Genomic DNA, 41,692 nt, shown 5'->3' with positions numbered 1-41,692 from the left:
CGACGCCGTCGGCCGGGCCCCGGCGCCCGTCCGGCCCGCCGCCCGGGCCGGCCCCGTGCGACGGCCGCGCCGCGCACCATCCGGCTGGGCAGCCCCCGCCCCCGCCTGCGCATGATCAGCCTCGCGCTGACCCTGGTGCTGACCGCCTTCGTCGTGCGCCTGTTCCAGGTGCAGGCCGTCGACGCGAGCACGTACGCCGCCAAGGCGGAGAAGAACCGGTACGTCGTCCACACCCTGGCCGCCGAGCGCGGCCGGATCACCGACCGCACCGGCGTGGCCCTCGCCACCAGCGTGGACGCCTACGACATCACGGCCGACCCCACGATGTTCACCCGCAAGCTGCTGAAGGCCGACGACGGGCCCGAGCAGGCCGCGGCGCTCCTCGCGCCGATCCTCGGCGAGGACCAGGACGACCTCGCCGAGAAGCTGCGCACGCCGGACACGCAGTACGTCCTGCTGTCCCGCCGCCAGACCCCCCAGGTCTGGAACCAGATCAAGGACCTGAAGACCGCGCTGGCCAAGAAGGCGGAGGAGGACCCGTCCACGGCCAACGTCCTCGCGGGCGTCTTCGCCGATCCCAGCAGCAAGCGCGTGTACCCCAACGGCGACCTCGCCGCCGGGATACTGGGCTGGGTCAACGCCGAGGGCGAGGGCGGCGGAGGCGTCGAGCGGCAGCTGGACAAGGTGCTGTCCGGCAAGGACGGCGAGATCCGCTACGCCCAGTCCGGCGGCCGCCAGGTGCCCACGGCCGGCTCCAACGAGACGCCCGCCGTGCCCGGCAGCGACGTCGAGCTGACCATCGACCGGGACATCCAGTGGGCCGCGCAGGACGCGATCACCGAGCAGGTCGAGAAGTCGAAGGCGGACCGCGGCTACGTGATCGTGCAGGACACCCGGACCGGCCAGATCCTCGCCATGGCCAACGCGCCCGGCTTCGACCCGGGCGACCTCTCCGACGCGGACCCGGAGGCGCTCGGCAACGCGGCCCTCCAGGACGCCTACGAGCCCGGCTCCACCGCCAAGGTGCTGTCGATGGCCGCCGTGCTGGAGGAGAACGCCGCCACGCCGACGACGCACGTCGTCGTGCCCAACCGGCTGCACCGCGGCGACCGGCTCTTCAAGGACGACGTCGACCACCCGACCTGGTACCTCACGCTCAACGGCGTGCTCGCCAAGTCCAGCAACATCGGCACCATCCTGGCCACCGGCCAGCTCGGCAGGACGCAGGCCGAGGCCAACCGGGTCCTCTACGACTACCTGCGCAGGTTCGGCCTCGGCAGCTACACCGGCCTCGGCTTTCCCGGCGAGACCAAGGGCATCCTCGCACCGCCCGACCAGTGGTCCACCTCGCAGCAGTACACGATTCCTTTCGGCCAGGGCGTGTCCGTCAACGCGATGCAGGCGGCGTCCGTCTACTCGACCATCGCCAACGGCGGCGTCCGCGTCGAACCCACGCTCGTACGCGGCACGAAGGGACCCGACGGGCGCTTCACCCCCGCCCCCGAGCCCGAGCGGACGCGGGTCGTCAGCGAGAAGACGGCGAAGACCCTCGCCCGGATGCTGGAGTCCGTCGTGGACGACGAGGAGGGCACCGGCACCAAGGCGCGCATCCCCGGCTACCGTGTGGCGGGCAAGACGGGCACGGCCAACCGCGTGGATCCGGCCACCGGCAAGTACAAGGGCTACACCTCGTCGTTCGCCGGGTTCGCGCCCGCCGACAAGCCCCGCGTCACGGTCTACTGCGCCATCCAGAACGCCACCGAGGGCAGCTACTTCGGCGGCCAGATCTGCGGGCCCGTCTACAAGCAGGTGATGGAGTTCGCCCTGAAGACCCTCCAGGTCCCGCCGACCGGCGCCAAGCCCGCGAACCTGCCCGTCACCTTCAAGCCCTGACCGGCACCGAGCACCATCGAGCAACCAGGACCACCTCCGTGACGACGATCACCCCCGACCCCGGGAACCAGAACACCCCCGGCCCCTCGCCCGCCCGTCTCCCCCCGTCCTCCGCGCCGGCCCACGCTGCGCGCGGGCCCCTTTTTAGCTCCCAGGCGGGTGCGCCCGGTACGCTCACCGCCGTGCCACACGCTGATCAGTCCCAAACCACCCCAAAGGGCCAACCCGTGACATACCCGGGACCGCCCAGGCCGGTACAGGTCTCCGCCACACCTCTCGCGGACCTCGCCGGCCGGCTGGGGATCACCGCGCCGGAGAGCACCGCCGGGATCACGGGCATCACCCACGACTCGCGCGCCGTCCGCCCCGGCGACCTGTACGCCGCCCTGCCCGGCGCCCGCGCGCACGGCGCCGACTTCGCCGCCCAGGCCGCCGGTCTCGGCGCGGCCGCCGTGCTGACCGACCCGGCCGGCGCCGGGCGCGCCGCCGCGACCGGCCTGCCGGTCCTGGTGACCGACGACCCGCGCGCGCGGATGGGCGAACTGGCGGCCGCGATCTACGGCCACCCCGGCCGCGATCTGCTCCAGATCGGCATCACCGGCACCTCCGGCAAGACCACCACCGCCTACCTCGTCGAGGGCGGCCTGCGGACGGCCCGCACCACCGGACTGATCGGCACGGTCGAGATGCGCGTCGGCGACGAGCGCATCAAGTCCGAGCGCACCACCCCCGAGGCCACCGACCTCCAGGCCCTGTTCGCGGTCATGCGCGAACGCGGCGTCGAGGCGGTCGCCATGGAGGTCTCCAGCCACGCCCTGGTGCTCGGCCGGGTCGACGGCTGCGTCTTCGACGTCGCGGTGTTCACCAACCTCAGCCCGGAGCACATGGAGTTCCACTCCGGCATGGAGGACTACTTCCGGGCCAAGGCGCAGCTGTTCACCCCGGAGCGCAGCCGCCTCGGCGTGGTCAACGCCGACGACGAGTACGGCCGCCGGCTCGTCGGGGAGGCCGGCGTCCCGGTCGTCACCTACTCCGCCGAGGGCCGCCCCGACGCCGACTGGCGCGCCGAGGACGTCCGGATCGGCCAGCTGGACTCGACGTTCACCGTGGTCGGCCCCGACGGGCGGCGGATCGCCGCCAGGTCGCCGCTGCCGGGCCCCTTCAACGTGGCGAACACCCTCGCCGCGATCGTCGCCCTGGCCGCCGCCGGCCTCGACCCGCAGGCCGCCGCCGACGGTGTGGCCGCCGTACCGGGCGTGCCGGGCCGGCTGGAGCGGGTGGACGCCGGGCAGCCGTATCTCGCGGTGGTCGACTACGCCCACAAGACGGACGCCGTCGAATCGGTCCTGCGCGCGCTGCGCAAGGTCACCGAGGGACGGCTGCACGTCGTCCTCGGCTGCGGCGGCGACCGCGACACCACCAAGCGCGCCCCGATGGGCGCCGCCGCGGCCCGGCTCGCCGACACGGCCGTGCTGACCTCCGACAACCCCCGCTCCGAGGACCCCCTCGCGATCCTCGCCACCATGCTCCAGGGCGCGGCCTCCGTGCCCGCGCACGAGCGCGGCGAGGTCCAGGTCTTCGAGGACCGGGCCGCGGCCATCGCCGCCGCCGTCGCCCGGGCCGAGCCCGGCGACACCGTGCTGGTCGCGGGCAAGGGCCACGAGCAGGGCCAGGACATCGCCGGGGTGGTCCGTCCCTTCGACGACCGCCAGGTGCTTCGCGAAGCAATCCGGAAGACCCAGGGATGAAAATCCAGAAGACCCAGGGGATGAACTTGTGATCGCCCTCTCCCTCGCCGAGATCGCAGAAGTCGTCGGCGGGCAGACGCACGACATACCGGACCCGTCGGTGCAGGTCACCGGACCGGTCGTCCGGGACTCCCGTGAGGTGGAGCCCGGCAGCCTCTTCGTCGCCTTCGTGGGCGAGCGCGTGGACGGCCACGACTTCGCGCAGACGGTCGTCGGCGCGGGCGCGGTGGCCGTGCTCGGCTCCCGCCCGGTCGGCGTGCCCGCGATCGTCGTGGACGACGTGCAGGCGGCCCTCGGCGCCCTCGCCCGCCACGTCGTACGGCGCCTCGGCGCCACCCTCGTGGCCCTCACCGGCTCGGCGGGCAAGACCAGCACCAAGGACCTCATCGCGCAGGTGCTGCAGCGCAAGGCGCCGACGGTGTTCACGCCGGGCTCGCTCAACAACGAGATCGGGCTGCCGCTGACCGCCCTCAACGCCACCGAGGACACCCGCTTCCTGGTGCTGGAGATGGGCGCCCGCGGCATCGGCCACATCCGGTACCTCACCGAACTCACCCCGCCCAGGATCGGCCTGGTGCTCAACGTCGGCTCCGCCCACATCGGCGAGTTCGGCGGGCGCGAGCAGATCGCGCAGGCCAAGGGCGAACTCGTGGAGGCGCTGCCCCCCGAGGCCGACGGCGGTGTCGCGGTCCTCAACGCGGACGACCCGTTCGTCCGGGCCATGGCCTCCCGTACGAAGGCGAAGGTGATCTTTTTCGGAGAGTCCGACGAAGCGGACGTTCGCGCCGAGAACGTGCGACTCACGGACAGCGGACAGCCCTCCTTCAGGCTTCACACACCCTCCGGTGCAAGTGATGTGACCATGCGCCTGTACGGTGAGCATCACGTGTCGAACGCGCTCGCCGCGGCCGCCGTCGCCCACGAGCTGGGCATGTCCGCAGACGAGATCGCCGTCGCGCTCTCCGAGGCGGGCTCCCTCTCCCGCTGGCGGATGGAGGTCACCGAGCGCCCGGACGGCGTGACGGTCGTCAACGACGCCTACAACGCGAACCCCGAGTCCATGCGGGCCGCCCTGCGCGCGCTCGCGGCCATGGGCAAGGGGCGTCGTACGTGGGCGGTGCTCGGCAAGATGGCCGAGCTCGGGGACGAGGCGCTCGCCGAGCACGACGCGGTCGGACGGCTCGCCGTCCGGCTCAACGTCAGCAAGCTCGTCGCGGTCGGCGGCAGGGAAGCCGCCTGGCTGCAACTGGGCGCATATAACGAGGGTTCGTGGGGTGAGGAGTCGGTGCACGTGTCCGACGCACAGGCGGCGATCGACCTGTTGCGCAGCGAGTTGCGCCCGGGGGACGTCGTGCTCGTGAAGGCGTCCCGTTCGGTGGGGCTCGAGAGCGTGGCGCAGGCGCTGCTCGAGACCGGTGCCGAGGGTGAGGTTGCCGCCCGATGATGAAGCAGATCCTGTTCGCAGGAGTCATTGGTCTGTTCCTCAGCCTCGTCGGCACCCCGCTGCTGATCAAGCTGCTGGCCCGCAAGGGCTACGGGCAGTACATCCGCGACGACGGCCCGCGCGAGCACCACAGCAAGCGCGGTACGCCGACCATGGGCGGCATCGCCTTCATCCTGGCGACGGTCGCCGCGTACTTCCTGGCCAAGGCGATCACGGCCTACCTGGAGGACCCCGACGTCGACACGGCGCCGACCTTCTCGGGCCTGCTGGTGCTCGGCCTGATGGTGGGCATGGGCCTGGTCGGCTTCCTCGACGACTACATCAAGATCGTCAAGCGGCGTTCGCTGGGCCTGCGGGCCAAGGCGAAGATGGCCGGCCAGCTGATCGTCGGCGTCGCCTTCGCGGTGCTCTCGCTGCAGTTCGCGGACAACCGCGGCAACACGCCCGCCTCCACGAAGCTGTCGTTCATCACGGACTTCGGCTGGTCGATCGGCCCGGTGCTGTTCGTGGTCTGGGCGCTGTTCATGATCCTCGCGATGTCGAACGGCGTGAACCTGACCGACGGCCTGGACGGCCTGGCCACCGGCGCCTCCGTCCTCGTCTTCGGCGCCTACACCTTCATCGGCGTCTGGCAGTTCCAGGAGTCCTGCGCCAACGCCCAGACGCTGACCAACCCCAACGCCTGCTACGAGGTGCGCGACCCCCTCGACCTCGCGGTGGTCGCCTCCGCCCTCATGGGGGCCTGCCTGGGCTTCCTGTGGTGGAACACCTCGCCGGCCAAGATCTTCATGGGCGACACCGGTTCGCTGGCGCTCGGCGGCGTGCTCGCGGGGCTCGCGATCTGCTCCCGCACCGAGCTGCTGCTCGCCATCCTCGGCGGCCTGTTCGTCCTGATCACCATGTCGGTCGTCATCCAGGTCGGCTCCTTCCGGCTCACCGGCAAGCGGGTCTTCCGGATGGCGCCACTCCAGCACCACTTCGAACTCAAGGGCTGGTCCGAGGTCCTGGTGGTGGTCCGCTTCTGGATCATCCAGGGCATCTGTGTGATCGTCGGACTGGGCCTCTTCTACGCGGGATGGGCAGCGCACAAGTGACCTCCTCGGTGTCTTCGGAACGCCCCGACTTCCAGGGCAAGCACGTCACCGTCGCCGGGCTCGGCGTCTCCGGCGTCCCGGCGGCCAGGGTGCTGCACGGCCTGGGCGCGCACGTCACGGTCGTCAACGACGGCGACGACGAGCGCGCCCGCGCCCAGGCCGCCGAGTTGGAGGCGCTCGGCGTCACCGTCCGCCTCGGCGACGGCGCGACCCTGCCCGAGGGCACCGAGCTCGTCGTCACCGCGCCCGGCTGGAAGCCCGACAAGCCGCTGTTCGCGGCGGCCGGGCAGGCCGGGGTCCCGGTCTGGGGCGACGTGGAGCTCGCCTGGCGGCTCCGCGGCCCCGGCGCCGCCCCCTGGCTGGCCGTCACGGGCACCAACGGCAAGACCACCACCGTCCAGATGCTCGCCGCCATCCTGAAGGCGGCGGGCCTGCGCACGGCCGCCGTCGGCAACATCGGCGTCTCGCTGCTGGACGCGGTGCTCGGCGAGGAGAAGTACGACGTCCTGGCCGTGGAGCTGTCCAGCTACCAGCTCCACTGGGCGCCCTCCCTGCGCGCCCACTCGGCCGCCGTGCTCAACCTCGCCCCCGACCACCTCGACTGGCACGGCTCCATGGAGGCGTACGCGCGCGACAAGGGCCGCATCTACGAGGGCAATCGCATCGCCTGCGTCTACAACGCCGCCGACCGGGCCACCGAGGACCTGGTGCGCGCGGCGGACGTCGAGGAGGGCTGCCGGGCCGTCGGCTTCACCCTGGGCACGCCCGCCCCGTCCCAACTCGGCGTCGTGGACGGCATCCTGGTCGACCGGGCCTTCGTCGAGAACCGGCAGAAGAACGCCCAGGAGCTCGCCGAGGTCGGTGACGTCGACCCGCCGGCCCCGCACAACATTGCCAACGCCCTTGCCGCGGCGGCCCTCGCCCGCGCCTTCGGCGTGCCCGCGGCGGCCGTACGGGACGGGCTGCGGGCCTTCCGCCCGGACGCCCACCGCATCGCGCACGTGGCCGACGTGGACGGTGTGGCGTACGTCGACGACTCCAAGGCCACCAACACCCACGCGGCCGAGGCCTCGTTGGCGGCGTACGAGTCCGTCGTGTGGATCGCGGGCGGGCTCGCGAAGGGCGCGACCTTCGACGAACTGGTCGCCAAGTCGGCCGGGCGGCTGCGCGGGGCCGTGCTGATCGGCGCCGACCGCGCGCTGATCCGTGAAGCCCTCGCGCGACACGCGCCCGGGGTACCCGTCGTCGACCTCGACCGGACCGACACTGGGGCGATGCTCCGGGCCGTCCAGGAGGCGAAGCGGCTCGCCGAGCCCGGCGACACGGTGCTGCTGGCCCCCGCCTGTGCCTCCATGGACATGTTCGCCAACTACAACGAGCGCGGCGACGCGTTCGCGGAAGCGGTCCGCGAACTCGCCGCGGGCGCCTGACGGCGGGTCCCGGCCACGGCGAGTGCCCCGGGACCCTTGGAGGGATGCGTGAGTCGGATGCGGCGGGGACCTCGTCGGTGGTTCCGAACCGGTGGCACGGCGCTGTGGCGGCCCGTCGCTCCCCTCGTGCCCCGGTCGTCCGGGAGGGGCACGCGCGGGGCGTTCCCGCGCGGCGGGGCGGTGTGCGCCGGTGCCCGGTAGCCGTACCGGGCGGCCGCCCGCCCAGCGGGCCGTGCGCGGGCCCGCGGCGTCCCGGCCCCCGCGCGACAACCCCGTCGCCCGCCTCCGCGCCCGCGCGCGCAAGGGCTGGGACCGGCCGCTGACCGCGTACTACCTCATCCTCGGCGGCAGTCTGCTGATCACCGGGCTCGGCCTGGTGATGGTCTACTCGGCCTCCCAGATCACCGCGCTGCAGCTGTCGCTGCCGGGGTCGTACTTCTTCCGCAAGCAGTTCCTGGCCGCCGTGATCGGCGCCGGACTGCTGTTCGCGGCCTCGCGCATGCCGGTGAAGCTGCACCGGGCGCTGGCCTACCCGATCCTCGCCGGCGCCGTCTTCCTGATGGTCCTGGTGCAGGTCCCGGGCATAGGGGTGGCGGTCAACGGCAACCAGAACTGGATCTCCCTCGGCGGCTCCTTCCAGATCCAGCCCAGCGAGTTCGGCAAGCTCGCCCTCGTCCTGTGGGGCGCCGACCTGCTCGCCCGCAAGCAGGACAGGAAGATGCTGACGCAGTGGAAGCACATGCTGATGCCGCTCGTGCCGGTCGCCTTCATGCTGCTCGGACTGATCATGATCGGCGGCGACATGGGGACCGCGATCATCCTGACGGCGATCCTGTTCGGCCTGCTGTGGGTGGCGGGCGCGCCCACCCGGCTGTTCACCGGGGTGCTGTCGGTCGCCGCGGTCCTCGGGCTGATCCTGATCAGGACCAGCCCCAACCGGATGGCCCGCCTCTCGTGCATCGGCGCCACCGAGCCCGGCCCCAACGACACCTGCTGGCAGGCCGTGCACGGCATCTACGCGCTGGCCTCCGGCGGACTGTTCGGCTCCGGCCTGGGCGCCAGTGTGGAAAAATGGGGACAACTGCCCGAAGCCCACACCGACTTCATCTTCGCCGTCACCGGTGAGGAACTGGGTCTGGCGGGCACGCTGTCGGTGCTCGCCCTCTTCGCGGCTCTAGGCTATGCGGGTATCCGCGTGGCCGGACGCACGGAGGACCCCTTCGTCAGGTATGCCGCGGGAGGCGTGACCACCTGGATCACGGCCCAGGCCGTGATCAACATCGGTGCGGTGCTCGGTCTGCTGCCGATCGCCGGCGTCCCCCTCCCGCTGTTCTCCTACGGGGGATCCGCCCTGCTGCCGACCATGTTCGCCATCGGGCTGCTGATCGCCTTCGCGCGTGACGAGCCCGCTGCGCGGGCGGCGCTTGCGATGCGGCAACCTCGCTTTGGTAGAAAGCGGGGGGCTGGGGGAGGCGGCTCGATCCGAAGCCCCCGGAGATGGAACACGATGCGACGGCGCGCCTCGGCGGCGCGCACGTCCGGAGAGCGGTGAATTTCGGTGCATGTCGTCCTCGCCGGTGGAGGGACCGCCGGCCACATCGAGCCCGCGCTCGCCCTCGCGGACGCCCTGCGCAGGCAGGACCCGACGGTGGGGATCACGGCCCTGGGCACGGAGCGCGGCCTGGAGACCCGGCTGGTGCCCGAGCGCGGTTACGAGCTCGCGCTGATCCCCGCGGTGCCGCTGCCGCGCAAGCCCACCCCCGAGCTGATCACCGTCCCGGGCCGGCTGCGCGGCACGATCAAGGCGACCGAGCAGATCCTGGAGCGTACCAAGGCGGACGTCGTGGTCGGCTTCGGCGGCTACGTCGCCCTGCCCGGCTACCTCGCGGCCAAGCGGCTCGGCGTGCCGATCGTCATCCACGAGGCCAACGCCCGTCCGGGCCTGGCCAACAAGATCGGCTCCCGGTACGCCTCCCAGGTCGCCGTCTCCACGCCGGACAGCAAGCTGCGGGGCGCCCGCTACATCGGCATCCCGCTGCGCCGCTCCATCGCGACCCTGGACCGCGCCGCGGTGCGCCCCGAGGCCCGCGCGATGTTCGGGCTCGACCCCAACCTGCCCACGCTGCTGGTCTCCGGCGGCTCCCAGGGCGCCCGCCGGCTCAACGAGGTGACGCAGGCGGTCGCGCCCTACCTCCAGCAGGCCGGCATCCAGATCCTGCACGCGGTCGGCCCGAAGAACGAGCTGCCGCAGGTCCACCAGATGCCGGGCATGCCGCCGTACATCCCGGTGAGCTACCTGGACCGGATGGACCTCGCGTACGCCGCGGCCGACATGATGCTCTGCCGCGCCGGCGCGATGACCGTCGCCGAGCTCTCCGCCGTCGGGCTGCCGGCCGCCTACGTCCCGCTGCCCATCGGCAACGGCGAGCAGCGGCTGAACGCCCAGCCGGTGGTCAAGGCCGGCGGCGGCCTGCTGGTCGACGACGCGGACCTCACCCCCGAGTGGGTGCAGCAGAACGTCCTGCCCGTGCTCGCCGACCCGCACCGGCTGTACGAGATGTCCCGCGCCGCGAGCGAGTTCGGCCGCCGGGACGCCGACGACCTGCTCGTCGGCATGGTGTACGAGGCGGTCGCCGCCGGCCGCGCGCATCGCTAGGCACGGGTGACGGAAGGCAGGGAGCGTGGCCGGACCGACCACCGCCGAGCGCGGTGAACGCCAGCAGGGGTCGTCCGGCCCGCCGCCGCCCCCCGCGCGGCGGCTGCGGCCGCCCCGTCTTCGTACGGCGGTCGCCCTGGCCGTCGTCCTGCTGCTCCTCGCCGCCGGACTGGGCTGGGTGTTCTACGGCTCCGGGTGGCTGCGCGTGGAGCGGGTGTCCGTCTCCGGGACCCGTGTCCTGACGCCCGAGCAGGTGCGCCGGACCGCCGACGTTCCCGTCGGAGAGCCGTTGATTTCCGTGGACACCGAAGGGATCGAGACACGACTGCGTCAGAAATTGTCCCGAATTGGCGCGGTGGACGTGGTTCGTTCCTGGCCCCACGGAATCGAGCTGAAAGTGACTGAGCGTACTCCGGTTCTCATTGTCCAAAAGGGGCGAAACTTCATCGAAGTGGACAGAGAGGGCGTCCATTTCGCCACGGTTTCCCAGGCGCCGAAAGGCGTGCCCCGACTGGAATTGTCGGTGTCCCGGTCCGGCTCCGCCGCCGCGAGCCTGCGCCGCTTCGGCGAGGGGCGGCTCGTCCGGGAGGCCGTGCGGGTCGCCGGACACCTTCCGGCCGCGGTCGCCCGCGACACCCGGGCCGTCAAGGTCCGTTCCTACGACGACATCTCCCTGGAGCTGGACGGCGGCCGGACCGTGGCGTGGGGGAGCGGCGAGAAGGGGGCGCGCAAGGCGCGCGCGCTCACCGCCCTGATGAAAGGCGCGCCCGGCGCGCGGCACTTCGACGTCAGTGTCCCCACCGCGCCCGCGTCATCGGGGAGTTGACGTACATCCGCGCAGGCCAGCACCCTGGCTGGGCAGCGCTACGGCTGATCACATAGGGTGAAAAGAAAAACGGGAGGTTCGGCGTGTTCGTTGAACGCGCGCCACTTGTCGACTTAGTGTCCTGTTCAGAAGACTCCAGGGAACAGACACACTGGTAACCCTAAACTTCAACGTTAGGGTTCGGGTCGGCGAAACGGACCGTCCCATTCGGCATCAGTCGTCGGATCGCGGGGCAGCAGTGCTTCGACGGGTCGGCGACACGTAACTCGAGGCGAGAGGCCTTCGACGTGGCAGCACCGCAGAACTACCTCGCAGTCATCAAAGTCATCGGTGTCGGCGGCGGTGGTGTCAATGCCATCAACCGGATGATCGAGGTCGGTCTCAAGGGCGTCGAGTTCATCGCCATCAACACCGACGCGCAAGCTCTGTTGATGAGCGACGCCGACGTCAAGCTGGACGTCGGCCGTGAACTCACCCGCGGACTCGGCGCCGGAGCCAACCCGGCCGTCGGCCGCAAGGCAGCCGAGGACCACCGCGAGGAGATCGAGGAGGTCCTCAAGGGGGCCGACATGGTCTTTGTGACAGCCGGTGAAGGCGGCGGCACCGGCACCGGCGGCGCGCCCGTCGTGGCCAACATCGCCCGCTCCCTCGGCGCCCTCACCATCGGTGTGGTGACGCGCCCGTTCACCTTCGAGGGGCGGCGCCGCGCCAACCAGGCCGAGGACGGCATCGCCGAACTCCGCGAAGAGGTCGACACCCTCATCGTCATCCCGAACGACCGGCTGCTGTCCATCTCGGACCGCCAGGTCTCGGTCCTGGACGCCTTCAAGTCGGCCGACCAGGTCCTGCTCTCCGGTGTGCAGGGCATCACCGACCTCATCACCACCCCCGGCCTGATCAACCTCGACTTCGCCGACGTCAAGTCGGTCATGTCCGAGGCCGGTTCGGCCCTCATGGGCATCGGCTCGGCCCGCGGCGACGACCGCGCGGTGGCCGCGGCCGAGATGGCGATCTCCTCGCCGCTGCTGGAGGCCTCCATCGACGGCGCCCGCGGTGTGCTGCTCTCCATCTCCGGCGGCTCCGACCTCGGCCTGTTCGAGATCAACGAGGCGGCCCAGCTGGTCAGTGAGGCCGCCCACCCCGAAGCCAACATCATCTTCGGCGCGGTGATCGACGACGCCCTCGGCGACGAGGTCCGGGTCACCGTGATCGCGGCCGGCTTCGACGGGGGCCAGCCCCCGGCCCGCCGGGACAACGTCCTCGGCTCGTCCTCGGCCAAGCGCGAGGAGCCCGCTCCGGTGCGGCAGCCCGAGAGCCGCCCGTCCTTCGGCTCGCTCGGCAGCGTCAAGCCGAAGGAGGAACCCGAGCCCGCCCCGGAGCCGGTCGTCGACCTCCCGCCGGTCGCCCCGCCGGTCCCGCCGTCCCGGACCTACGCGGACAGCGCGGCCGAGGAGCTGGACGTACCGGACTTCCTCAAGTGATCCTCCTGACGTGATAGGACAGCGCGAGAACGTGAGCGGCGCGCACTTCGCCTTCACCGACCGGTGGGGCGGAGTGAGCGCCGCTCCGTATGAGGAGCTCAATCTCGGCGGAGCGGTCGGTGACGACCCCGGCGCCGTGCGTGCCAACCGGAAGCTGGCGGCCGAGTCCCTGGGCCTCGACCCGGGCCGGGTGGTCTGGATGAACCAGGTGCACGGGCCGGACGTGGCGGTGGTCGACGGCCCCTGGGGGGACCGCCCCGTGCCGGAGGTCGACGCGGTCGTCACGGCCGAGCGGGGCCTCGCCCTCGCCGTGCTCACCGCCGACTGCACCCCGGTGCTGCTCGCCGACCCCGTGGCCGGGGTCGCCGCCGCGGCCCACGCCGGCCGGCCCGGCATGATCGCCGGGGTCGTCCCCGCCGCCGTGCGGGCCATGATCGAACTCGGTGCCGAGCCGGACCGGATCGTCGCCCGCACCGGGCCCGCCGTCTGCGGCCGGTGCTACGAGGTGCCGGAGGAGATGCGCGCCGAGGTGGCCGCCGTCGAGCCGGCGGCGTACGCCGAGACGAGCTGGGGCACGCCGGCGGTCGACGTGAGCGCCGGGGTGCGCGCGCAGCTCGACCGGCTCGGGGTGCGCGACCAGGCGCAGTCGCCGGTGTGCACGCGGGAGTCGCGCGACCACTTCTCGTACCGCCGCGACCGCACCACCGGGCGGCTCGCGGGCTATGTGTGGCTGGACTGATGAGAGATGACGGACCGTAGGGACGAGCTCGCCGCAAACCTGGCGAAAGTCGAAAGGCGCATCGCGGCTGCCTGCGCCGCCGCCGGGCGGGAGCGCGAGGAGGTGACCCTGATCGTGGTCACCAAGACCTATCCCGCCAGCGACGTGCGGATCCTGGCGGAGCTCGGCGTGCGCCACGTCGCCGAGAACCGCGACCAGGACGCCGCGCCCAAGGCCGCCGCCTGCTCGGATCTGCCTCTTACCTGGCACTTCGTGGGGCAGTTGCAGACCAACAAAGTTCGCTCCGTGGCCGGTTATGCGGACTTCGTGCAGTCCGTCGATCGCGCCAAGCTCGTCACGGCCCTCTCCCGGGAGGCGGTGCGGGCCGGGCGGGAGATCGGATGCCTCGTCCAGGTCGCGCTCGACGCGGGGGAGGGCGGACGGGGTGAGCGGGGCGGGGTGGCGCCCGAGGGCATCGAGGAGTTGGCCGATCTCGTCGCCGGGGCTCCGGGACTGCGGCTCGACGGACTGATGACCGTAGCCCCGCTCACCGGGGAATACGCGGGACGCGAACAGGCGGCGTTCGATCGGTTGATGGATTTGTCGACCGACCTGCGTCGGAGCCATCCGGCTGCCACCATGGTCTCGGCAGGGATGAGTGCGGACCTCGAGCAGGCCGTGACGGCTGGTGCGACACATGTGCGCGTCGGCAGCGCGGTACTCGGAGTCCGCTCCAGGCTCGGGTAACGTCGCCAGGAAGTCGGACCACAGCAGAAAATATGGTCATTACCGCCGAACAGCGGACGTAACGACCACGTGGATCGCAGGACTTGGCAGTCGTCAGCCGATCCACCACAGAGCGGAGGACTCAGAGAATGGCCGGCGCGATGCGCAAGATGGCGGTCTACCTCGGCCTCGTGGAGGACGATGGGTACGACGGCCGGGGGTTCGACCCCGACGACGACTTCGAGCCTGAACTGGACCCGGAACCCGAGCGGGACCACCGGCGGCACGAGCCGTCGCACCAGTCCCACGGTTCACATCAGCCCCAAAGGGACGAAGAGGCACGAGTCGTACAGCCGCCCGCGCCGCGCGAGCCGGTCGCACGCTCCGCTTCGCTACCCGCGGAATCCAGCCGTCCGGCGCGCATCGCGCCCGTGGCATCCATCACACAAGAACGCGCGAGCCTGGAAAAGAGCGCACCGGTCATCATGCCCAAGGTCGTGTCCGAACGAGAGCCTTACCGGATCACCACGCTTCACCCCCGGACCTACAACGAGGCCCGTACCATCGGGGAACACTTCCGTGAGGGCACTCCGGTGATCATGAATCTGACTGAGATGGATGACACAGACGCGAAGCGACTTGTCGACTTTGCGGCCGGTTTGGTGTTTGGTCTTCACGGCAGTATCGAGCGGGTGACGCAGAAGGTGTTTCTGTTGTCGCCTGCTAACGTCGATGTCACGGCGGAGGACAAGGCCCGCATCGCAGAGGGCGGGTTCTTCAACCAGAGCTGAGACGCACCACCGGAAACAGCAGTACACAGCAGCACCCAGCAGCACGGCACAGGGGAGAGGGAAGTACAGGTCATGAGCGTGGTCCTGGACGTCGTCTACATCGCGCTGATGTGCTTCCTCATCGTGCTCATCTTCCGGTTGGTCATGGACTACGTCTTCCAGTTCGCCCGCTCGTGGCAACCCGGCAAGGCGATGGTGGTCGTCCTGGAGGCCACCTACACTGTCACCGATCCACCGCTGAAGCTTCTGCGGCGGTTCATCCCGCCGCTGCGTCTCGGGGGCGTGGCGCTCGACCTGTCCTTCTTCGTACTGATGATCATCGTCTACATCCTGATCTCGATCGTGAGCCGGCTGTGAGCGATGAGAGAGATACGGGCTTGCCGAATGCCGACGACTACGTTGAGGTGAAGAGATGCCGTTGACCCCCGAGGACGTGCGGAACAAGCAGTTCACGACCGTCCGCCTCCGAGAAGGCTATGACGAGGACGAGGTCGATGCCTTCCTCGACGAGGTCGAAGCCGAACTGACCCGCCTGCTCCGCGAGAACGAGGACCTGCGCGCCAAGCTGGCCGCCGCCACGCGCGCCGCCGCGCAGAACCAGCAGAACATGCGCAAGCCTCCGGAGCAGCAGCAGCAGGACCAGCAGCAGGGTATGCCCCAGCAGCAGGGCATGCCTCAGCAGGGCATGCGAGGTCCCGGCGCTCCCGTCCCCGCCGGCATATCGGGCCCGCCGCAGCAGCAGATGGGCGGCCCCATGGGTGGTCCCCCCCAGCTGCCGAGCGGTGCTCCTCAGCTGCCCGCCGGTCCCGGCGGTCAGGGTGGCCCGCAGGGTCCCGGCCCGATGGGCCAGGGTCCTGGTCCGATGGGTCAGGGTCCGATGCAGGGCCAGATGGGCCCCGGCCCGATGGGCGGACCCATGGGTCCCGGCCCGATGGGGCAGGGTCCCGGTGGCGACAGCGCCGCCCGTGTCCTCTCGCTGGCCCAGCAGACCGCCGACCAGGCGATCGCCGAGGCCCGCTCCGAGGCGAACAAGATCGTCGGCGAGGCCCGTTCGCGCGCCGAGGGTCTGGAGCGGGACGCTCGTGCCAAGGCCGACGCCCTGGAGCGGGACGCGCAGGAGAAGCACCGCGTCGCGATGGGCTCCCTGGAGTCCGCCCGCGCCACGCTGGAGCGCAAGGTCGAGGACCTGCGCGGCTTCGAGCGCGAGTACCGCACGCGGCTGAAGTCCTACCTGGAGTCGCAGCTGCGCCAGCTGGAGACCCAGGCCGACGACTCGCTCGCCCCGCCGCGCACGCCCGCGACGGCCTCCCTCCCGCCGTCCCCGGCGCCCTCCATGGCCCCGGCCGGCGCGAGCGCCCCGTCGTACGGCGGCAACCAGGGCATGGGCGGCGGCCCCTCGCCGTCCGCTCCGTCCTACGGCGGTCAGCAGCAGATGTCTCCGGCGATGACCCAGCCGATGGCTCCGGTCCGGCCGCAGAGCCCGTCCCCGATGGGTCAGGCCCCCTCGCCGATGCGCGGGTTCCTGATCGACGAGGACGACAACTGACGGGTCGTAGGACGACGTAGACGTCGGCAGCGTTCAGGGCGGGGCCCCGGACTTCGGTCCGGGGCCCCGCCCTTTGCCGCGCGTGTTCGGGGGCCGCGGACGGTCCGTCCGGGGGCGGGAGGGGGCGCACGGAGGCGACGCGGAAGGCCCGGGACCACCGCTTTCTTGCGGTGGTCCCGGGCCTCGGTGGGTGCGCGGTCACGCCGTGCGCAACCGCACGTGTGCGGCGGCGCCGCGCGCGGTCACGCCTTGCGCAGGCGGAAGGTCAGCGTCAGGCCCTCGTCCGTGAACGGGTCCCCGTACGTGTCGTCCGCCTCGCCCTGGGCGAAGTCGGTGGCGAGGACCTCGTCGGCGATCAGGGCGGAGTGGCCGGTCAGGGCGTCGACGGTCGCCGGGTCCGTGGCCGTCCAGCGCAGGGCGATGCGGTCGGCGACGTCGAGGCCGCTGTTCTTGCGGGCCTCCTGGATCAGCCGGATCGCGTCACGGGCGAGGCCCGCCCGGCGCAGTTCCTCGGTGATCTCCAGGTCGAGGGCGACCGTGGCGCCCGCGTCGGAGGCCACCGACCAGCCCTCGCGCGGGGTCTCGGTGATGATGACCTCGTCGGGGGCCAGGGCGATCGTCTCGCCGTCGACCTCGACCGACGCCGTGCCCTCGCGCAGGGCCAGGGACAGGGCGGCCGCGTCGGCGTTCGCGATGGCCTTGGCCACGTCCTGGACGCGCTTGCCGAACCGCTTGCCGAGCGCGCGGAAGTTGGCCTTGGCGGTGGTGTCCACCAGGGAGCCGCCCACCTCGCTCAGCGACGCCAGGGACTCGACGTTCAGCTCCTCGGTGATCTGCGTGTGCAGCTCGGGGTCGAGGGAGTCGAAGCCGGTGGCCGCGATCAGGGCGCGCCGCAGCGGCTGGCGCGTCTTGACGCCGGACTCCGCGCGGGTGGCACGGCCCAGCTCGACCAGCCGGCGGACCAGCACCATCTGCCGCGACAGCTCCGGGTCGATGGCGGTCAGGTCGGCTTCCGGCCAGGAGGACAGGTGCACCGACTCCGGGGCGCCCGGGGTGACCGGGACGACCAGGTCCTGCCACACCCGCTCGGTGATGAACGGGGTGATCGGCGCCATCAGCCTGGTGACGGTCTCCAGCACCTCGTGCAGCGTGCGCAGCGCGGCCCGGTCGCCCTGCCAGAAGCGGCGCCGGGAGCGGCGCACGTACCAGTTGGACAGGTCGTCGACGAACGCGGACAGCAGCTTGCCGGCGCGCTGGGTGTCGTACCCCTCCAGGGACTGGGTGACCTGGTCGGTGAGCGCGTGCAGCTCGGACAGCAGCCAGCGGTCCAGCAGCGGGCGGTCGGCCGGGGCCGGGTCGTCCTCGCCCGGCGCCCAGCCCGCGGTACGGGCGTACAGGGCCTGGAAGGCGACCGTGTTCCAGTAGGTGAGGAGCGTCTTGCGGACCACTTCCTGGATGGTGTTGTGGCCGACGCGGCGGGCCGCCCAGGGGGAGCCGCCGGCCGCCATGAACCAGCGGACCGCGTCGGCGCCGTGCTGGTCCATGAGCGGGATCGGCTGGAGGATGTTGCCCAGGTGCTTGGACATCTTCCGGCCGTCCTCGGCGAGGATGTGACCGAGGCAGACCACGTTCTCGTACGGCGATTTGTCGAAGACGAGCGTGCCGATCGCCATCAGCGTGTAGAACCAGCCGCGGGTCTGGTCGATGGCCTCGCTGATGAACTGGGCCGGGTAGCGGGACTCGAAGAGTTCCTTGTTCTTGTAGGGGTAGCCCCACTGCGCGAACGGCATCGAGCCCGAGTCGTACCAGGCGTCGATGACCTCCGGCACGCGCGTGGCGGTCTTTCCGCAGCCCTCGTGCGGGCAGGCGAAGGCGACCTCGTCGATGTAGGGACGGTGCGGGTCGAGGTCCGACTGGTCGGTGCCGGTCAGCTCGGTGAGTTCCGCGAGCGAGCCGACGCAGGTGAGGTGGTCGTCCGCGCAGCGCCAGATCGGCAGCGGGGTGCCCCAGTAGCGGTTGCGGGACAGCGCCCAGTCGATGTTGTTGTTCAGCCAGTCGCCGTACCGGCCGTGCTTGACCGTCTCCGGGAACCAGTTGGTCTTCTCGTTCTCCGCCAGGAGGCGGTCCTTGACGGCGGTGGTGCGGATGTACCAGGACGGCTGCGCGTAGTAGAGGAGCGCGGTGTGGCAGCGCCAGCAGTGCGGGTAGCTGTGCTCGTACGGGAGGTGCTTGAAGAGCAGGCCGCGCTGCTGGAGGTCCTCGGTGAGCTTCTCGTCCGCCTTCTTGAAGAAGACGCCGCCGACCAGGGGGACGTCCTCGGCGAAGGTGCCGTCCGGGCGGATCGGGTTCACCACCGGCAGGCCGTAGGAGCGGCAGACCCTCAGGTCGTCCTCGCCGAAGGCGGGGGACTGGTGGACCAGGCCGGTGCCGTCCTCGGTGGTGACGTACTCGGCGTTCACCACGAAGTGGGCCGGCTCCGGGAACTCCACCAGCTCGAACGGGCGCCGGTAGGTCCAGCGCTCCATCTCGGCGCCGGTGAAGGTCCGCCCGGTGGCCTCCCAGCCCTCGCCGAGCGCCTTGGCCAGGAGCGGTTCGGCCACGACGAGCTGCTCCTCGCCGTTGGTCGCGACGACGTAGGTGACCTCGGGGTGCGCGGCGACCGCGGTGTTGGAGACCAGCGTCCACGGCGTGGTCGTCCACACCAGGAGGGCGGCCTGGCCGGCGAGCGGGCCGGAGGTGAGGGGGAAACGGACGTACACCGACGGGTCGACGACCGTCTCGTAGCCCTGCGCCAGCTCGTGGTCGGACAGGCCGGTGCCGCAGCGGGGGCACCAGGGGGCGACGCGGTGGTCCTGGACCAGCAGCCCCTTGTTGAAGATCTCCTTCAGCGACCACCAGACGGACTCGATGTACTCGGGCCTCATGGTGACGTACGCCTCGTCGAGGTCGACCCAGTAGCCCATGCGGGTCGTCAGCTCGGAGAAGGCGTCGGTGTGGCGGAGCACGGACTCGCGGCACTTGGCGTTGAACTCGGCGATGCCGTACGCCTCGATGTCCTTCTTGCCGGAGAAGCCGAGCTCCTTCTCCACCGCGAGCTCCACGGGCAGGCCGTGGCAGTCCCAGCCGGCCTTGCGGGCCACGTGGTAGCCGCGCATGGTGCGGAAACGAGGGAAGACGTCCTTGAAGACGCGCGCCTCGATGTGGTGGGCGCCGGGCATGCCGTTGGCGGTGGGCGGACCCTCGTAGAACACCCACTCGGGGCGGCCCTCGGACTGCTCCAGGCTCTTGGCGAAGATCTTCTGCTCGCGCCAGAAGTCGAGCACGGCGTGCTCGAGGGCGGGCAGGTCGACCTGGGCGGGCACCTGGCGGTACGTCGGCTCTGTCATCTGCGAGCTTCCTCCAACGGACTTGCTGCCTTCCGTCGGAGGGACGAGAGCTGTGTCTTCCGGCGCCGTCTGCGGCGCGCTCCCGCGGTACCACCCTCCTTGACCCCCCGACGCGGGGTGTGCGCCGGTGAGCCCCCTCATTGAGGTCGCGATGCCGGTTCTACTCGCCGTGAGTGCTCCCCGCGGCTTTCTTCCGGCGGCTCCGGGGTGATCTTCACGTCGCGCTCGCCCCCGGGCTCACACCGTCCCCGGGTCGCTCTGGGCTGCGTACGCCGCTACTCGTCCCCATCCACGCTTTTCGCTCCGCCCAGTGTACGGCGCTGCGCGGGCGGCGGCCGACCGGTTTCCGGCTGCCCGGGGCGCGGGGCGCCGTATCGCCTGACGTGACCCGAATGGCGCGGTATGCCTGCCCGCATCCCGGGACGCGCGGCTCGGCGGCATACCCGGCGGGGAGCTGGGCACAACGGATGCAGGTTCGCCGCGCGGCATCCGCGGGGCGTGCGGATCGTTCGGTTTGCCCCGTTGCCGCGGGACTCAAGTCGATTTATCGTCCCAGCACGATTCGCGAGCAAGATCACAATATGTGAAGGGGCCGCGGCCATGGTGGCGAAGAAGACCGCCGTACAGCAGTCGGCGGGCAGGTCCGCGGACGCCTCCGGGGGCACACGTGCTTCCGCGGACGCGGACGCGGCCGGAGGCGGGGCGGGGAGGAAGAGCGCGCGGGCGGGGGCGGCCGGGACGGATGCGGCGGGGGAGGGAACGGCGGAGAAGGGGGCGGCGGAGAGGAGGACCGCCTCGAAGGCGGCGGCGGTGCGCGAGACGGCCTCCGGGGAGACGGCCACCGGGGCGCCCCCCGGGGCGACGGCCGCCCGGGGGACGCCGGGGAAGGCGGCCGAGGAGGGCGGTGCCGGCGGGGGCGGCACCGGGAAACGCGCGGTCGGGAAGAGTACCGCCGGGGCCGCCGCGGGCAGGAAGAGCACGGTCAAGAAGGTGGACGCGGCGCAGACCGCGGAGCAGACGGGAGCCACGACAGTGGTTGGGAAGAAGACTCCTGGCACGGCCACGGCGGCGAAGACCGCCGTTCCGAAGGCACGGTTCGCCGCGGCGGAGCCGGGTGAACTGGCGGTGCGCCCCGGTGAGGACCCCTGGACCCCGGAAGAGGTCGAGGAGGCCCGCACCGAGCTGCAGTCCGAGGAGGCCCGGCTGCGCGCGGAGATCACCTCGTCGGAGCGGTCGCTCGCCGGTCTGATGCGGGATTCCGGGGACGGCGCGGGCGACGACCAGGCGGACACCGGCACCAAGAACATCACGCGGGAGCACGAGCTGGCGCTCGCCGCCAACGCGCGCGAGATGCTCACCCAGACCGAGCGTGCCCTGGAACGCCTCGACGCGGGCACCTACGGCCTGTGCGAGAACTGCGGCAACCCCATCGGCAAGGCCCGGATGCAGGCCTTCCCGCGGGCCACCCTGTGCGTCGAGTGCAAGCAGAAGCAGGAGCGCCGGTACTGACCGGCCCTCCGCGCGCCTCCTGAGCAGGTGCGCCGTGGAAGGCGTGCCGTACCCTCGTCCTCAGTCAGGCACCTAGGTTGAGGGACTCACGTGGCAGAGGCGGAGCGCATCATCGGTACGCCGGACGACACCCCGGACGCGGCGCGGGCGGAGCAGCGGCCCGGCGGACACGCGTCGGGTGAGCGGCCCGGCGCCGAGACGGCACGGACCCCGGCCGGCGCCCCCGGCGCCGACGGGACGGCCGGGGCGCCGGCCGGCGTGGACGAGCAGGCGGCCGGTGCGGACGGGCCGGCGGCCGGCGCGGCCGGGCGGCCCCGGGGGAAGCGGCGCATCGCCGTGCTGTTCGCGGTCGCCGCCGTCGCGTACGCCCTCGACCTGATCAGCAAGATGATCGTGGTCGCCAAGCTGGAGCACCACCCGCCCATCGAGATCGTCGGGGACTGGCTGCGGTTCGAGGCGATCCGCAACGCGGGCGCGGCCTTCGGCTTCGGCGAGGCCTTCACCGTGATCTTCACGGTGATCGCGGCGGCCGTGATCGTGGTGATCGCCCGGCTCGCGCGCAAGCTCTACAGCCTGCCCTGGGCGGTCGCGCTCGGGCTGCTGCTCGGCGGCGCGCTCGGCAACCTCACCGACCGGATCTTCCGGTCGCCGGGCGTCTTCCAGGGCGCGGTCGTCGACTTCATCGCGCCCAAGCACTTCGCGGTGTTCAACCTCGCCGACTCGGCGATCGTGTGCGGCGGCATCCTGATCGTGCTGCTGTCGTTCAAGGGGCTCGACCCGGACGGGACCGTCCACAAGGACTGAGGCCGCCGGGCCCGCGGGAGCTGCCCGCGGGGCGGGTACGGGGCCGCCCCGGCCGCCGCTCACGATCGCGCCCGGCGCGGGCGCGCGTACGGGACCGCCGGACCCGTCCGGCATACTCGACGGGTGAGCACGATTCCCGAGATCCGCACCCTGCCCGTGCCCGACGGCCTGGAGGGCGAGCGTGTCGACGCCGCCATCTCCCGCATGTTCGGCTTCTCCCGCACCAAGGCCGCCGAGCTGGCGGCGACGGGGAAGGTCACGGTCGACGGCTCGGTGGTCGGCAAGTCGGAGCGGGTGCGCGGCGGGGCCTGGCTGGAGGTCGAGATGCCGCAGGCGCCCGCGCCGGTGCAGGTGGTCGCCGAGCCGGTCGAGGGCATGGAGATCGTGCACGACGACGACGACGTGGTCGTGATCGTCAAGCCGGTCGGCGTCGCCGCCCACCCGTCGCCGGGCTGGACCGGGCCGACGGTGATCGGCGGGCTCGCCGCCGCCGGGTACCGCATCTCCACCTCCGGCGCCGCCGAGCGCCAGGGCATCGTCCACCGCCTCGACGTCGGCACGTCCGGGCTGATGGTGGTGGCCAAGTCGGAGTACGCGTACACCTCGCTCAAGCGCCAGTTCAAGGAGCGCACCGTCGACAAGCGCTACCACACGCTCGTCCAGGGCCACCCCGACCCGACCAGCGGCACCATCGACGCGCCCATCGGCCGGCACCCCAACCACGACTACAAGTGGGCGGTCACCGCCGACGGCAAGCCCTCCGTCACGCACTACGACCTGATCGAGGCGTTCCGCGCGGCCTCCCTGCTCGACGTGAAGCTGGAGACCGGCCGCACCCACCAGATCCGCGTCCACATGGCCGCCCACCGCCACCCCTGCGTCGGCGACCTGACCTACGGCGCCGACCCGACCCTCGCCAAGCGCCTCGGCCTGACCCGGCAGTGGCTGCACGCCGTGCGGCTCGGCTTCGAGCACCCCGGCACCGGCGAGTGGGCGGAGTTCGCCTGCGACTACCCGCAGGACCTGCAGCAGGCTCTGGACCAGGTCCGTGAGGAGACCTACGCGTGAGCGTCCCGTCGTACGTGGTGCGGATCGCGGAGGACCCCGCCGACCGCGAGGCGTGCTTCGCCGTGCGCAAGGAGGTCTTCGTCGCCGAGCAGGGCGTCCCGGAGGACATCGAGTACGACGCGTACGACGCCGGGGCCGTGCACGTCCTGGCGGTCCGGGAGGACGGGCTGCCGCTCGGCACCGGGCGGCTGCTGCACGGCGCGGCGCCCGCCGCCAGGACCGGCGGCGACGCGTCCGTGGGGTCGCTGGGGCGGCTGGCCGTGACGAAGGCCGCCCGCGGGCTGGGCGTCGGCGCCGCCCTGGTGCGGGCCGTCGAGGACGCCGCCCGCGCGCGGGGCCTCACCGCGGTCGACCTGCACGCGCAGACGCACGCCCTGGGCTTCTACGAGCGGCTCGGGTACGAGGCGTACGGGCCCGAGTTCCCCGACGCGGGGATACCCCACCGGGCGATGCGGCGCACCCTGTAGCCCGAGGGGACGACGGGGCTGGTGAGGGCGGTGACGTGGCAGGCTTGAAGTCTGCCCTGTGATCGCCGAGAGCCACCGGAGCGCCGACCGTGGACCAGCTGGCCCTGTTGTTCCTGCTGCTGCTCGGGGCACTGGTGAGCGTCCCCGTCGGAGACCGGCTCGGGCTGCCGGCGCCGGTGCTGATGACCCTGCTCGGGATCGCCCTGGCCCTGCCCGGCTTCGTGCCGAACGTCGACGTCCCGCCGGACCTGATCCTGCCCCTGCTGCTGCCGCCGCTGCTGTACGCCGCGGTGCGGCGGACCTCCTGGCGGCAGTTCGCGGCCAACAAGCGGCCGATCTTCCTGCTGGCGGTGGCGCTGGTGTTCGTCACCATGACGTGCGTGGCCGTGGTGGCCCACGCGATCGTGCCGGGGCTGCCGCTCGCCGCCGCGTTCGCGCTCGGCGCGCTGATCGCGCCGCCGGACCCGGTCGCCGCGACCGCCGTCGCCGGGCGGCTCGGGCTGCCCCGCCGGCTGGTGTCCATCCTGGAGGGCGAGGGCCTCTTCAACGACGTGACGGCCATCGTGCTGTACCACGTGGCGATCGCCGCCGCGGTCAGCGGGTCCTTCTCGCCGTGGCGGGCCGGGCTGGACCTGGTGCTGTCCGCCGTCGTCGCCGTCGCGGTGGGGCTCGCGCTGGGCTGGGGCGCCAACCGCCTGCTGGACCTGCTGGAGGACGCGACCCTGCAGATCGGGCTGACGCTGCTGGTGCCGTACGCCTCCTACGTCATGGCCGAGGAACTGCACGGCTCCGGTGTGCTCGCCGTGCTCACCACCGCGCTGTTCCTCGCCGAGTACGGCACCGACCCCGACGACGTGATGACCCGCCTGGCCGGGCACACCTTCTGGAGCGTCGTCGACACGCTCGTCACCGGGGTGGCGTTCGGGCTGATCGGGCTGGAGCTGCACAACGCGCTGCGCACCGCCTCCGGGCGGTGGGGCGAGTTGCTCGGCTGGTCGGCGGCGGTGGTGGGCGTGGTCGTCCTCGTCCGGCTGCTGTGGCTGCTGCCGGCGACCTGGCTGACCAAGCGGCTGCACGCCCGCCGGGACCACGACGAGGACATCCCGGTGAGCTGGCGGGAGACCGTCGTCATGTGGTGGTCGGGGATGCGCGGCGTGGCCTCGGTGGCGCTGGCGCTGGCGATTCCGCTGACGACCGGGGACGGGGCGCCCTTCCCCGGCCGGAACGAGATGGTGTTCATCGCGTTCGGCGTGATCCTGGCGACGCTGGTGGTGCAGGGGCTGACGCTGCCCTGGCTGGTGAAGCGGCTCGGGGTGCGGGCCGACACCGAGCGGGAGAAGGAGTTCGAGAAGGAACTCGCCGTGCGGGCGGCCAGGGCGGCCCGCGGCCGGCTCCGGGAGATCGAGTCGGCGGAGGAACTGCCGGAGGAGCTGTCCGAGCAGATGCTGCGGCGGGCCTTCGAGATCGGCGCGCGGATCAGTCCCGACCTGGCGGACGAGGAGCGGCGGGAGGCGCACCAGCAGCGGGTGCGGCGGCTGAGGCGGATCCGGCGGATCCACCAGGAGATGCTGAGCGCCGCGCGGCACGAGGTGCTGGCCGCGCGCAGCGAACCCGGGGCCGACCCGGAGATCGTGGACCGGGTGCTGCGCCATCTCGACGTGCGCAGTCTGCGGTGATCCACTCGTTCGCCCCGCCTTCCTTATAGGCTCCGGTCATGACTCGCAACGTCGTGATCAGCGGTGGAGGCACGGGGATCGGGCTCGCCGCGGCCCGGGCCTTCGCGGCGGACGGGGACCGGGTGCTGCTGCTCGGGCGGCGGGCCGAGGTGCTGGAGCGGGCCGGGGTGCTCGGCGCGCTCACCTGCGCGGCGGACCTCGGCGACCCGCGCGGCGTGCGCGCGGTGGAGCGGTTCGTGGCCGCGGAGCTGGGCACCGTGGACGTCCTGATCCACAGCGCCGGAGGCGCCGGGTACCGGGAGCCGGAGGCGGAGGCGGACGGCGACGATCCGCTCGACGCCGTGCTGCACGACTGGACCCTCAACTTCCGCCTCAACACCCTCACCGCGGTCCTGCTCACCGAGGCCCTGAAGGACCGGCTCGCCGACCCCGGCGGGCGGGTGCTGTTCCTCGGCTCCATCGCCGCCTACCGGGGCTCCGGCAAAGGGGCGTACGCGGCGGCCAAGGCGGCGCTGCACCCGTACGCCCACGCCCTGGCCCGGGAGCTGGGGCCGCGCGGTGTCACCGTGAACGTGGTCGCGCCCGGCTACGTCGAGGACACCGAGTTCTTCGGCGACGCGATGGACGAGGAGCGGCGGGCGCGGCTGGTCGCCGAGACCTCGACGGGCCGGGCCGGGCGGCCCGGGGACGTCGCCGCGACCCTGCACTGGCTGGCCTCCCCGGCCGCCGGGCACATCACCTCGCAGATCATCCAGGTCAACGGCGGCGCCGAGCGCGGCCACTGAGGGACGCCTCGGCGCCGGGCGCTCAGCGCTCCGGCCGTCCGTGGTAGCGGCGCTGGGCGGGCACCCCGTCCGGGGACGGGCGGCGCCCGCCGTGCCCCGGCGGCGGCACCGCGTCCGCCGTGTTGACCCGGGGCAGGGCGTAGGGGTGCTCCTCGGCCAGCCAGCGGATCATCCGCTCGCGGACCGTGACCCGGATCGTCCACAGGTCGTCGGCGTCCTTCGCCGTCACCAGGCCCCGCACCTGCAGGGTGCTCGGGGTGGTGTCGGTGACGTCCAGACCGTAGGCGCGGCCGTCCCAGGCCGGGCACTCGCGCAGGATGTCCCGGAGCTTGTCGCGCATCGCGTCCAGCGGGGCCGTGTGGTCGAGGTGCCAGTAGACGATGCCGGTCATCTGCGGGGTGCCGCGCGACCAGTTCTCGAACGGCTTCGACGTGAAGTACGACACCGGCATCGTGATCCGCCGCTCGTCCCAGGTGCGCACGGTCAGGAACGTCAGCGTTATCTCCTCGACGGTGCCCCACTCGCCCTCCACCACCACGGTGTCCCCGATGCGCACCATGTCCCCGAAGGCGATCTGCAGCCCGGCGAACATGTTGCCGAGCGTGGACTGGGCGGCGACACCGGCGACGACGCCGAGGATGCCGGCCGAGGCCAGCAGCGAGGCGCCCGCCGCGCGGAACGTCGGGAAGGTCAGCAGCATCGCCGCCACGGCCACCACCCCGACGATCGCGGAGACCACCCGCCTGATCAGCGTCACCTGGGTGCGCACCCGGCGGACCCGGGCCGGGTCGCGGTGGGCGCGGGCGTGCGCGTAGCGGGTGAAGGACGTCTCCACGACGGCGGCCGCGATGCGGATCACCAGCCAGGCGGCCGCCCCGATCAGCACCAGGGTCAGCGTCCGGCCGACGGCGACCCGGTGGTCCGCCAGCAGCTGCGCCTCGTCGTACGCCCCCCTCAGCAGGGCCGCGCACAGGACGAGCTGGAAGGGGATGCGGCCACGGCGCAGCAGACCCCACAGCGGGGTCTCGTGGTGCCGTTCGTCCGCCTTGCGCAGCAGCAGGTCGGCGGCCCAGCCGAGCGCCAGTGTGAGCACGACCGAGCCGCCGACCACGATCAGCGGTCGTAGCAGGTTCTCCATGCCTGCGAACCTAACCGGCCCCGGGAGGGCATGAACATGTGACTTCGCGGCGATCGCGGGTAGTGCCACGGTCCTGCCTCGTCACACCCGCCTGGCACCATGGCCTCATGAACATCATGCTCTTTCACTCGACCTACGGCCTCAGGCCCGCGGTGCGCCAGGCCGCGGACCGGCTGCGTGACGCCGGTCACCAGGTGTGGACGCCGGACCTCTTCGAGGGGCGCACGTTCGACACGGTCGAGGAGGGCATGGCCCACCAGGACGGGATCGGCAGGGAGGAACTGCTGAAGCGGGCCGTTCTCGCCGCCGCCCCCTATTCCGGGCGGGGGCTGGTGTACGCCGGGTTCTCGCTCGGCGCCTCCGTCGCGCAGACCCTCGCCCTCGGCGACGACAGGGCGCGCGGACTGCTGCTGCTGCACGGCACGTCGGACATCGCGCCCAACGCGCGGGCGGACGGCCTGCCGGTGCAGCTGCACGTCGCCGAGCCGGACCCGTTCGAGACGGACGACTGGCTGAGCGCCTGGTACCTGCAGATGGGCCGCACCGGCGCCGACGTCGAGGTCCACCGGTACGCCGGGGCCGGCCACCTGTACACCGACCCCGGCCTGCCGGACTACGACGCGGAGGCCGCCGAGGCCACCTGGCGGGTGGCGCTCGGCTTCCTCGCCTCCCTGGAGGAGCCGCCGGAGCCCGCGGAGGAGTCCCCGGAGCGGGATCACACGGGGTCGTAGCTCCGCTCGACCCGCTGCGTGCCGCTGCGCGTGCGGTACGAGCGGACCCACGTCGCGGCGGCGTCGCGCCGGGTGCGGTCGGACAGGACGTAGAAGTCCATCTGCGCGCGCTCGGCGGTGACGTCCAGGACGCCGTAGCCGTGGCGGTCGGTGTCGACCCAGTGGACGTGCCGGTTGGCGGCGCGGATCACCGGCGCGGCGACCGCGGAGACCGCGCCCTCGGACGTCCCGACGAGGTCGTCGAGGTTGTCGGAGGTGACCGAGGTGACGACGAACTCCGTGGCGGCCGAGGCGGACAGCGGGTACGTCCCGGCGTTCACCGGCACGTCGTTGGCCCACGCCATGTGGATGTCGCCGGTCAGGAAGACCGTGTTGCGGACGGCGTGGGCGCGCAGGTGGGCCAGCAGCTCGCGGCGGTCGTCGGTGTAGCCGTCCCACTGGTCGGTGTTGAGGGCGAGGCCCTCCTTGGGCAGCCCGAGCAGCTCGGCGAGCGGCTTGAGCAGATCGGCGGAGAGCGAGCCGATCGCGAACGGCGCGATCATCACCGAGTTGCCGACCAGCCGCCAGGTGGTGTCGGAGGAGGCCAGTCCGGCCTTCAGCCAGTCCAGTTGGGCGCGGCCGGTGAGGGTGCGGTCCGGGTCGTCGACCCCGCCGTCGCCGAGGGAGACCTGCTGGGAGCGGAAGGAGCGCAGGTCCAGCAGGGAGAGGTCGGCGAGCCTGCCGAAGCGCAGCCGGCGGTAGGTGGTGCCCGCGAGCGCCGGGCGCACCGGCATCCACTCGAAGTAGGCCTGCTTGGCCGCGGCCTGGCGGGCGGACCAGGCGCCCTCCGCGCCCTCGGTGTGGTTCTCCGCGCCGCCCGACCAGGCGTCGTTGGCGATCTCGTGGTCGTCCCAGACGGCGACGACCGGGGCCGCCGCGTGCAGCGCCTGCAGATCGGGGTCGGTCTTGTAACGGGCGTGCCGGACGCGGTAGTCGGCGAGGGTGAGGATCTCGTGGGCGGGCGCGTGGGGGCGCACGACCGTGCCGCGCGTGCCGTACTCGCCGGTGCCGTACTCGTAGATGTAGTCGCCCAGGTGCAGCCAGGCGTCCAGGTCGCCGCGGGCCGCGAGATGGCGGTAGGCGGCGAAGTGGCCGGCCTCCCAGTTGGCGCAGGAGACCACGCCGAAGCGGAGGTTGGGCACGGCCGCGTCCGCCGCCGGGGCGGTGCGGGTGCGGCCGGTGGGGGAGGCGACGCCTCCGGCGGTGAAGCGGAACCAGTAGTCGGTGGCCGGTTCCAGGCCGCGGACGTCGGCCTTCACGGTGTGGTCGCAGGCGGCGGTCGCGGTGACGGAGCCCGCGGCGACGACGTCGGTCAGCGCCCGGTCCCGGGCGACGACCCAGCCGACCTCGGTGTCCGGGCCGAGGCCGGAGCCGGGTATCGCCTCGGGCACGGGCGTCACCCGGGTCCACAGCAGGACGCCGTCGGGCAGCGGGTCCCCGGAGGCGACGCCGTGCAGGAAGACGGGGACGGTGGCCGCGCGGGCGGGCACCGTGGCGGCGAGCGGGCCGGTCAGCGCGGCGGTGGCGGCCGCGGCCTTGACGACCGTACGGCGGCGCGGGGCGGACGAGCCCGTCCCGCGGGCGTGTTCGGATGCCTCGTGGACGGTCTCGGATGATCTGTGTCGACTGGTCACGGCCGATCAGGTTACTGATCGGTACGCGCGAGAGCGGGCGAACCGGCAAAAGTTCGCCCGCTCTTTCCCCGGCGGCCGGCCGGCGGACCGGTGACGGGGCGGGTCAGCCCTTGAGCGCCGCGTCGACGACCGTGGTGAACTCCTCCGCCGTCATCGGGGGGCTGCCCGCGGAGGTGGTGAGCGCCTTGCCGTCCATCTTCAGGGTCGGGGTGCCCGTCACGCCGCTGTCGTCGAACTTCTCCGACATCTCCAGCGCCCACCGGTCGTAGGTGCCGTTCTTCACGGCGTCCTGGAACTCCTTGTTGCCCTTCAGCGCGTCGACGGTGTCCGCCACCTCGATCAGGTAGGAGTCGTCCTTGAACTTGTCGTCGGACTCCTGCGGGTGCCACTTCGCCGAGTACAGCGCGGACTTGTACTGCAGGAACGCCTCTGGGCCGACGTCCAGCGCGGCGCCCAGGGCGCTGAGGGCGTTCTTGGAGCCCTCGCCGTTGGTGCTGTCGTCGATGAACGTGGCACCGACGTACTGGACCTTGTACTTGCCGTCCTCGACGTCCTTCTCGACGGTCTCGCCGACGGCCTGCTCGAACTGGGCGCAGACCGGGCAGCGCGGGTCCTCGTACAGCTCCAGGGTCTTCTTGGCGCTCGACTCGCCGATGACGACGGTCGTGCCGTTCTCGCCGGTGGTGTTGGCCGGCTTGACGAGCTTGGCGTCCTGGGCCGCTTCCCAGTGGCCGGGCTTGTTGGCCTGGACGACCCAGTAGCCGATGCCGCCGGCTATCGCCAGGACGCCGACGAGGGAGCAGGCGACGACGATCTGGCGCTTGACCTTGGCGCGCTTGGCCTCGCGCTCGCGCTCGGCGCGCAGCCGCTCACGGGCCGCCGTCTTCGCCGCCTGGCTGTTCCGCTTGCTCATGGTGGTGTCTCCATGGGGACGCGCACACGTCGTGTGCGGGATGGGTCGGGGGGACTGCGGGTGCTTCGGTGGCGCCGGGTCAGACGGCGCCGGCCGGGCACGGCGGTCCGCGCCGTCCCAGGGAGTACGCGAGGATCCGGCCGCGGGTGACGGCCGGGCGGTGGCCGGGGCGCGGCGGGCGGCCCGCGCGCGGCGGCCGGCCCACCGTCACCGCCGCGGCCGCCAGCAGCAGCGGCCGGAACGTGGTCACGGCCACCGCCCGCAGCAGCTGGGCCAGTGCCCGCTCGCCGCGGCGCAGCCAGGCGGCGGCGAGGAGGCCGACGCCGACGTGTGCGCCGAGCAGCAGCCAGGCGGTGCCCGGCTCGGCGTGGGCGAGCAGGGCGGCGAGCCGGTCGCCGCCGGTGGGGGCGCCGGTCACCCGGGCCAGCGGGGCGCCCACGCTGGTGCCGTCGCCGCACAGCACGTCGAAGCCGACCGAGCGCAGCGGGCCCGCGACCGGGCCGCCCGCCCGGCCGTAGCAGAGGTGCTGGCCGGTGGTGAAGACCGTGTCGGCGGCCAGCTCCAGCGGGATCAGCAGCGCGGCGATCCGCCCGAAGCCCCGCTCGCGGCCCGCCAGGGCGTACGCGAGGACGAACACGGCGGCGGCGATCGCGGCCACCGTGTTCAGCGGCAGCGGGACCCGGGACAGCAGCACGTGCGACGCGGTGCTGAGCGTCACGACGAGTGCCGTGAACAGCGCCGCGCGTACGGCTCTGAGCTGGGTCCCGGATATGTCCATAGCGAGAGGAGAGTCTGTCACGCGAGCCGGTAAGAGAACCCTAAAGGATCGCTGTGAGAGATCCTTCCGTCACAGTCCCGGGATCCGTCCGTTGCGGAACAGGTCCACGAAGATCTGGTGGTCGGCCCGCGCGCGTGCGCCGTAGTCGTGCGCGAAGTCGACCAGCAGCGGGGCGAAGCCCTCCTCGTCGGCGGCGATCGCCGCGTCGATGGCCCGCTCCGTGGAGAACGGCACCAGGGACTCCCCGGACTGGTCGTCCGCCGCCGAGTGCATCGTCGCCGTGGCCCGGCCGAGGTCGGCGACGACCTGGGCGATCTCGGCCGGGTCGTCGATGTCGCCCCAGTCGAGGTCCACCGCGTACGGCGAGATCTCGGCGACCAGCTGGCCCGCGCCGTCCAGCTCGGTCCAGCCCAGCCACGGGTCGGCGTGCGCCTGCAGGGCGCGCTGGGAGATCACCGTGCGGTGGCCCTCGTGCTGGAAGTAGCCGCGGATCGCGGGGTCCGTCACATGCCGGGAGACGGCCGGGGTCTGGGCCTGCTTGAGGTAGATCACGACGTCGTTCTCCAGGGCGTCGGTGGAGCCCTCCAGGAGGATGTTGTACGACGGCAGGCCGGCCGAGCCGATGCCGATGCCGCGGCGGCCGACGACGTCCTTCACCCGGTAGGAGTCGGGGCGGGCCAGCGAGGACTCCGGCAGCGTCTCCAGATAGCCGTCGAAGGCGGCGAGGACCTTGTAGCGGGTGGCCGCGTCCAGCTCGACGGAGCCGCCGCCCGGGGCGAAGCGGCGCTCGAAGTCGCGGATCTCCGTCATCGACTCCAGCAGCCCGAACCGGGTCAGCGAGCGGGCGTCCCGCAGCGCGTCCAGCAGCGGGCCCTGGGCCGTGTCCAGGGTGAACGGCGGCACCTCGTCGCTCTTGGCGCCGGTGGCCAGGGCGTGGATCCGCTCCCGGTAGGCGCCCGCGTACACCCGCACCAGGTCGGTGATCTGGTCGTCGCCGAGCGCCTTCGCGTAGCCGATCAGCGCGATGGAGGCGGCGAAGCGCTGCAGGTCCCAGGTGAAGGGGCCGACGTAGGCCTCGTCGAAGTCGTTGACGTTGAAGATCAGCCGGCCGGTGGCGTCCATGTACGTGCCGAAGTTCTCCGCGTGCAGGTCGCCGTGGATCCACACGCGCGAGGTGCGCTCGTCCAGGTACGGTCCGCCGGACGTCCTCCCGGCGCCCTCCCGGTCGAGGTCGTGGTAGAAGAGGCACGCCGTGCCCCGGTAGAAGGCGAAGGCCGAGGCCGCCATCTTCCGGAACTTCACGCGGAACGCGGCCGGGTCGGCGGCCAGGAGCTCGCCGAAGGCGGTGTCGAAGACGGCGAGGATCTCCTCGCCGCGGTGCTCGTCGTCGAGCTGCGGGACCGGCATCGCTGGGTGCCTCCTGGTGCGTGACGTTCGGGGACGGCTGGTCCGTCCCCTGCCTAACGTGCGGCGGTCCGCGGGAGTGCCCGCGGCCCCCGCCCGAAGGTACGCGGGTCGGGCCCGCGCGCGTCGGCGCCGAGGCATAGACTTCGACGCTGTCCCCCCAGACCGTCCGCACCCCGTCGCCCGGTGTTTCCCTTGGAGGCCGCACGTGTCGAAGCCGCCGTTCACGCACCTGCACGTCCACACCCAGTACTCGCTGCTGGACGGTGCCGCGCGGCTGAAGGACATGTTCGACGCCTGCAACGAGATGGGCATGACGCACATCGCCATGTCCGACCACGGCAACCTGCACGGGGCGTACGACTTCTTCCACTCCGCGCAGAAGGCCGGGATCACCCCGATCATCGGGATCGAGGCGTACGTCGCCCCCGAGTCGCGGCGCAACAAGCGCAAGATCCTGTGGGGCCAGCCGCACCAGAAGAAGGACGACGTCTCCGGTTCGGGCGGCTACACCCACAAGACGATCTGGGCGATCGACAACACGGGCCTGCACAACCTCTTCCGGCTGTCCTCCGACGCCTACGCCGAGGGCTGGCTGCAGAAGTGGCCCCGGATGGACAAGGAGACCATCGCCCAGTGGTCCGAGGGGCTCGTCGCCTCCACCGGCTGCCCCTCCGGCGAGGTGCAGACCCGGCTGCGCCTCGGCCACTTCGACGAGGCCCTCAAGGCCGCCGCCGACTACCAGGACATCTTCGGCAAGGACCGCTACTTCCTGGAGCTGATGGACCACGGCATCGAGATCGAGCGCCGGGTCCGCGACGGCCTGCTGGAGATCGGGAAGAAGCTCGGCATCCCCCCGCTGGTCACCAACGACTCGCACTACACCTACGCGCACGAGGCCCAGGCGCACGACGCGCTGCTGTGCATCCAGACCGGCAAGAACCTCTCCGACCCGGACCGCTTCAAGTTCGACGGCACCGGCTACTACCTGAAGTCCACGGAGGAGATGTACGCCATCGACTCCTCCGACGCCTGGCAGGAGGGCTGCGCCAACACCCGGCTGATCGCCGAGATGGTCGACACCACCGGCATGTTCCAGAAGCGGGACCTGATGCCGAAGTTCGACATCCCGGAGGGCTACACCGAGGTCACCTGGTTCCAGGAGGAGGTCCGCCGCGGCATGGAGCGCCGCTACCCGGGCGGCATCCCCGAGGACCGCATGAAGCAGGCCGAGTACGAGATGGACGTCATCATCCAGATGGGGTTCCCGGGCTACTTCCTCGTGGTCGCCGACTTCATCATGTGGGCCAAGCGCCAGGGCATCGCCGTCGGCCCCGGCCGCGGCTCCGCGGCCGGCTCGATCGTCGCCTACGCCCTCGGCATCACCGACCTCGACCCGATCCCGCACGGCCTGATCTTCGAGCGGTTCCTCAACCCCGAGCGCATCTCGATGCCCGACGTCGACATCGACTTCGACGAGCGCCGGCGCGCCGAGGTGATCCGGTACGTGACGGAGAAGTACGGCGCCGACAAGGTCGCCCAGATCGGCACCTACGGCACCATCAAGGCCAAGAACGCGATCAAGGACGCCGCGCGCGTGCTCGGCTACCCGTACGCGATGGGCGACCGCATCACCAAGGCCATGCCCGCCGACGTCCTCGGCAAGGGCATCCCGCTGTCCGGCATCACCGACCCCAGCCACCCCCGCTACTCGGAGGCGGGCGAGGTGAGGGCGATGTACGAGAACGAGCCGGACGTGAAGAAGGTCATCGACACCGCGCGCGGCGTGGAGGGCCTGGTGCGGCAGATGGGCGTGCACGCCGCCGGCGTGATCATGTCCAGCGAGACCATCACCGAGCACGTCCCGGTCTGGGTCAGGCACACCGACGGCGTGACCATCACGCAGTGGGACTACCCGAGCTGCGAGTCGCTCGGCCTGCTGAAGATGGACTTCCTGGGCCTGCGCAACCTCACGATCATGGACGACGCCGTCAAGATGGTGAAGGCCAACAAGGGGATCGACATCGATCTCCTGAGCCTCCCGCTCGACGACCCCACGACCTTCGAGCTGCTCCAGCGCGGCGACACCCTGGGCGTCTTCCAGTTCGACGGCGGCCCCATGCGCTCCCTGCTGCGCATGATGAAGCCCGACAACTTCGAGGACATCTCCGCCGTCTCGGCCCTGTACCGGCCGGGCCCGATGGGCATGAACTCGCACATCAACTACGCCCTGCGCAAGAACGGCCAGCAGGAGATCACCCCGATCCACCCGGAGCTGGAGGAGCCGCTCAAGGAGGTCCTGGACGTCACCTACGGCCTGATCGTCTACCAGGAGCAGGTGCAGAAGGCCGCCCAGATCATCGCCGGGTACTCGCTCGGCGAGGCCGACATCCTCCGCCGCGTCATGGGCAAGAAGAAGCCGGAGGAGCTGGAGAAGAACTTCGTCATCTTCCAGGCCGGCGCCCGCAAGAACGGCTACAGCGACGAGGCGATCCAGGCGCTGTGGGACGTGCTGGTCCCCTTCGCCGGCTACGCGTTCAACAAGGCGCACTCCGCCGCGTACGGCCTGGTCTCCTACTGGACCGCGTACCTGAAGGCCAACCACCCCGCCGAGTACATGGCCGCCCTGCTGACCTCGGTCAAGGACGACAAGGACAAGTCGGCCGTCTACCTCAACGAGTGCCGCCGCATGGGCATCCGGGTGCTGCCGCCGAACGTCAACGAGTCCGAGTCGAACTTCGCCGCGCAGGGCGACGACGTGATCCTCTTCGGCCTGTCCGCCGTCCGCAACGTCGGCACCAACGTGGTCGAGTCGATCATCAAGACCCGCAAGTCCAAGGGGAAGTACACCTCCTTCCCCGACTACCTGGACAAGGTCGAGGCGGTGGTCTGCAACAAGCGCACCACCGAATCGCTGATCAAGGCGGGCGCCTTCGACTCCCTCGGCCACACCCGCAAGGGCCTGATGGCGCAGTACGAACCGATGATCGACAACGTGGTCGCGGTCAAGCGCAAGGAGGCCGAGGGCCAGTTCGACCTGTTCGGCGGCATGGGCGAGGAGACCGGCGACGAGCCCGGCTTCGGCCTGGACGTGGAGTTCTCCGCCGAGGAGTGGGACAAGACCTACCTGCTCGCCCAGGAGCGGGAGATGCTCGGTCTGTACGTCTCCGACCACCCGCTGTTCGGCCTGGAGAACATCCTGGCCGACAAGGCCGACGCGGGCATCTCCCAGCTCACCGGCGGCGACTTCGCCGACGGCGCGGTCGTCACCATCGGCGGCATCATCTCCGGCCTGCAGCGCAAGATGACCAAGCAGGGCAACGCCTGGGCCATCGCCACCGTCGAGGACCTGGCCGGCTCCATCGAGTGCATGTTCTTCCCGGCCACCTACCAGCTGGTGTCGACCCAACTCGTCGAGGACGCCGTGGTCTTCGTCAAGGGCCGCCTCGACAAGCGCGAGGACGTGCCCCGGCTCGTCGCCATGGAGCTGATGGTCCCCGACCTGTCGGCCGCGGGCAGCAACGCGCCCGTCGTCCTCACCATCCCCGCGGTCAAGGTCACCCCGCCCATGGTCAGCCGCCTCGGCGAGATCCTCAGCCACCACAAGGGCGACAGCGAGGTGCGGATCAAGCTCCAGGGCCCGGGCAAGACGACGGTGCTGCGCCTGGACCGGCACCGGGTGAAGCCGGACCCGGCGCTCTACGGCGACCTGAAGGTGCTGCTGGGCCCGTCCTGCCTCGCGGGCTGAGACCCGCAGACGCCCGACGCGCACGAGGGGCGCACCCCGCGGCGGGGTGCGCCCCTCGGCATGGTGCGGGCCGCGGCCGGCGCGCAGCGGCCGTCGCGGCCGGAGCGCCGCCGTCAGTTGTGACCGAAGCGCTTCTGCCGCTTGCGGACGGTGTCGCCGGGCGCCACCTGCGGGGCGCGCTGCTCGTCCTGCGGTTCCATCCCGGACGGCCGGGTCGCCTGCGCGGCACGCTCGACCTGCGGCTGCTTGCGGTTACGGCTCTTGTTCTTGGCCATGGTGATCTGCCTCCTGCGGGGGATCTAGGGGCCAGGGCCGGGACCAGATTCACACAAGCGGATAAAGAACGCATGTCGGGCAATTACCTTCTGTGACAGGGTTCGTCGGGCCGCCGTGCGCCGAAACGCCACGCCGAAGATCGAGTTCGGGCCGTTAACCCCCGCGTGGTCGGGCAGACTCGAAGCAAGCCCGAAGCAAACCTCCCGGAAAGAGGGTGGATCGCGTGGACCGCTGCATCGTCCTGGTGGATGCCGGGTATCTGCTGGGGGCCGCCGCCAGTCTCCTCGCCGGGGAGCCCTCGCGGTCCCGCATCACCGTGGACCACGCCGCTCTCGTCCAAGGGCTGCGGGAACGCGCCGAGTCGGACACGCGCCGGCCCCTGCTGCGCATCTACTGGTTCGACGGCGCCCCCGACCGCGTCCCCCAGCCCGAGCACCGCCGCCTGCGCGTGATGCCCCGGGTCACCGTCCGGCTCGGCGCGCTCACCCGCAGCGACGGCCGCTGGGCGCAGAAGGGCGTGGACGCCGCGATGCACGCCGAACTGACCGAACTGGCCCGCAACCGCGCCTGCTCCGACATCGTGCTCGTCACCGGCGACGGCGATCTGCTGCCCGGCATGATGGCCGCCAAGGAGCACGGCGTCGCCGTCCACCTGTGGGCCGTCCAGGCCGCCGACGGCGACTACAACCAGTCCGAGGACCTGGTCGCCGAGGCCGACGAGCGGCGCGTCCTGGACCGTACGTGGATCACCCGGGCCGTCCGCCCGAAGGAGCTCACCGGCGTGTGCGCGCCGCCGCCCGCGCCCCGCCCCGAGATCGCCGCGATCCTCTCCGCGCCCCTGCCCGAGTCCGCGCTCGCGGCGGCGGCCGGACGGACGGCCGAGGAAGCCGCGCGCCCGGCGGCGGACGGCGCCGTGCGCGACGGCGCCGGGGAGCGCGTGCCCGCCAGGACCGTCCCCACGCCGAAGGACCTGGCCGCCCTGCGCGCCCCCGGCCCCCAGCCGGCCGTGCCCGCCACCGCCACCCTGCGCTGGTCCTCCGACAGGGGCTGGGTCGACCGGCCCTCCGCCGAGCCCCCCGAGGCCGCCTCGATGCCGACGCTCGCCCAGCTCACCACGGCCGAGCAGCGGTGGGCCGACCGCGAGGAGGACATCACCACCGTCGGCGGCGACCCGTACGAGGTGGGCCAGGTGTTCGCCCGCCGCTGGGTGGAGCGGCTCGGCGACCAGAGCGTGCTGCAGAAGCTGTCCGGGATGTATCCGCGCATCCCGCACCGCATCGACGGGGAACTGCTGCGCTACGCGGCCCGCTTCGGGCTGCTCGCCCACAAGGACGACCAGATCGACGAACACGACCGGTACGCCATCCGGGCCGGGTTCTGGCGGGAGGTCGACCAGCGCACGGGGACCGAGCGCGCATCCGCCGGTGAGTGAGATCCGCGCCGGCGGGCGTGCCGCGGTGGGCCGACCCGGGCACGGACGGGCGGCGCCGACCCCGTAGGCTCGTCCCTTGTGAGTACGCGCGCGACACAGGCACCCCGGCACCGGGACGACGTCGTGTGCGTGGTGCGCGGACTGACCAAGACCTATCCCGCGGTCCGCGGCCGGCGCGGCACCCCCGCGACGCCCGAGGTGCGCGCCACCGACGACGTACGGCTGGACATCCGGCGCGGCGAGATCTTCGGGCTGCTCGGACCGAACGGCGCCGGCAAGTCCACCCTGGTGCGGCAGCTGACCGGGCTGATGCGGCCCGACGCCGGCAGCGTGGAGATCCTCGGGCACGACATCGTGCGCCACCCCGAGCGGGCCTCGCGGATCCTCGCCTACCTCGGGCAGGAGTCCACCGCCCTCGACGAGCTGACCGTGTCCCTCGCCGCCGAGACCACCGGGCGGCTGCGCGGCCTGGACGCGCGGCGGGCGCGGGCCGAGCGGGACGCCGTCCTGGACGAGCTGGGCCTGGCGCCGATCGCCGGGCGCCCGCTGAAGAAGCTGTCCGGCGGGCAGCGGCGCCTGGCCTGCTTCGCCGCCGCGCTGGTGGGGGAGCGGCCGCTGCTCGTCCTCGACGAGCCGACCACCGGCATGGACCCCGTGGCGCGCCGCGCGGTGTGGTCGGCCGTCGACCGGCGGCGGGCCGAGCGCGGCACGACCGTGCTGCTCGTCACCCACAACGTCATCGAGGCCGAGACCGTCCTGGACCGGGTCGCCGTCCTCGACCGGGGCCGGGTGATCGCCTGCGACACGCCCGCCGGGCTCAAGGAGCAGGTCGCCGGCGAGGTGCGGGTCGAGCTGGTGTGGCGCGAGACGGCGCCGCTGCACGTCCCCGAGGTCGCGGCGCTGCGCGACCGGGCCGCCGAGTCGGGCCGCCGCTGGACCCTGCGGCTCGCGCCGGAGGAGGCCCGGACGGTCGTCGCCACCGTCACCGGCGGCGCCGCCTTCGCCGCCCTGGACGACTTCACGCTGGCCACGCCGAGCCTGGAGGACGTGTACCTGGCGCTGGGCGGCGCCGCGCAGCAGGGGCTGGTGAAGGTGTGAACCGAGGGGCCTTGAGTGGGCCGGCCGCCGTGTCCGTACGGAACGGGGCCGGAGCGAAGAGGAGTAGCGCGACGTGAGTGCCGTACCCGCAGATGTCCTGCCGGGCCGCGCCCTGGCCGTGGAGGAGGCCGCCGCCGGGCCGGCCGAGCTCGGGCCGCGGGCGCGGCTGTGGCCGTCGCTGGCGGCGGTGTACCGGGCGCAGCTGTCCCGGGCCCGGGTCGCGCGGATCCCGCTGCTGTTCGTGGCGACCTTCCAGTCGGTCGGGATCATGATCCTGATGCGCGGGGTGGTGGACGGCGGCGACGAGGCGCAGGCCGTCGTGGCCGGGTCCGCGGTGCTCGTCGTGGCCTTCGTCGCGCTGAACCTGCTCGCCCAGTACTTCGGGCAGCTGCGGGCCAGCGGCGGGCTCGACCACTATGCGACGCTGCCGGTGCCGCCGGCGGCGGTGGTGCTGGGCGCGGCGGGCGCGTACGCCTCGTTCACCGTGCCGGGCACCGTGGTGACCGCCGTCTTCGGCTGCGTGCTGTTCGGGCTGCCGCTGGCGCACCTGTGGGTGCTCGCGGCCGTGATCCCGCTCGCGGGCGCCGCGCTGGCGGGGCTGGGCGCGGCGCTCGGGTTGCTCGCGCCGCGGCCGGAGCTGGCCACCCTGCTCGGGCAGCTGGGCATGTCGGCGGCGCTGCTGCTGGGGGTGCTGCCGGCCGACCGGATGCCGGAGGCGGTGCGCCTCGCCCGGGACCTGCTGCCCTCGACGTACGGCGTGGAGGCGTTCGCGCGGACCTTCGGGGACCGGCCCGACTGGGCGTTCGTGATCGGCGACCTCGCCGTGTGCGCGGCCGTCGGCGTGGTGTCGCTGGCGGTGGCCACCTGGGCGTACCGCCGGGCGGCCGTGCGGTGACGGACGGGCCCGCCTCCGGTGCCGCGCCGCACGGGCGGGCCTGGCACGATGGCAGGGTGACCGCACCTCTGACTCCGCCTCCGCCCCCGCACGACCACTCCGCCTCCCAGGCGCCCCGGGCACGGCAGGTGCCGCCGCCCGCCGGCGGCGGCACGCCGTCGGACGCGTACGGACAGGACGGCCCCGGGACGAGGACCGAAGTGCGCGAGGCCGCCGTGGCCGCGGCGGCGGTGGCGCTCACCGGGGCGCTGCTCGGGGTGCTGTGGTGGCGGCTGGCGCCGAGCGTGCCGCTGGTCGGTGACGTGACCGGCCGGAGCTGGGTGGTCTACCTCAAGGACACCGAGGGCGAGCAGGCGGTCGGCGTGGACGGCACGTTCACGCTGCTGGCGCTGGCCTTCGGGCTGGTGAGCGCCGTCGCCGTCTTCCTGCTGCGGCGGCGCGGGGGCGTGCCGCTGGTGGTGGCGCTGGGCGTCGGAGGGCTGCTCGGGTCGCTGCTGGCGTGGCGCGTGGGGGTGTGGCTCGGGCCCGCCCAGGACGTGATCGCCCACGCGAAGGCCGTGGGCAAGGGCGTGACGTTCCCGGCGCCGCTGAGGCTCGGGGCGAAGGGCGCGCTGCTGGCGTGGCCGCTGGCGGCGCTGGTCGTCCACCTCGGGCTGACGGCGCTGTTCGGGCCGCGGGACCCGGATCCGTACCCGCAGCCGCACGAGGCGCGGCAGCAGCCGTACGGGAAACCCCCGGCGGCGTAGGCGCCCCGAGCGGGTCCGCGCACCGCGGCCGCGCGCCGGCCGGCGGCCGCGGACCCGCCGCGTGCGCCGGCCGGCCGCGCATGCGCCCCGGCCGGGTGGCCGGGCAGGGGCGTGCCCGGCAGTGGGTCACGCGCGTCCGATGGGGGCGAGGACCGCGTCCGTCAGCCGCGCCAGGTCGCCGGGCGACAGCTCGACCTCCAGGCCGCGGCGCCCGGCCGAGACGCAGATCGTGTCGTGGCGGGCGGCGGAGGCGTCCAGGATCGTCGGGAGCCTCTTGCGCTGGCCCAGCGGGGAGATGCCGCCGCGGACGTAGCCGGTGGTGCGTTCCGCGAGCGCCGGGTCGGCCATCGTGGCGCGCTTGCCGCCGGCCGCCGACGCCAGCGCCTTCAGGTCCAGCTGGCCCGCCACCGGGACCACCGCGACCGTCAGGGCGCCGTCCACGTCCGCGACCAGCGTCTTGAAGACCCGGTCCGGCGAGACGCCCATCGCCTCGGCCGCCTCCTCGCCGTAGGACGGGTGGGACGGGTCGTGGTCGTAGGAGTGGATCGTGTACGTGATGCCCGCGGCCGCCAGGGCCACGGTCGCCGGGGTCCCACCCGACTGCTGCTTCTTGGCCTTCTTCGCCATCTCCGGCCGGCACCTCGCCAGTTTCGTGCGTCAGTTCAGACTTGTCGGGCCGCGCGTCAGGTCCGACGCCGGCAACGACGGCAGCGTACGGAGGATGGCCGTCTCCGAGCGAAGGAGTTTCAGCTCGTCGCGCAGCCGGGACGCGGTGTCCGGGGCCTGGAGCAGCCGCTGCTTGGTCGGGGTGT

General features: G+C 72.4%; 35 protein-coding genes (1 of these 35 cut by a window edge). 26 read left to right on the top strand and 9 right to left on the bottom strand.

All coding sequences use genetic code 11. The annotated features are described in order from the left end of the window. The 14 genes from ABD363_RS08190 to ABD363_RS08125 form a co-directional block, all read left to right on the top strand. Window positions 1–1,893 (top strand): peptidoglycan D,D-transpeptidase FtsI family protein (locus ABD363_RS08190; protein ID WP_344601146.1); only part of this gene is annotated, 1,893 nt, incomplete at its 5' end. A 227-nt stretch (window positions 1,894–2,120) separates the two neighbouring features. Then, window positions 2,121–3,641 (top strand): UDP-N-acetylmuramoyl-L-alanyl-D-glutamate--2,6-diaminopimelate ligase, encoded by a 1,521-nt coding sequence (locus ABD363_RS08185; protein WP_344601144.1) that lies wholly within the window; start codon window positions 2,121–2,123, stop codon window positions 3,639–3,641. Window positions 3,642–3,669: 28 nt separating this feature from the next. After that, window positions 3,670–5,085: a UDP-N-acetylmuramoyl-tripeptide--D-alanyl-D-alanine ligase gene (locus ABD363_RS08180; RefSeq protein ID WP_344601142.1), complete on the top strand. Its 1,416-nt coding sequence runs from the start codon at window positions 3,670–3,672 to the stop codon at window positions 5,083–5,085. Next, window positions 5,085–6,179 carry a phospho-N-acetylmuramoyl-pentapeptide-transferase gene (gene mraY / locus ABD363_RS08175; protein ID WP_344601162.1) on the top strand — a complete coding sequence of 365 codons (1,095 nt, stop codon included), beginning with the start codon at window positions 5,085–5,087 and terminating at the stop codon, window positions 6,177–6,179. The genes ABD363_RS08180 and mraY overlap by 1 nt, the downstream gene beginning before the upstream one ends. Continuing rightward, window positions 6,161–7,609, top strand: a complete 1,449-nt coding sequence (gene murD / locus ABD363_RS08170) for a UDP-N-acetylmuramoyl-L-alanine--D-glutamate ligase (RefSeq protein ID WP_344601141.1) — start codon at window positions 6,161–6,163, stop codon at window positions 7,607–7,609. Before mraY ends, murD begins: the two co-directional genes overlap by 19 nt. 190 nt (window positions 7,610–7,799) lie before the next feature. Continuing rightward, on the top strand, window positions 7,800–9,161 hold the full coding sequence (gene ftsW, locus ABD363_RS08165) for a putative lipid II flippase FtsW (RefSeq protein ID WP_344601140.1): 1,362 nt from the start codon (window positions 7,800–7,802) through the stop codon (window positions 9,159–9,161). A gap of 6 nt (window positions 9,162–9,167) precedes the next feature. Beyond that, window positions 9,168–10,265: an undecaprenyldiphospho-muramoylpentapeptide beta-N-acetylglucosaminyltransferase gene (gene murG / locus ABD363_RS08160; protein ID WP_344601138.1), complete on the top strand. Its 1,098-nt coding sequence runs from the start codon at window positions 9,168–9,170 to the stop codon at window positions 10,263–10,265. A 25-nt stretch (window positions 10,266–10,290) separates the two neighbouring features. Next, the gene (locus ABD363_RS08155; protein ID WP_344601136.1) at window positions 10,291–11,091 is read left to right on the top strand and encodes a cell division protein FtsQ/DivIB; all 801 of its coding nucleotides are present in this window, start codon (window positions 10,291–10,293) and stop codon (window positions 11,089–11,091) included. Between the two features lie 287 nt (window positions 11,092–11,378). Further along, on the top strand, window positions 11,379–12,572 hold the full coding sequence (gene ftsZ, locus ABD363_RS08150) for a cell division protein FtsZ (RefSeq protein ID WP_344601134.1): 1,194 nt from the start codon (window positions 11,379–11,381) through the stop codon (window positions 12,570–12,572). Between the two features lie 10 nt (window positions 12,573–12,582). Then, window positions 12,583–13,311, top strand: a complete 729-nt coding sequence (pgeF, locus tag ABD363_RS08145; RefSeq protein WP_344601132.1) for a peptidoglycan editing factor PgeF — start codon at window positions 12,583–12,585, stop codon at window positions 13,309–13,311. Window positions 13,312–13,317: 6 nt separating this feature from the next. Continuing rightward, window positions 13,318–14,037: a YggS family pyridoxal phosphate-dependent enzyme gene (locus ABD363_RS08140; protein WP_344601130.1), complete on the top strand. Its 720-nt coding sequence runs from the start codon at window positions 13,318–13,320 to the stop codon at window positions 14,035–14,037. A 128-nt stretch (window positions 14,038–14,165) separates the two neighbouring features. After that, the gene (locus ABD363_RS08135) at window positions 14,166–14,807 is read left to right on the top strand and encodes a cell division protein SepF (RefSeq protein ID WP_344601128.1); all 642 of its coding nucleotides are present in this window, start codon (window positions 14,166–14,168) and stop codon (window positions 14,805–14,807) included. A 72-nt stretch (window positions 14,808–14,879) separates the two neighbouring features. Then, a complete protein-coding gene (locus ABD363_RS08130; RefSeq protein WP_007448661.1) occupies window positions 14,880–15,164 on the top strand; it encodes a YggT family protein in 285 nt (94 codons plus the stop codon). Between the two features lie 55 nt (window positions 15,165–15,219). Next, window positions 15,220–16,353, top strand: coding sequence for a DivIVA domain-containing protein (locus tag ABD363_RS08125; protein WP_344601126.1), 1,134 nt, complete (start codon window positions 15,220–15,222; stop codon window positions 16,351–16,353). A 242-nt stretch (window positions 16,354–16,595) separates the two neighbouring features. On the opposite strand, the gene ileS is transcribed toward ABD363_RS08125, so the two are convergent. Further along, window positions 16,596–19,739 (bottom strand): isoleucine--tRNA ligase, encoded by a 3,144-nt coding sequence (gene ileS, locus ABD363_RS08120; protein ID WP_344601124.1) that lies wholly within the window; start codon window positions 19,737–19,739, stop codon window positions 16,596–16,598. A gap of 600 nt (window positions 19,740–20,339) precedes the next feature. Here ileS and ABD363_RS08115 point away from each other — a divergent pair. The 6 genes from ABD363_RS08115 (at window position 20,340) to ABD363_RS08090 (ending at window position 26,048) form a co-directional block, all read left to right on the top strand. Beyond that, window positions 20,340–21,248, top strand: a complete 909-nt coding sequence (locus ABD363_RS08115; RefSeq protein ID WP_344601122.1) for a TraR/DksA family transcriptional regulator — start codon at window positions 20,340–20,342, stop codon at window positions 21,246–21,248. A gap of 90 nt (window positions 21,249–21,338) precedes the next feature. Beyond that, window positions 21,339–22,052: a signal peptidase II gene (lspA, locus tag ABD363_RS08110; RefSeq protein WP_344601120.1), complete on the top strand. Its 714-nt coding sequence runs from the start codon at window positions 21,339–21,341 to the stop codon at window positions 22,050–22,052. Window positions 22,053–22,175: 123 nt separating this feature from the next. Further along, window positions 22,176–23,120 (top strand): RluA family pseudouridine synthase, encoded by a 945-nt coding sequence (locus ABD363_RS08105; RefSeq protein ID WP_344601118.1) that lies wholly within the window; start codon window positions 22,176–22,178, stop codon window positions 23,118–23,120. Beyond that, entirely contained in the window at window positions 23,117–23,587 is a 471-nt protein-coding gene (locus ABD363_RS08100; protein WP_344601116.1) for a GNAT family N-acetyltransferase, read from the top strand. The genes ABD363_RS08105 and ABD363_RS08100 overlap by 4 nt, the downstream gene beginning before the upstream one ends. An 89-nt stretch (window positions 23,588–23,676) precedes the next feature. Further along, entirely contained in the window at window positions 23,677–25,263 is a 1,587-nt protein-coding gene (locus ABD363_RS08095) for a Na+/H+ antiporter (protein WP_344601114.1), read from the top strand. 38 nt (window positions 25,264–25,301) lie between these two features. Then, window positions 25,302–26,048, top strand: a complete 747-nt coding sequence (locus ABD363_RS08090; RefSeq protein WP_344601112.1) for an SDR family NAD(P)-dependent oxidoreductase — start codon at window positions 25,302–25,304, stop codon at window positions 26,046–26,048. A gap of 22 nt (window positions 26,049–26,070) precedes the next feature. On the opposite strand, the gene ABD363_RS08085 is transcribed toward ABD363_RS08090, so the two are convergent. Next, window positions 26,071–27,186 carry a mechanosensitive ion channel family protein gene (locus ABD363_RS08085; protein WP_344601109.1) on the bottom strand — a complete coding sequence of 372 codons (1,116 nt, stop codon included), beginning with the start codon at window positions 27,184–27,186 and terminating at the stop codon, window positions 26,071–26,073. 62 nt (window positions 27,187–27,248) lie between these two features. Between ABD363_RS08085 and ABD363_RS08080 the strand changes: the two genes are divergently transcribed. Further along, window positions 27,249–27,917 carry a dienelactone hydrolase family protein gene (locus tag ABD363_RS08080; RefSeq protein ID WP_344601107.1) on the top strand — a complete coding sequence of 223 codons (669 nt, stop codon included), beginning with the start codon at window positions 27,249–27,251 and terminating at the stop codon, window positions 27,915–27,917. Here the strand turns inward: ABD363_RS08080 and ABD363_RS08075 are convergent. The 4 genes from ABD363_RS08075 to ABD363_RS08060 all read right to left on the bottom strand — a co-directional run bounded on the left by ABD363_RS08075 (window position 27,902) and on the right by ABD363_RS08060 (window position 32,688). Beyond that, window positions 27,902–29,590: an alkaline phosphatase D family protein gene (locus ABD363_RS08075; RefSeq protein WP_344601106.1), complete on the bottom strand. Its 1,689-nt coding sequence runs from the start codon at window positions 29,588–29,590 to the stop codon at window positions 27,902–27,904. The two genes, ABD363_RS08080 and ABD363_RS08075, sit on opposite strands and share 16 nt — an antisense overlap. 103 nt (window positions 29,591–29,693) lie before the next feature. Beyond that, window positions 29,694–30,503, bottom strand: a complete 810-nt coding sequence (locus ABD363_RS08070) for a DsbA family protein (RefSeq protein WP_344601104.1) — start codon at window positions 30,501–30,503, stop codon at window positions 29,694–29,696. A 79-nt stretch (window positions 30,504–30,582) separates the two neighbouring features. Then, window positions 30,583–31,281, bottom strand: coding sequence for a hypothetical protein (locus tag ABD363_RS08065; protein WP_344601102.1), 699 nt, complete (start codon window positions 31,279–31,281; stop codon window positions 30,583–30,585). A gap of 69 nt (window positions 31,282–31,350) precedes the next feature. Further along, window positions 31,351–32,688: a DUF2252 domain-containing protein gene (locus tag ABD363_RS08060; RefSeq protein ID WP_344601100.1), complete on the bottom strand. Its 1,338-nt coding sequence runs from the start codon at window positions 32,686–32,688 to the stop codon at window positions 31,351–31,353. Window positions 32,689–32,893: 205 nt separating this feature from the next. On the opposite strand from ABD363_RS08060, the gene dnaE reads away from it, so the two are divergent. Continuing rightward, complete coding sequence (dnaE, locus tag ABD363_RS08055) at window positions 32,894–36,433, top strand: DNA polymerase III subunit alpha (protein ID WP_344601098.1); 3,540 nt, start codon at window positions 32,894–32,896, stop codon at window positions 36,431–36,433. A gap of 113 nt (window positions 36,434–36,546) precedes the next feature. Here dnaE and ABD363_RS08050 read toward each other — a convergent pair whose 3' ends face one another. Then, on the bottom strand, window positions 36,547–36,708 hold the full coding sequence (locus ABD363_RS08050; protein ID WP_344601096.1) for a hypothetical protein: 162 nt from the start codon (window positions 36,706–36,708) through the stop codon (window positions 36,547–36,549). Between the two features lie 224 nt (window positions 36,709–36,932). Here ABD363_RS08050 and ABD363_RS08045 point away from each other — a divergent pair, with 224 nt between their 5' ends. From ABD363_RS08045 to ABD363_RS08030, 4 genes are all read left to right on the top strand, one after another. Then, entirely contained in the window at window positions 36,933–38,141 is a 1,209-nt protein-coding gene (locus ABD363_RS08045; protein ID WP_344601094.1) for an NYN domain-containing protein, read from the top strand. A 123-nt stretch (window positions 38,142–38,264) separates the two neighbouring features. Beyond that, window positions 38,265–39,239: an ABC transporter ATP-binding protein gene (locus tag ABD363_RS08040; RefSeq protein ID WP_344601160.1), complete on the top strand. Its 975-nt coding sequence runs from the start codon at window positions 38,265–38,267 to the stop codon at window positions 39,237–39,239. A gap of 73 nt (window positions 39,240–39,312) precedes the next feature. Then, window positions 39,313–40,134, top strand: a complete 822-nt coding sequence (locus ABD363_RS08035) for an ABC transporter permease (protein WP_344601092.1) — start codon at window positions 39,313–39,315, stop codon at window positions 40,132–40,134. A 56-nt stretch (window positions 40,135–40,190) separates the two neighbouring features. Further along, window positions 40,191–40,880, top strand: a complete 690-nt coding sequence (locus tag ABD363_RS08030) for an AAA family ATPase (protein WP_344601090.1) — start codon at window positions 40,191–40,193, stop codon at window positions 40,878–40,880. Window positions 40,881–41,006: 126 nt separating this feature from the next. Here ABD363_RS08030 and ybaK read toward each other — a convergent pair whose 3' ends face one another. After that, complete coding sequence (gene ybaK, locus ABD363_RS08025) at window positions 41,007–41,507, bottom strand: Cys-tRNA(Pro) deacylase (protein WP_344601088.1); 501 nt, start codon at window positions 41,505–41,507, stop codon at window positions 41,007–41,009. A 30-nt stretch (window positions 41,508–41,537) separates the two neighbouring features. Beyond that, window positions 41,538–41,692: the final stretch of an LON peptidase substrate-binding domain-containing protein gene (locus ABD363_RS08020; RefSeq protein ID WP_344601086.1), read on the bottom strand. 586 nt of this gene lie beyond the right edge of the window; only the last 155 of its 741 coding nucleotides appear in the window; its start codon lies off the right edge, out of view — the gene reads right to left on this strand; it ends in the stop codon at window positions 41,538–41,540.

Origin of the sequence: Streptomyces glaucus, from assembly GCF_039533365.1 — a bacterium.
Taxonomy (GTDB): Bacteria; Actinomycetota; Actinomycetes; order Streptomycetales; family Streptomycetaceae; genus Streptomyces; species Streptomyces glaucus.
The sequence above is the reverse complement of the archived record's forward strand: the minus strand, read 5'-3'. Positions and strand labels throughout refer to the sequence as shown.

Coding starts and splice junctions, on each gene's coding strand:
- ABD363_RS08085 (WP_344601109.1), bottom strand. CDS start 27,186: ATGGAGAACCTGCTACGACCGCTGATCGTGGTCGGCGGCTCGGTCGTG.
- ABD363_RS08050 (WP_344601096.1), bottom strand. CDS start 36,708: ATGGCCAAGAACAAGAGCCGTAACCGCAAGCAGCCGCAGGTCGAGCGT.
- ABD363_RS08090 (WP_344601112.1), top strand. CDS start 25,302: ATGACTCGCAACGTCGTGATCAGCGGTGGAGGCACGGGGATCGGGCTC.
- ABD363_RS08140 (WP_344601130.1), top strand. CDS start 13,318: ATGACGGACCGTAGGGACGAGCTCGCCGCAAACCTGGCGAAAGTCGAA.
- mraY (WP_344601162.1), top strand. CDS start 5,085: ATGAAGCAGATCCTGTTCGCAGGAGTCATTGGTCTGTTCCTCAGCCTC.
- murD (WP_344601141.1), top strand. CDS start 6,161: ATGGGCAGCGCACAAGTGACCTCCTCGGTGTCTTCGGAACGCCCCGAC.
- ABD363_RS08070 (WP_344601104.1), bottom strand. CDS start 30,503: ATGAGCAAGCGGAACAGCCAGGCGGCGAAGACGGCGGCCCGTGAGCGG.
- ABD363_RS08115 (WP_344601122.1), top strand. CDS start 20,340: ATGGTGGCGAAGAAGACCGCCGTACAGCAGTCGGCGGGCAGGTCCGCG.
- ABD363_RS08060 (WP_344601100.1), bottom strand. CDS start 32,688: ATGCCGGTCCCGCAGCTCGACGACGAGCACCGCGGCGAGGAGATCCTC.
- ABD363_RS08130 (WP_007448661.1), top strand. CDS start 14,880: ATGAGCGTGGTCCTGGACGTCGTCTACATCGCGCTGATGTGCTTCCTC.
- ABD363_RS08065 (WP_344601102.1), bottom strand. CDS start 31,281: ATGGACATATCCGGGACCCAGCTCAGAGCCGTACGCGCGGCGCTGTTC.
- ileS (WP_344601124.1), bottom strand. CDS start 19,739: ATGACAGAGCCGACGTACCGCCAGGTGCCCGCCCAGGTCGACCTGCCC.
- ABD363_RS08125 (WP_344601126.1), top strand. CDS start 15,220: ATGCCGTTGACCCCCGAGGACGTGCGGAACAAGCAGTTCACGACCGTC.
- ybaK (WP_344601088.1), bottom strand. CDS start 41,507: ATGGCGAAGAAGGCCAAGAAGCAGCAGTCGGGTGGGACCCCGGCGACC.
- ABD363_RS08135 (WP_344601128.1), top strand. CDS start 14,166: ATGGCCGGCGCGATGCGCAAGATGGCGGTCTACCTCGGCCTCGTGGAG.